Annotated in this window: 50 protein-coding genes (1 of these 50 running past the window's edge); 34 read left to right on the top strand and 16 right to left on the bottom strand. The window is 69.9% G+C overall.

Features of this window, described 5'->3' with window-relative positions; genetic code table 11:
• On the top strand, window positions 1-1,289 hold the 3' portion of the coding sequence (locus tag P7A99_RS06180; RefSeq protein ID WP_277793051.1) for an ABC transporter ATP-binding protein. Its footprint begins 493 nt before the window's first position; only the last 1,289 of its 1,782 coding nucleotides appear in the window; its start codon lies off the left edge, out of view; it ends in the stop codon at window positions 1,287-1,289.
• Between the two features lie 4 nt (window positions 1,290-1,293).
• Here P7A99_RS06180 and P7A99_RS06175 read toward each other — a convergent pair whose 3' ends face one another.
• Complete coding sequence (locus P7A99_RS06175; RefSeq protein ID WP_277793050.1) at window positions 1,294-3,069, bottom strand: DUF4153 domain-containing protein; 1,776 nt, start codon at window positions 3,067-3,069, stop codon at window positions 1,294-1,296.
• Between the two features lie 140 nt (window positions 3,070-3,209).
• Here P7A99_RS06175 and P7A99_RS06170 point away from each other — a divergent pair, with 140 nt between their 5' ends.
• Genes P7A99_RS06170 through P7A99_RS06160 form a run of 3 tightly spaced genes read left to right on the top strand, consistent with a single transcriptional unit; the run spans window position 3,210 to window position 7,249 of the window.
• On the top strand, window positions 3,210-4,745 hold the full coding sequence (locus P7A99_RS06170; RefSeq protein WP_277793049.1) for a UbiD family decarboxylase: 1,536 nt from the start codon (window positions 3,210-3,212) through the stop codon (window positions 4,743-4,745).
• A gap of 28 nt (window positions 4,746-4,773) precedes the next feature.
• Window positions 4,774-5,385, top strand: coding sequence for a hypothetical protein (locus P7A99_RS06165; RefSeq protein WP_277793048.1), 612 nt, complete (start codon window positions 4,774-4,776; stop codon window positions 5,383-5,385).
• Window positions 5,386-5,425: 40 nt separating this feature from the next.
• Complete coding sequence (locus P7A99_RS06160; RefSeq protein WP_277793047.1) at window positions 5,426-7,249, top strand: M14 family metallopeptidase; 1,824 nt, start codon at window positions 5,426-5,428, stop codon at window positions 7,247-7,249.
• A gap of 44 nt (window positions 7,250-7,293) precedes the next feature.
• Here the strand turns inward: P7A99_RS06160 and P7A99_RS06155 are convergent, their stop codons facing one another.
• Window positions 7,294-8,220, bottom strand: coding sequence for a LysR family transcriptional regulator (locus P7A99_RS06155; RefSeq protein ID WP_277793046.1), 927 nt, complete (start codon window positions 8,218-8,220; stop codon window positions 7,294-7,296).
• A 75-nt stretch (window positions 8,221-8,295) separates the two neighbouring features.
• Between P7A99_RS06155 and P7A99_RS06150 the strand changes: the two genes are divergently transcribed.
• From P7A99_RS06150 to P7A99_RS06130, 5 genes are all read left to right on the top strand, one after another.
• Entirely contained in the window at window positions 8,296-9,012 is a 717-nt protein-coding gene (locus P7A99_RS06150; protein ID WP_277793045.1) for an SDR family oxidoreductase, read from the top strand.
• 195 nt (window positions 9,013-9,207) lie between these two features.
• The gene (locus tag P7A99_RS06145; protein ID WP_101711010.1) at window positions 9,208-9,609 is read left to right on the top strand and encodes an MAPEG family protein; all 402 of its coding nucleotides are present in this window, start codon (window positions 9,208-9,210) and stop codon (window positions 9,607-9,609) included.
• 53 nt (window positions 9,610-9,662) lie between these two features.
• A complete protein-coding gene (locus tag P7A99_RS06140; protein WP_277793044.1) occupies window positions 9,663-10,994 on the top strand; it encodes a TldD/PmbA family protein in 1,332 nt (443 codons plus the stop codon).
• On the top strand, window positions 10,994-11,773 hold the full coding sequence (locus P7A99_RS06135) for a 3'(2'),5'-bisphosphate nucleotidase CysQ (protein WP_277793043.1): 780 nt from the start codon (window positions 10,994-10,996) through the stop codon (window positions 11,771-11,773). The genes P7A99_RS06140 and P7A99_RS06135 overlap by 1 nt, the downstream gene beginning before the upstream one ends.
• A 29-nt stretch (window positions 11,774-11,802) precedes the next feature.
• Window positions 11,803-12,027 (top strand): DUF4170 domain-containing protein, encoded by a 225-nt coding sequence (locus P7A99_RS06130; protein ID WP_101716954.1) that lies wholly within the window; start codon window positions 11,803-11,805, stop codon window positions 12,025-12,027.
• Between the two features lie 165 nt (window positions 12,028-12,192).
• Here P7A99_RS06130 and P7A99_RS06125 read toward each other — a convergent pair whose 3' ends face one another.
• Complete coding sequence (locus P7A99_RS06125) at window positions 12,193-12,858, bottom strand: tyrosine-protein phosphatase (protein WP_277793042.1); 666 nt, start codon at window positions 12,856-12,858, stop codon at window positions 12,193-12,195.
• Window positions 12,859-12,988: 130 nt separating this feature from the next.
• On the opposite strand from P7A99_RS06125, the gene P7A99_RS06120 reads away from it, so the two are divergent.
• From P7A99_RS06120 to lpxK, 5 genes are all read left to right on the top strand, one after another.
• Window positions 12,989-14,782 (top strand): ABC transporter ATP-binding protein, encoded by a 1,794-nt coding sequence (locus tag P7A99_RS06120; protein WP_277793041.1) that lies wholly within the window; start codon window positions 12,989-12,991, stop codon window positions 14,780-14,782.
• Complete coding sequence (locus tag P7A99_RS06115) at window positions 14,779-15,483, top strand: lysophospholipid acyltransferase family protein (RefSeq protein WP_277793040.1); 705 nt, start codon at window positions 14,779-14,781, stop codon at window positions 15,481-15,483. Before P7A99_RS06120 ends, P7A99_RS06115 begins: the two co-directional genes overlap by 4 nt.
• A 191-nt stretch (window positions 15,484-15,674) precedes the next feature.
• Complete coding sequence (locus P7A99_RS06110) at window positions 15,675-16,715, top strand: cation diffusion facilitator family transporter (protein ID WP_277793039.1); 1,041 nt, start codon at window positions 15,675-15,677, stop codon at window positions 16,713-16,715.
• Window positions 16,712-17,992, top strand: a complete 1,281-nt coding sequence (locus P7A99_RS06105; RefSeq protein ID WP_277793038.1) for a 3-deoxy-D-manno-octulosonic acid transferase — start codon at window positions 16,712-16,714, stop codon at window positions 17,990-17,992. The genes P7A99_RS06110 and P7A99_RS06105 overlap by 4 nt, the downstream gene beginning before the upstream one ends.
• A complete protein-coding gene (lpxK, locus tag P7A99_RS06100; RefSeq protein ID WP_277793037.1) occupies window positions 17,989-18,993 on the top strand; it encodes a tetraacyldisaccharide 4'-kinase in 1,005 nt (334 codons plus the stop codon). The genes P7A99_RS06105 and lpxK overlap by 4 nt, the downstream gene beginning before the upstream one ends.
• 144 nt (window positions 18,994-19,137) lie before the next feature.
• On the opposite strand, the gene P7A99_RS06095 is transcribed toward lpxK, so the two are convergent.
• The 3 genes from P7A99_RS06095 to purD form a co-directional block, all read right to left on the bottom strand.
• Window positions 19,138-20,436: a metal-dependent hydrolase family protein gene (locus tag P7A99_RS06095; RefSeq protein ID WP_347276683.1), complete on the bottom strand. Its 1,299-nt coding sequence runs from the start codon at window positions 20,434-20,436 to the stop codon at window positions 19,138-19,140.
• A 269-nt stretch (window positions 20,437-20,705) separates the two neighbouring features.
• A complete protein-coding gene (locus P7A99_RS06090; RefSeq protein WP_277793036.1) occupies window positions 20,706-21,779 on the bottom strand; it encodes a phosphotransferase family protein in 1,074 nt (357 codons plus the stop codon).
• 206 nt (window positions 21,780-21,985) lie between these two features.
• Complete coding sequence (gene purD, locus P7A99_RS06085) at window positions 21,986-23,269, bottom strand: phosphoribosylamine--glycine ligase (RefSeq protein ID WP_277793035.1); 1,284 nt, start codon at window positions 23,267-23,269, stop codon at window positions 21,986-21,988.
• A gap of 176 nt (window positions 23,270-23,445) precedes the next feature.
• Between purD and P7A99_RS06080 the strand changes: the two genes are divergently transcribed.
• The 3 genes from P7A99_RS06080 to P7A99_RS06070 all read left to right on the top strand — a co-directional run bounded on the left by P7A99_RS06080 (window position 23,446) and on the right by P7A99_RS06070 (window position 28,031).
• Window positions 23,446-25,065, top strand: a complete 1,620-nt coding sequence (locus P7A99_RS06080; protein ID WP_277793034.1) for a PAS domain-containing sensor histidine kinase — start codon at window positions 23,446-23,448, stop codon at window positions 25,063-25,065.
• Window positions 25,066-25,172: 107 nt separating this feature from the next.
• On the top strand, window positions 25,173-27,323 hold the full coding sequence (locus tag P7A99_RS06075; protein ID WP_277793033.1) for an alkaline phosphatase family protein: 2,151 nt from the start codon (window positions 25,173-25,175) through the stop codon (window positions 27,321-27,323).
• 84 nt (window positions 27,324-27,407) lie between these two features.
• Complete coding sequence (locus tag P7A99_RS06070; protein ID WP_277793032.1) at window positions 27,408-28,031, top strand: isochorismatase family cysteine hydrolase; 624 nt, start codon at window positions 27,408-27,410, stop codon at window positions 28,029-28,031.
• 158 nt (window positions 28,032-28,189) lie between these two features.
• On the opposite strand, the gene P7A99_RS06065 is transcribed toward P7A99_RS06070, so the two are convergent.
• Entirely contained in the window at window positions 28,190-28,858 is a 669-nt protein-coding gene (locus P7A99_RS06065) for a cation transporter (RefSeq protein ID WP_277793031.1), read from the bottom strand.
• Window positions 28,859-28,918: 60 nt separating this feature from the next.
• Here P7A99_RS06065 and P7A99_RS06060 point away from each other — a divergent pair, with 60 nt between their 5' ends.
• On the top strand, window positions 28,919-29,317 hold the full coding sequence (locus P7A99_RS06060; protein ID WP_277793030.1) for a MerR family transcriptional regulator: 399 nt from the start codon (window positions 28,919-28,921) through the stop codon (window positions 29,315-29,317).
• Window positions 29,318-29,624: 307 nt separating this feature from the next.
• Here P7A99_RS06060 and phoB read toward each other — a convergent pair whose 3' ends face one another.
• The 6 genes from phoB to P7A99_RS06030 all read right to left on the bottom strand — a co-directional run bounded on the left by phoB (window position 29,625) and on the right by P7A99_RS06030 (window position 36,253).
• Window positions 29,625-30,317: a phosphate regulon transcriptional regulator PhoB gene (phoB, locus tag P7A99_RS06055; protein WP_101710992.1), complete on the bottom strand. Its 693-nt coding sequence runs from the start codon at window positions 30,315-30,317 to the stop codon at window positions 29,625-29,627.
• A 21-nt stretch (window positions 30,318-30,338) separates the two neighbouring features.
• The gene (phoU, locus tag P7A99_RS06050) at window positions 30,339-31,031 is read right to left on the bottom strand and encodes a phosphate signaling complex protein PhoU (RefSeq protein ID WP_277793029.1); all 693 of its coding nucleotides are present in this window, start codon (window positions 31,029-31,031) and stop codon (window positions 30,339-30,341) included.
• 16 nt (window positions 31,032-31,047) lie between these two features.
• Window positions 31,048-31,890 (bottom strand): phosphate ABC transporter ATP-binding protein PstB, encoded by an 843-nt coding sequence (gene pstB / locus P7A99_RS06045; RefSeq protein WP_431307649.1) that lies wholly within the window; start codon window positions 31,888-31,890, stop codon window positions 31,048-31,050.
• Window positions 31,891-31,945: 55 nt separating this feature from the next.
• Window positions 31,946-33,259: a phosphate ABC transporter permease PstA gene (gene pstA / locus P7A99_RS06040; protein ID WP_277793027.1), complete on the bottom strand. Its 1,314-nt coding sequence runs from the start codon at window positions 33,257-33,259 to the stop codon at window positions 31,946-31,948.
• Entirely contained in the window at window positions 33,252-34,694 is a 1,443-nt protein-coding gene (gene pstC / locus P7A99_RS06035; RefSeq protein WP_277793026.1) for a phosphate ABC transporter permease subunit PstC, read from the bottom strand. Before pstC ends, pstA begins: the two co-directional genes overlap by 8 nt.
• Window positions 34,695-34,795: 101 nt before the next feature.
• The gene (locus tag P7A99_RS06030; protein WP_277793025.1) at window positions 34,796-36,253 is read right to left on the bottom strand and encodes a sensor histidine kinase; all 1,458 of its coding nucleotides are present in this window, start codon (window positions 36,251-36,253) and stop codon (window positions 34,796-34,798) included.
• A 241-nt stretch (window positions 36,254-36,494) separates the two neighbouring features.
• On the opposite strand from P7A99_RS06030, the gene P7A99_RS06025 reads away from it, so the two are divergent.
• The 12 genes from P7A99_RS06025 to P7A99_RS05970 all read left to right on the top strand — a co-directional run bounded on the left by P7A99_RS06025 (window position 36,495) and on the right by P7A99_RS05970 (window position 50,524).
• A complete protein-coding gene (locus P7A99_RS06025; RefSeq protein ID WP_277793024.1) occupies window positions 36,495-39,716 on the top strand; it encodes an autotransporter outer membrane beta-barrel domain-containing protein in 3,222 nt (1,073 codons plus the stop codon).
• 206 nt (window positions 39,717-39,922) lie between these two features.
• Entirely contained in the window at window positions 39,923-41,464 is a 1,542-nt protein-coding gene (locus P7A99_RS06020) for an OprO/OprP family phosphate-selective porin (protein WP_277793023.1), read from the top strand.
• A gap of 227 nt (window positions 41,465-41,691) precedes the next feature.
• Window positions 41,692-42,720, top strand: coding sequence for a sulfate ABC transporter substrate-binding protein (locus tag P7A99_RS06015; protein ID WP_277793022.1), 1,029 nt, complete (start codon window positions 41,692-41,694; stop codon window positions 42,718-42,720).
• 104 nt (window positions 42,721-42,824) lie between these two features.
• Window positions 42,825-43,871, top strand: coding sequence for a sulfate ABC transporter substrate-binding protein (locus tag P7A99_RS06010; RefSeq protein ID WP_277793021.1), 1,047 nt, complete (start codon window positions 42,825-42,827; stop codon window positions 43,869-43,871).
• A 332-nt stretch (window positions 43,872-44,203) separates the two neighbouring features.
• Window positions 44,204-45,313 (top strand): histidine kinase dimerization/phosphoacceptor domain -containing protein, encoded by a 1,110-nt coding sequence (locus P7A99_RS06005; protein WP_277793020.1) that lies wholly within the window; start codon window positions 44,204-44,206, stop codon window positions 45,311-45,313.
• Window positions 45,314-45,327: 14 nt separating this feature from the next.
• Entirely contained in the window at window positions 45,328-45,792 is a 465-nt protein-coding gene (locus P7A99_RS06000) for a response regulator (protein ID WP_277793019.1), read from the top strand.
• Window positions 45,792-46,088 carry a SemiSWEET family sugar transporter gene (locus P7A99_RS05995; protein ID WP_277793018.1) on the top strand — a complete coding sequence of 99 codons (297 nt, stop codon included), beginning with the start codon at window positions 45,792-45,794 and terminating at the stop codon, window positions 46,086-46,088. Before P7A99_RS06000 ends, P7A99_RS05995 begins: the two co-directional genes overlap by 1 nt.
• 60 nt (window positions 46,089-46,148) lie before the next feature.
• On the top strand, window positions 46,149-47,063 hold the full coding sequence (gene argB / locus P7A99_RS05990; protein ID WP_277793017.1) for an acetylglutamate kinase: 915 nt from the start codon (window positions 46,149-46,151) through the stop codon (window positions 47,061-47,063).
• Between the two features lie 184 nt (window positions 47,064-47,247).
• Complete coding sequence (locus P7A99_RS05985) at window positions 47,248-47,913, top strand: pyrimidine 5'-nucleotidase (protein WP_277793016.1); 666 nt, start codon at window positions 47,248-47,250, stop codon at window positions 47,911-47,913.
• Entirely contained in the window at window positions 47,910-48,755 is an 846-nt protein-coding gene (gene dapD / locus P7A99_RS05980) for a 2,3,4,5-tetrahydropyridine-2,6-dicarboxylate N-succinyltransferase (RefSeq protein WP_277793015.1), read from the top strand. The genes P7A99_RS05985 and dapD overlap by 4 nt, the downstream gene beginning before the upstream one ends.
• An 8-nt stretch (window positions 48,756-48,763) precedes the next feature.
• On the top strand, window positions 48,764-50,047 hold the full coding sequence (locus tag P7A99_RS05975; protein WP_277793014.1) for a leucine-rich repeat-containing protein kinase family protein: 1,284 nt from the start codon (window positions 48,764-48,766) through the stop codon (window positions 50,045-50,047).
• Window positions 50,048-50,074: 27 nt separating this feature from the next.
• Window positions 50,075-50,524, top strand: coding sequence for a DUF805 domain-containing protein (locus tag P7A99_RS05970; RefSeq protein ID WP_277793013.1), 450 nt, complete (start codon window positions 50,075-50,077; stop codon window positions 50,522-50,524).
• A 168-nt stretch (window positions 50,525-50,692) separates the two neighbouring features.
• Here the strand turns inward: P7A99_RS05970 and P7A99_RS05965 are convergent, their stop codons facing one another.
• Entirely contained in the window at window positions 50,693-51,049 is a 357-nt protein-coding gene (locus tag P7A99_RS05965) for a cell surface protein (RefSeq protein WP_277793012.1), read from the bottom strand.
• Between the two features lie 125 nt (window positions 51,050-51,174).
• Here P7A99_RS05965 and fmt point away from each other — a divergent pair, with 125 nt between their 5' ends.
• Window positions 51,175-52,101 carry a methionyl-tRNA formyltransferase gene (fmt, locus tag P7A99_RS05960; RefSeq protein WP_277793011.1) on the top strand — a complete coding sequence of 309 codons (927 nt, stop codon included), beginning with the start codon at window positions 51,175-51,177 and terminating at the stop codon, window positions 52,099-52,101.
• Window positions 52,101-52,844, top strand: a complete 744-nt coding sequence (truA, locus tag P7A99_RS05955) for a tRNA pseudouridine(38-40) synthase TruA (RefSeq protein ID WP_277793010.1) — start codon at window positions 52,101-52,103, stop codon at window positions 52,842-52,844. The genes fmt and truA overlap by 1 nt, the downstream gene beginning before the upstream one ends.
• A 644-nt stretch (window positions 52,845-53,488) precedes the next feature.
• Here the strand turns inward: truA and P7A99_RS05950 are convergent.
• Together P7A99_RS05950 and dapE are read right to left on the bottom strand one after the other, a co-directional pair.
• Entirely contained in the window at window positions 53,489-54,409 is a 921-nt protein-coding gene (locus tag P7A99_RS05950) for a glutaminase (RefSeq protein WP_277793009.1), read from the bottom strand.
• A 121-nt stretch (window positions 54,410-54,530) separates the two neighbouring features.
• Entirely contained in the window at window positions 54,531-55,694 is a 1,164-nt protein-coding gene (dapE, locus tag P7A99_RS05945) for a succinyl-diaminopimelate desuccinylase (RefSeq protein WP_277793008.1), read from the bottom strand.
• A 64-nt stretch (window positions 55,695-55,758) separates the two neighbouring features.
• On the opposite strand from dapE, the gene P7A99_RS05940 reads away from it, so the two are divergent.
• Together P7A99_RS05940 and P7A99_RS05935 are read left to right on the top strand one after the other, a co-directional pair.
• Entirely contained in the window at window positions 55,759-56,238 is a 480-nt protein-coding gene (locus P7A99_RS05940; RefSeq protein WP_277793007.1) for a cupin domain-containing protein, read from the top strand.
• A 295-nt stretch (window positions 56,239-56,533) separates the two neighbouring features.
• On the top strand, window positions 56,534-56,839 hold the full coding sequence (locus P7A99_RS05935) for a hypothetical protein (protein ID WP_277793006.1): 306 nt from the start codon (window positions 56,534-56,536) through the stop codon (window positions 56,837-56,839).
• Window positions 56,840-57,008: the final 169 nt, after the last annotated feature.

Raw genomic sequence — 57,008 nt, 5'->3', positions numbered from 1 at the left:
TGTCGGTGATGATGCTGGTGCGCCAGCCCCTGGCCGGCGCCATCTCGCTGGTCGTGGTCGTGCTGTACCTGGCCGTGAACCTGTGGATCACCGAGCGCTATGTCCGCCCGTCGAACCTGAAGTCCAACGCCCTCGATTCCGCCATCGGCGGGGCCCTGGCCGACGCCGTCACCTCCAACCCCACGGTCAAGGCCTTCGGCGCCGAGACCCGCGAGACCGAGCGCCTGGCCCAGGTCACCGCCGCCTGGCGCGACGCGGTGATGGTCACCTGGAACCGCTTCACCGACGTATGGCTGGGCCAGAACCTGCTGCTGGTCGTTCTACAGGCCGGCCTGTCGGGCGCGATGATCTGGAGCTGGCTGCAAGGCAAGGCCGGCCCCGGCGACGTCGCCTTCGCCATCACCGCCTTCCTGCTGATGAGCGGCTATCTGCGCAACATGGGCGAGAACATCCGCATGTTGCAGAAGGGCCTGGACGACAGCGAGGACGCCGCCGCCTGGGCCACCCTGCCGCCGCAGATCGCCGACGTTGCCGGCGCGCCCGACTTCGTGCCCGGCCCCGGCGAGATCGCCTTCCAGGGCGTGACCTTCGCCTACCGCAACGCCGGCGCGCCGCTGTACGACCGCTTCTCGCTCGACATCGCGCCGGGCGAGAAGGTGGCCCTGGTCGGCCCCACGGGCTCGGGCAAGTCGACCTTCGTCAAGCTGATCCAGCGCCTGCACGACCTGCAAGGCGGGCGAATCCTGATCGACGGCCAGGACGTGGCCCGGGTGACGCAAGGCAGCTTGCGCCGCGCCATCGCCGTGGTGCCGCAGGACCCGGCCCTGTTCCACCGCAGCTTGCTCGACAACATCGCCTATGGTCGCCCCGACGCCACCTTCGACCAGGTGGTGGAGGCCGCGAAAAAGGCCCGCGCCCACGACTTCATCCTCAAGCTGCCGCACGGCTACGACACCCTGGTCGGCGAGCGCGGCATCAAGCTGTCGGGCGGCGAGCGCCAGCGCGTGGCCATCGCCCGCGCCTTCCTGACCGACGCTCCGATCCTGGTTCTGGACGAGGCCACCTCGTCGCTCGACGTCGAGACCGAGGCCCTGGTGCAGGAGGCCGCCGAGGCCCTGATGCAGGGCCGCACGACGATCGTCATCGCCCACCGCCTGTCGACCGTGCGCGGCGCCGACCGCATCCTGGTCTTCCAGAACGGCCGCGTCGTCGAGGAAGGCCGCCACGCCGACCTCAAGGCCGCCGGCGGCGTCTATGCACGGCTGAACGCGGTCAGCGAAGGGGCCTGAACCTTCAGGGCTTTTGCGGCGGCTTGACCTGGGGCGGGCAACCCTGGTCCTGCCATTCGAACCGCATCGCGCCCCGCGGGCCGACGAGGTCGCTGACGGCCGGCGCGGCCGTGCTCAGCCGTCCCTCCCGGATGGCCTCCCGGGCATCGAAGCTGCCGCAGGATTGGGTGAATTGTCCCAGCCGTCGCCAGCCGCCGTCGGCGTCCTGGGCGTAGACCTCGATCGACCAGGCGCTGGACAGCAGCACCTCGGGCCGTCCGTCGCCAGTGACGTCGAGCAGGCGCGCGTCGCATTTCTGACCGTCGCCGCCGAAGCAGGTGTCATAGCGACGACGGGGCTCGACCCGCGTCAGGAAACCGTCCGGCGCCGGCGTTCCGGCCGGATGGAAGACGATGTCGGGCGGCGTGTCGACCGGCCGGTCGCCGCGGGGCAACGGCTCCGACCGCGTCGCGCTGGCCTTGGCCAACTCGGCGATCTTCGGATCGGCGCTGGTCTTCAGCCGGTCCAGCGCCTCGCGGCCGAAGCGCGCAGAGCCGAAGCGCAGGAAATCGAAGTCGAAGGTCTCGGCCTTGACCGCGCCGCGTTCCAGCCGGCTCACCTGGTCTGACACCGAGACGCGGCGCGGGTCGGCCAGCGAGGTGAACAGCGCCAGCAGCACACCGACCGTCGCAAAGGCCATGGCGATGTTGGTAGTCTCCAGCGGCTTCATCCAGGCGCCTGGGCGCACGGCCGCGATCGCGTAGCCCACGGCATAGCCGACGGCGACGACGATGCAGGCCAGACCGTAGACGCGCTCGGGCGTCAGGCCGTACTGGGCGACGCGCAGCCAGACGGCGTAGGCCGCCAGGGCCGTGATCGGCGCCAGCAGCAACCCCGCGATCCGCGCGGCCCAGGCCAGCACCGGCGACGGCCGCTCCGCCCCGTCCTGGTAGGCCGCGTTGGTCAGCACGATCAGGAAGGCCGCCGCCGTCAGCAACAGGGCCGCGGCCTTGCGCGTGGCCCACAGCGGCGCGAGGCCGGTGAACGGCAGGCTGAGCAGGAAGCCGCCGGCGATCAGCACCATCAGCGGCAGCAGCCAGGCCAGCAGGGTCAGCGACACCGTCCGCACCCCGCGCACCAGATTGGCCCGCACGTCAGTGAGCTGCACGGCGGCGGCGAACATCACCGTGGTGGCCGGGAACGAGAAGGCCTCCTCTCGGATCAGCCGCTCGATGGCGTCGATCCCGATCAGCTTGAAGAGCTGCCCAGCCAGGAACAGCAGCAGCCAGAAGGCGCCGGTGAACAGCAGCGACAGGGCCAGCTGCACCCCGTGCTTCCAAGTGACGTCGAAATATGTGGCGAAGCGGGCGATGGGCCGCCGCTCCATGTCGGCGGGTTGCACCAGATGGTGGCCGATGAACAGCAGGGCCGCGACGGCGCAGAACACCGACCCGTCCGGCAGGTTGCGCACCACGTCGCGCCCGCCCATGAAATGCGGCACGGTCCAGATATCGTAGGCGGTCAGGCCGGCGGCGAGCAGCACCGCCGCCGCCGTCCAGCCGATCAGGGTGCGCGGCCGCAAGCTTGACGCCCCGGCCAGCACCACGAAGGGCGCGTACATCGCCGCCAGCGCCAGGGCCGCGAACAGCATCGGCGTGTTCGATGGCCACACCTTGCGCTCCGAGGCCTCATACAGGGCGTAAAGCAAGACGCCCTGGACCAGCCCCGTCGCCAGCCGGATGAGGCCCGCGCGGCGCGCCGCCTTGGGGTTGGCGACGATCTCGGTCGCTGTGTCGGTCATCTGGCGCTCTACTCAACTCTGGAAGGCGTTCGCAACTGAGCACAGCCACCGGGGCGCGACTAGCGCGAAGCTTGCCGCTTCGCCTTGCCCCGACGCACGCCCGCTTCTAGGTTCCGCGCCGTTCCAGGAGTTTCCCGCCCATGGCCTACCGCTCGCTTCGCGAATTCATCGACGTGCTGGAGGCCCAGGGCGAGCTGGTGCGGGTCAAGGAGCCGGTCTCGTCCGTCCTGGAGATGACCGAGATCCAGACCCGGCTGCTGGCCACCGGCGGCCCGGCGGTGCTGTTCGAGCATGTGCTGCTGCCCGACGGGACGCGGTCTTCGATGCCGGCCCTGGCCAACCTGTTCGGCACGGTCAAGCGCGTGGCCATGGGCGTCACGCTCGGCGGCGAGCCGCGCACCACCGCCGGCGAGCTGCGTGAGGTGGGCGAGCTTCTCGCCTTCCTGCGCCAGCCCCAGCCGCCCAAGGGCCTGAAGGACGCCATCGACATGCTGCCGCTGGCCAAGACGGTGCTGTCGATGCGCCCCGGCACGGTCAAGAAGGCGCCGGTGCAGGAGGTCGTGCTGACCGGCGACCAGATCGACCTGGCCAAGCTGCCGGTGCAGACCTGCTGGCCGGGCGAGCCTGCGCCGCTGATCACCTGGGGCCTGGTGGTCACCAAGGGCCCCAGCGACGACCGCGAGGACGACTTCAACCTCGGCATCTACCGCATGCAGGTGCTGGGCAAGGACAAGGCGATCATGCGCTGGCTGGCCCACCGCGGCGGGGCCCAGCACTACGCCCGCCACAAGAAGGCCGGCAAGAAGGAGCCCCTGCCCTGCGCCGTCGTGCTGGGCGCTGATCCCGGCACGATCCTGGCCGCCGTGACGCCGGTGCCCGACACGCTTTCGGAATACCAGTTCGCCGGCCTGATGCGCGGCGCCAAGCTGGACCTCGTTCCCTGCAAGACCGTGCCGCTGATGGTCCCGGCCCAGGCCGAGATCGTGCTGGAGGGCCACGTCCTGCTCGACGAGTACGAGGACGAGGGCCCCTACGGCGACCACACCGGCTACTACAACAGCGTCGAGAAGTTCCCGGTCTTCCAGGTGACGGCGATCACCATGCGCAAGGACCCAATCTATCTGACCACCTTCACCGGCCGGCCGCCGGACGAGCCTAGCGTGCTCGGCGAGGCGCTGAACGAGGTGTTCATCCCGCTGATCCGCCAGCAGTTCCCCGAGATCGTCGACTTCTGGCTGCCGCCCGAGGGCTGCAGCTACCGCATCGCCGTGGTGTCGATGAAGAAGGCCTATCCGGGCCACGCCAAGCGGGTGATGCTGGGCGTGTGGAGCTATCTGCGCCAGTTCATGTACACCAAGTGGGTGATCGTCGTGGACCACGACATCAACGCCCGCGACTGGAAGGACGTGATGTGGGCGATCAGCACCAAGATGGATCCCGCGCGGGACATCACGGTGATCGAGCACACGCCCATCGACTATCTCGACTTCGCCAGCCCGGTCAGCGGCCTGGGCAGCAAGATCGGCCTCGACGCCACCGACAAGTGGGAGCCCGAGACCAATCGCGAGTGGGGCGAGGAGATCCGCATGGACCAGTCGGTGATCGACGCGGTCAGCGAGAAATGGTCGCGCCTGGGCCTGCCCGGCGAGGGCAAGCCGATCTGGAAGGGCAAGTAGTCCGCAGCGTCTGAAATCGGGGGATTTCGTGGACCCGTTCGAGTTCTTCTTCAGCTTCTACGGCCTGCTGCTCGGCTTCTCGGTGGCCGAGCTGGTGGGCGGGTTCGCGCGGCTGCTGCACGAGCGGCGCACGGTGCGGTTCGGCTATCTGACCCCGCTGCTGGCTCTGTTCGTGGCCATCGACATCGCCAGCTTCTGGAACCAGGCCTGGGTGATCTTCCGCCCCGCGCCCTACAACTACGCCCTGCTGATCGTCGGCCTGGTGGTGGCCAGCACCTTCTATGTCGCCGCCACCCAGGTGTTTCCGCGCGAACTGAAGCCGGGCGAGGATCTGGACGACCACTTCTGGGCCCGCAAGCGCCTGGTGCTGCTGAGCGTCATGGGCGCCAACCTGCTGATCCTGTTCCTGTTCATAGGTCTGCTCTTTCTGAACGGCGAGATCGCCAAGCTGCGGCTCTCGCTCGGTTTGTGGCTAGGCACCCCGATGTTCATGATCCTGACCCTGGTCGCGGCCCTGGCCCGCCGGCGCTGGATCGTCACCGCCGCGCTGGGCGTGCTGCTGACCTACCAGACCTGGCAGATCTTCATCTCGGCCAAGTCCCTGATCGCCAAGGGCGGCTGGCTGCTGATGGGAGGCTGACCCCTTGCCATCCCGCCAGCGAGGCGCGACGACAGGCGTCATGCGCTCGACCGCTCTCCTCACCCTCGCCCTGCTTGCATTGGGAACGCCCGCCATGGCCCAGACCCCCGCCGCCAAAGCCCCCTGGGACGAAGCCTTCCTGCCTCCGGCCCCGCAATGGCAGGGCGCTAGCCAGGCGCTGATCCGCGACGCCTCCGATCCGTGGGTCACCGCCTTCGAGGCCGATCCGGGCCACGACTTCTCGCCCAACTACGTCGACACCCGGGCCTGGTTCGACAAGCTGGACAAGGCCACCAAGCTGGTGCGCGTCGAGGACTTCGGCGTCTCGCCCGAGGGCCGGCCGATCTTCGCGGTGATCGCCAGCAAGGACGGCGACAAGCTCGACCCGAAAAAGCCCCTGCTGCTCGTGCAGTGCGGCATCCACCCCGGCGAGATCGACGGCAAGGACGCGGGCATGATGCTGCTGCGCGACATGGCCTTTCACGGCAAGGACGGCCTGCTCGACAAGGTCAATCTGGTGCTGATCCCGATCCTGTCGGTCGACGGCCACGAGCGCTCGGGCCCCTATTCGCGCCCCAACCAGCGCGGGCCGCGCATCCAGGGCTGGCGCAACACCGCCACCAACCAGAACCTCAACCGCGACTTCATGAAGCTCGACCAGCCCGAGATGCAGGCGCTGAAGCGGCTTCAGGCCAAGTACAAGGCCGACCTTTACGTCGACGTCCACGTCACCGACGGCATGGATTACCAGTACGACGTCACCTACGGCTACAACGGCGAGGACGGCGTCTGGTCGCGCTCGCCGGCCACCGCCAAGTGGCTGGACGACGCCTTCAAGCCGGCGATGAACCAGAGCCTGGAGGCCGAGGGCCACATCCCGGGCGAGCTGGTGTTCGGCATCGACGAGCGCAACCCCAAGGCCGGCCTGTCGGACGGGGGTCTTGGCGAGCGGTTCTCCAACGGCTGGGGCAGCGCCGCCCACGTGCCGACCATCCTGATCGAGAACCACAGCCTGAAACCCCACGCCCAGCGGGTGCTCGGGACCTATGTCTTCATCGAGACGGCGCTGAAGCTGCTGGCGCAGAAGGGCGAGTCCTTGCGCGCCGCGATCGCCGCCGACAGCGCCCTGCGCCCGGCGACCATCCCAGCCAATTTCGTCGCCGACGACAAGCCGAGCCTCACCCGCGCCTTCAAGGGCATCCGCTACGAGACCTATGACAGCGTCGCCTCGGGAGCGACCGAGATCCGCTGGCTGGGGCAGGCCGATCCGGAGCTGTGGCAGCTGCCGTTCTACAGCTCCCACCCCACGCTGCAGCTGGCCCGCCCCAAGGCCTACTGGGTGCCCAGCTATCGCGCCGACATCATCGAGCGCCTGAAGCTGCACGGGGTGAAGGTCGAGACGCTGGACGCGCCCAAGACCGTGCCCGTCGAGATGCTGCGCCTCGTCGAGCCCAAGCTCGCCCCGCGCGCCAACGAGGGCCACGTGCAGATGAGCGTCGAGCAGGTGACGACGCAACAGCGCGACTGGACCTTCCCCAAGGGCTCGGTGCGGGTCTCGACCGACCAGCCGCTGGGCGACCTCGTGGTGCTGCTGCTCGAGCCGCAGTCCAGCGAGAGCGTCTTCGCCTGGGGCATGGTCCCCGAGGTGCTGAGCCGGGTGGAGTATATCGAGCCCTACGCCATCGCCCCGCTGGCCGAGAAGATGATGGCCGCCGATCCGGCGCTGAAAGCCGAGTTCGAAGCCAAGCTCAAGGCCGAGCCCAAGTTCGCCGCCGATCCCGACGCGCGCCTGGCCTGGTTCTACAAGCGCACGCCCTTCTACGATCAGCGCCACCTGCTCTACCCGATCGCCCGGGAGAAGTAGGAAGAGAAACCCTCTCTCTTTGAGAGAGGGTTCCCCGGACAAAATCACCCCTCCCAGGGCCTCACCGCCCCATATCGCTCGACCAGCGCATCTACCGCCGCCCGCAGCTTGGCGCTCGGGTATGGCGTGCGGGGCCAGACGAGGTTGACCGGCAGGGGGCTGTCGAACACCCCGTCGAGCACCGTCTTCAGGCGCCCGGCCGCAAGGTCTGCGGCGACCAGCCAGCGGGGGACCATGGCGATCCCCGCGCCGGCCAGCGCCGCCTGGGCCAGCATCTGAGCATCGCCCAGCCGCACCCGGCCGTCGACCGACAGGCTGCGCGCCACGCCGTCCGCGTCGACATAAGGCCAGGGCGTGGGGCGGCCGTCGCGGGCCTCGACCAGGCAATCGTGGGCGGCGAGATCCTCGATGGTCTGTGGCCGTCCGCGCGCGTCGAGATAGGCCGGGGTCGCGCAGACCACCCGCCGCTGCACGCCCAGCGACCGGGCCACGAGGCCGGCGCGGTCGTCCAGCGCGCCGATCCGCACAGCCAGGTCGACGCCCTCGCCGGTCAGGTCGACCGGGCGGGCGTCGAAGCTCGCCTCCAGCCGCAAGGCCGGCCAGCGGGACAGCAGGTCCAGCAACACCGGCATGACGAAGGCCCGGCCCAGCAGCGGCGGCAGGGCCACGCGCAGCAGGCCCGACGGCTCGCCCCGGCCCTGCTTCAGCTCGGCCTCGGCCTGGGCGAGCGCCGCCAGGGCCGCCACGCAACGGGCGTGATAGAGGCGGCCGTCCTGCGTCAGGGCCACGCTGCGGGTGGTGCGGGCCAGAAGGCGCACACCCAGCCGGGCCTCCAGCCGCTGCACGGCCTTGCCCACGGCCGACGGCGACAGGCCCAGAACCGGCGCCGCGGCCGCGAAGCCGCCATGCTCGGCCACGGCCACGAAGGCGCGCAGGCCGCTATATCCGTCGAGGGAGGGGATCGAGGTCATTCCCGAACTGACGTCCGCAATGAACCGAATTCAAGTCGTTTCCGTCGCCGCGCATCGCCGCCTAAGCCTTGGGCCATGCGATACGATGACAAGACCCTGGTGGTGATCGGCGGCGGCTCGGGGATCGGGCTGGCCACGGCGAAGGCCTTCGTCGAAGGCGGCGGACAGGTGGTGATCGGCGGCCGCTCGCTCGCTCGGCTGGAGGCCGCCCGCGAGCGATTGGGCGCCAAGGCCCGGGCGGCGGCGGTCGATCTGTTCGACACCGGCTCGGTGGCGGCCTTTTTCGACCGCCTCGATCGCATCGACCACCTGTTCACCCCGGCCGCGACCTACACGATCGCCCCCTTCGACCATCCCGACGAGGCGGCGCTGGCCTCGCCGTTCGACGGCAAGTTCTGGGGTCAGGTCCGCTGCGTGCGGGCCGCGGCGCCGAAACTGGCGCCCGACGGCTCGGTGGTGCTGATGTCCGGCGCCGCCAGCGCCCGGCCGCCGAAGGGCGCGGCGCTATACGCCGCCGCCAACGGCGCGATCGAGGCCTTGGGGCGCGGCCTGGCGGTGGATCTCGCGCCCGTGCGGGTCAATGTCGTCGCGCCAGGCACGATCGACGGCGACCTCTGGGCCCGCCGCCCCGCCGAGGTCCGCGACGCCGCCTTCGCCGGCCAGGCCGCCGGCTCGCTGGCCGGCCGCCCCGGAACCGAGGCCGAGATCGCCCAGGCGGTGCTGTTCCTGCTGACCAACGGCTTCACCACGGGAACGACGCTGTTCGCGGACGGCGGCTACAGCCTGCGCTGAGGATTCGGCTAAGCCCTCCTGTCATTCCCGCCCTTGTGGCGGATTGGCGCGGTCCGGAATCCCTCTCTCTTAGAGAGAGGGATTTCATATCCGCCCCGCCGCCCTCAAGCTCAAGCTTCCGTCACGTCACCAGTTGCCATCGGCGGGTAAGCCAGGGCCTTATGCGGCCCCGCTTTCTGTACGAAGGGTCCGTCGATGGACGTTTCCGCTTCCGGTCATGCCGCCGCCCTGTGGGCCGGCCTGCATGTCTTCCTGCTGCTGGTGCTGTCGCTGCTGGTCGTGCGCGGCCGCCAGAAGCACAAGGTGGCCCTGGGCGACGGCGGCGTGCCCGAGCTGGCCCAGGCCGTGCGGGCTTTCGGCAACGCCAGCGAGTACGTGCCCACGGGCCTGGGCGTCCTTGCGGTGCTGGCCGTGGTCGGCGCGCCGGCCATCGCCATCCACGGCGTGGGCCTGGTTCTCTTCGCCGGCCGCCTGATCCACGCCGTGGGCCTGTCGCGCAGCGGCGGCGCCTCGGTGCCCCGCGCCATCGGCATGATCTGCACCTGGCTGGCCTACGTCTTCGGCGGTGTCATCCTGCTGTTCTACGCCATTCCCTGACAATCCGGAGGGCGGCGCCTTGCTCCGCCCTTCCCGCCTCGCCATAAGACGCCATGGACGAAAACCTGTTGCATGACGTCGTCGCCGCCGCGCGCAAGGCCGGGGCCGACGCCGCCGAGGCCGTGTTCGCCGAGCGCCAGTCCCTTTCGGTGGGCGTGCGCCTGGGCGAGCTGGAGGAAGTCGAGCGCGAGGAGGCCAAGGACCTGGGCCTGCGCGTCTTCGTCGGCCGCCGCAGCGCGACCGTCTCCGGTTCCGACGTCAGCCCCGAGGCCCGCGCCAAGCTGGTCGAGCGCGCCGTCGCCATGGCCCGCCTGGCCCCCGAGGATCCCTATGCCGGCTTCGCGCCGAAGGACCGCCTGGCCAAGGGCCCGTTCCCCGACCTTGATCTGATCGACGCCTACGAGCCCTCGGCCGAGACCCTGGAAGATCAGGCCCGCGCCGCCGAGGCCGCCGCCCGCGCCATCGAGGGCGTGACCAATTCCGACGGCGGCTCGTCGAGCTGGAGCTCGACCGTCTGGCGCCTGGTGACCAGCGACGGCTTCTACGGCCAGCACGCGGCCACGGGCTTTGGCATCTCCGCCTCGGCCATCGCCGGCGAGGGCGCGGGCATGGAACGCGGCGGCGAGGGCCGTTCGGTGCGCCACGCCGAAGACCTGCCCTCGCCCGAGGCCATCGGCGCCAAGGCCGGCCAGCAGGCCGTCTCGCGCCTGGGCGCGCGCAAGATCGGCTCGACCACCGCCCCGGTGATCTTCGAGAACCGCCTGGCCATGTCGCTGATCAGCCCGCTGGTCGGCGCGATCTCGGGTCCGGCCATCGCCCGCGGCACCTCGTTCCTGAAGGACAAGCTGAACCAGAAGATCTTCGCCGCCGGCGTGCAGCTGACCGACGACCCGCACCGCGTGCGGGGCCTGGGCTCGGCCCCCTTCGACGACGAGGGCGTGACCACCGTGCGCCGCGCCCTGATCGACGACGGCGTGCTGACCACCTGGCTGCTCAACAGCGCCAGCGCCCGCCAGCTGGGCCTGGAGACCACGGGCCATGCCTCGCGCGGCTCGGCCGGGGCGCCGGGCGTCTCGACCCACAACCTGACCCTGGAGCCGGGGCAGCTGGATCTGGCCGGCCTGATGGGCCAGGCCAAGGACGGCCTGCTGGTCACCTCGATGTTCGGCCCCTCGCTGAACGGCAACACCGGCGACTGGTCGGTGGGCTGCTCGGGCTTCTGGTTCGAGAACGGCCAGATCGCCTATCCGGTCACCGAGATCACCGTGGCCGGCAACCTGATCGACATCTATGGCCGGCTGGTCGTGGGTTCGGACCTGGAGCTGCGCGGCGCCAGCAACAGCCCGTCGCTGCTGGTCGACGCCCTGGCGATCGCAGGCAAATGATGAGCGACCTCGACCTGATTCTCGACGCGGCCCGCGAGGCCGGGGCCCTGGCCCTGGCGGCCCGGGCCAAGGGCGTGAAGATCTGGTCGAAGGACGGCGGCTCGCCGGTCACCGACGCCGACCTGGCGGTCGACGCCCTCTTGAAGGAACGCCTGGGCGCGGCCCGGCCCGACTACGGCTGGCTGTCGGAGGAGACGGTCGACGACCCGGCCCGCCTGGCCACCGGCCGCCAGTTCGTGGTCGACCCGATCGACGGCACCGTCGCCTTCATGAAGGACAAGCCCTGGTTCGCCGTCTCGGTGGCCGTTGTCGAGGACGGCCGGCCCATCGCCGGGGTCGTCCATGCGCCCGCCCTGGACGAGACCTATGCGGCCGTCGCGGGCGGCGGCGCCACCCTTAACGGCGCGCCCCTCGTCCCCAGCCTTTCGACCGTGCTCGACGGCGCGGCCATGCTGGGCGACGCCAAGATGTTCGCCCACCCGGCCTGGCCCACGCCCTGGCCGGCCATGCGGGTCGAGGCCCGCAATTCGATCGCCTACCGCATCTGCCTGGTGGCGGCCGGCGCCTTCGACGCGGCCATCGCCCTGACCCCCAAGAGCGAGTGGGACCTGGCCGCCGCCGACCTGATCTGCGGCGAGGCCGGAGCGTTGCTCACCGATCACCTCGGGCGAAAATTCGCCTATAATCGACCGAATCCGACGGTTCCGAGCCTGGTTTGCGCGAATAGGGCGCTTCACCCGTTGATCCTGTCACGCGTCGGGCATATCGACCTGCCATAATCAAAAACTCCGCAGGATCTTGCTCCCCCATGTCCGACAAGCAGCTTCTTCATATCGTGATCGGTGGCGAACTGAAGGATGTCGCCGGCACCGAATTCCGCGACCTCTCGAAGGTCGAGTTCGTCGGCGCCTACCCGACCTACAACGACGCCCACGCCGCCTGGAAGGCCAAGGCCCAGGCCACCGTCGACAACGCCCACGCCCGCTACTTCATCATCCACGCCCACAAGCTGCTGGATCCGAGCGCGGCTTAATTGAGCGGATCCTTCTCCCCTTGCGGGAGAAGGTGTCATCCGCAGGATGACGGATGAGGGGTCGAAAGGCCTGTCCGCAGGGCTCTTCTCCCGGAGTTCTGAGAGACCCCTCACCCGACCTCCCTCCGGGAGGCCACCCTCTCCCGCAAGGGGAGAGGGACGATATCACTCCCGCCGCAGCAGCTTGTCGGTCAGCACCTTGCCCAGCATGCCGGCGCGGAAGGTCTTCTTCATTTCCACCGGATCGTAGTCGTCGCTGTCGACCCACTGGGTGAAGGTCAGGCCCTTGGGCGCGCCTTTCTCCAGGTACTGGTCGAAGGTGTAGTCGAGCACCCCGGTGTTGCCCTCCTTGATGTGGAGATAGCGGCCCGACAGCTGCTTCTTGGCCTCCTCGATCGGCAGGCCCAGGCGATAGTGGGCGTAGAGCACGCTCATGATGCCCGCCCGGTCGGCCCCCGACTTGCAGTGGATCAGGGCCGGATACTCGATCGTCTCGAACAGTTCCTTGGCGCCGTGCACGCGCTGCCGGATCGGCACCTCGCGCGAGGTGATCACGAAATCGACCATCTTGATGCCCAGGCGCTCGCAGGCGTCCTTCTCCAGCGCGTAGAAGCTGCCGTCGAAGCCGCCGCGCAGGTTCACCACCGTCTTGACGCCCTGCTTCTTCCACCAGGCCAGCTGGAACGGCCAGGGCTGGTTGGTGCGCACCAGTTCCGGGCTGATCCAGTGGGCGTTGGTGAAGCCCACGCGCAGATAGGCGTGGTCGTTCCACAGGAAGTGGAGATAGGTCTTGAAGCGCCCCCAGCGCGTGGAAAGGTCGAAACCGGCCAAGTGGCGATCCTCTGAAAACGCGCCTAGATAGGGCCCACGGGGGATTATTGCAAAACCCCCGCGTCGTTTGGCCGTGCACTGATGCGCCCGCGTCCTTGACAGTCTCCCTGTGAAATCCGACCCCTCGCCCATGACCGACACCCCCGCGACCGAGCTTTCCAACCGCGCCCTGGCCGCGCGGGTCTGGCGCGACTACCTGCGGCCGCGCTGGAAGGGGTTCGTCGTCTCGGTCGTCTGCGCCGCCATCGTCGCCGGCCTGACGGCGCTTCTGCTGTGGCTGGTCGGCCCGGCGGTGGACAAGCTGATCACCCATCCGACGCGGCAGGCCATCTGGACCATCCCGCTGGCGATCGCCTGTATCGCCGTCTTCCGCGCGGTCTTCCAGGTACTGCAGGCCCGGATCATCAACGGCATCGGCAACGGCATCGTCGGCGACGTCCAGGTCGGGCTGTTCAGCCGGCTGGTCCGCGCCGACCTGGCGCGGCTGCGCGGCGCCCACTCGGGCTCCTACGTCGCCTCAGTGCTCTATGACGCCGGCCTGATCCGCGAGGCCTCGACCACCGGCGTGGTCAACTACGTGCGCGAGAGCCTGGTGGTCATCGGCGCCATCGGCACGATGTTCTGGTACGACCCGGTCCTGACCGGCGCGGTGCTGCTGATCGCCCCGGTGGTCAGCATGATCACCCGCCGTTTTTCCAAGAAGACCACCAAGGCCGCCAAGGGCGCCATGGGCGAGACCTCGAACCTGTCGACGGCGATCATGGAAAGCCTGGACGGCATCAAGATCGTCAAGATCGAGAACCGCGAGGCCGACGAGGAAGCCCGGGTCGGCGAGGTCATCGCCCGCCGCCAGAAGCACTTGGTTAAGGGCAGCAACGCCAAGTCGATGGCCGCCCCGGCCACCGAGGCCTTCACGACGATCATCGTCGCCCTGGTGCTGCTCTACACCGGCTGGCGCGCCATGACGGGCGGCATCACCGCCGGTGACTTCACCGCCTTCCTGGCCGCGCTGATGGCCGCGGGCCAATCCCTGCGCCAGGTGACCAACCTGCAGACGGTGATGGCCGAGGGCTTCACCGCCGCCCGCCGCCTGTTCGCCGCCCTCGACGTCGCGCCGACGATCGTCGAGCCCGCCGGCGCCGCGCCGCTGCCGCCCGGCGACGGCTCGGTCAGCCTCGACCATGTCGACTTCGCCTACGGGGAAGGCGCGCCGGCCCTGTCGGACGTGTCGCTGCGGGTGCGCCGGGGCGAGACCGTGGCCCTGGTCGGCCCGTCCGGCGGCGGCAAGAGCTCGATCCTCAACCTGATCCCGCGCTTCTACGACGTCACCGGCGGCTCGGTGAGCATCGACGGCCACGACGTGCGCTCGGTGACCCTCGCCTCCCTGCGCGACCGCATCGCCCTGGTGACCCAGGAGCCGTTCCTGTTCGACGACACCATCCGCGCCAACATCGCCTACGCCAAGCCGGACGCGACCGACGACGAGATCGAGGCCGCCGCCCGTCAGGCCGCCGCCCACGACTTCGTTTCCGCCCTGCCCGAAGGCTACGCCACCCGCGTCGGCGAGGCCGGGACGCGGCTTTCGGGCGGCCAGCGCCAGCGCATCGCCATCGCCCGCGCCTTCCTGAAGAACGCCCCGATCCTGCTGCTCGACGAGGCCACCAGCGCCCTCGACACCGAGAGCGAGGCCCTGGTCCAGGCGGCGCTGGAGCGGCTGATGGCCGGCCGCGCCACCATCCTGATCGCCCACCGCCTGTCGACCGTGAAGCACGCCGACCGCATCTACGTCATCGACAAGGGCCGCGTCGTCGAGACCGGGACCCATGCGGGCCTCTTGCGCGGCAAGGGCCTCTACGCCCGCCTGGCCAAGGCCCAGGACCTCGACCACGCCCCCACTCCGGATTCCGAGGAGACCGCCTCTTGAGGCCTCTGCGTTCCCCCCTGGTCATCAAGATCCTGTCCTCGATCTTCGCCGGCTACTCCAAGCTCGTCTTCTCGACGCTGCGCATGACCGTCGAGGGGCAGGACAAGGCCGAGGCCGTGTGGGCCCAGGGCCGCACCAAGGGCACGGGCGCGATCCTGTGCTTCTGGCACTCGCGTATCCCGATGTCGCCGCTGTCCTGGCCGCAGAGCCCGGCCCGCCAGGACATGCGCGCCCTGATCTCGCTGTCCAACGACGGCGAGTTCATCGCCCGCACGGTGGAAAAGCTCGGCTTCCCGTCGATCCGCGGCTCGTCGGCCAAGAAGACGGACCTGGCCAAGAACAAGCACGGCGAGCAGGCCTTCCGCGACATGGTCAAGTGGGTGAAGGACGGCGGCGGCATCGCCATCACCCCCGACGGCCCGCGCGGTCCGGCCGAGCACATGGAGAAAGGCACCCCGTCCCTGGCCCGCGTCACCGGCGCGCCGGTGATCTTCGTCGGCCTGGCCGCCAAGCCCTGCATCCGCCTGGGCTCGTGGGACCGCACACTGATCCCCCTGCCCTTCGCCAAGGCCGCCATGGTCTGGGACGGCCCCACGGCCGCCGGCCGCGGCGACGACCCCGACACCCTGGCCGAGGACTGGGCCGACCGCCTCTCGGCCGTGACCCGGCGGGCCGAGGAGATCGTGGGGTTGGAGGACTGAGTATCGGGACCCCTTCTCCCCTTGCGGGAGAAGGTGGCGGCCGAAGGCCGTCGGATGAGGGGTCGAAAGACCTTTCCGCCGACTTCTGAGAGACCCCTCACCCGACCTCCCTCCGGGAGGCCACCCTCTCCCGCAAGGGGAGAGGGACTTGGAATGTTGATCCCCGCCCGCCTTGGTGGGATGTAGACCCCATGCCGCACGACCATCCGGGCCACGATCACGACCACGATCATCATGACCACGACCATGGTCATGACCACGATCACGCCGATGGGCACGCCCACGGCCACTCGCATGGCCACGGTCACCACCATCACGGACATGGCCACGGACACCACGGCCACAGCCACGCCCCCGCCGACTTCGGCCGCGCCTTCGCCATCGGCACGGCGCTGAACCTGGCCTTCGTGGCGGCCGAGGCCGCCGCCGGCTTCTTCACAGGCTCGCTGGCCCTGCTGGCCGACGCCGGCCACAATCTGTCGGACGTGCTGGGCCTGCTGCTGGCCTGGGGGGCTGCGGTGCTGGCCAAGCGCGCGCCCACGGGCCGCCGCACCTACGGCCTGCGCAAGGGCACGATCCTGGCCTCGCTGACCAACGCCGCCCTGCTGCTGGTGGCCGTCGGCGCCATCGCCTGGGAGGCCGTGCGCCGCTTCGCCGATCCGCAGCCCGTGCAGACCGGCCCGGTGATGATCGTCGCGGCCATCGGCATCGCCATCAACACCGCCACGGCCCTGATGTTCATGAAGGGCAGCAAGGACGACCTCAACGTCCGGGGCGCCTTCCTGCACATGGCCGCCGACGCCGCCGTTTCGGCCGGGGTGGTGATCGCGGCCCTGGCCATGTGGGCCACCGGCTGGCTGTGGCTGGACCCCGTGGTCAGCCTGGCCATCGTCGTGGTCATCGTGCTGGGCACCTGGGGCCTGCTGCGCGACTCGCTGGACCTGGCCTTGGACGCCGCCCCGCGCGGCATCGATCCCAGGGCCGTCGCCGACTGGCTGGCCGCCCAGCCGGGCGTGGCCGAGGTGCACGACCTGCACATCTGGGCCATGAGCACCACCGAGACGGCGATGACCGCCCATCTGGTGCGCCCCGACGGGAGCGACCACGACCAGTTCCTGCACGATGTCTGCGGGCAGCTGTCCAAGCGCTTCAACATCGGCCACTCGACCATCCAGATCGAGCGCGGCGGCCACGCCCACCCCTGCGCCCTGGCCGCCGAAGGCAGCGTGTGAGCCTGCCCTTCTCCCTGGCCGTCTATCGCGCCGCGACCACGGCCCTGACGCCGATCGCGCCGGCCCTGCTGCGCAATCGGGCCGGCAAGGGCAAGGAGGATCCGGCCCGCCTGAACGAACGCCTCGGCCGCCCCGCCATCCCGCGCCCGCCCGGCGTGCTGGTCTGGCTGCACGGGGCCAGCGTCGGCGAGAGCCTGTCGATCCTGCCGCTGGTCGAGCGCCTGCGCGCCGAGCGGCCGGACGCGAGCGTGCTGGTCACCTCGGGCACCGTCACCTCCGCCGAGCTCCTGGCCAAGCGCCTGCCGCCGGGCGCGATCCACCAGTACCTGCCGGTCGACACGCCCGGCGGCGCGGCCCGCTTCCTCGACCACTGGCGGCCGGACCTGGCCGTCTTCGTCGAGAGCGAGCTGTGGCCCAACCTGCTGCTCGGGGCCAAGGCGCGGGGGACGAAACTGGCCCTGGTCTCGGCCAAGCTGTCGGACAAGAGCTATCGCAGCTGGCAGGCCCGGCCGCTGGCGGCCGCCTGGCTGTTCGCGGGCTTTGATCTGATCCTGGCCCAGGACGGCCGCGCCGCCGACCGCTTCGCCAGCCTCGGCGGGACCGTCGCGGGGGAAGCGGATCTCAAGTTCGGCTCGCCGTCCCTGCCGGTGGACGAGGCCGAGTATGCCCGCCTACGCTTCCAACTGACCGACCGGCCGCTGCTGCTGGCCGCCAGCACCCACCCGGGCGAGGACGAGCTGGTGCTCGACGCCGTGGCCGGTTTCCACCTGGCCCCGCGCCTGGTGATCGTTCCGCGCCACCCGGCGCGCGGCGAGGCGATCCTGGAGATGGCGCGCGAACGCGGTCTACAGGCCGTGCGCCGCAGCCAGGCCCCGAACACGGTGGCCGAGGTGATCGTCGCCGACACCCTGGGCGAGATGGGCCTGTGGTACCGCCTGGCCGACCTGGCTTTGGTCTGCGGCAGCCTGGTTCTCGGGATCGGCGGCCACAACCCGCTGGAGCCGGCCCGGCTGGACTGCCCGATCGTCTCGGGCCCCCATGTCGAGAACTGGCTGACGGCCTATGGCGACCTCGCCGCCGCCGAGGGCGTGACCTATGCCGACGGCGCGGTGCTGGGGCGCCGGCTGTCGGACCTCTTCGAGACTCCCGAGCGTCTGAAGGCCCAGGCCGCCCGGGCCAAGGCCTTCGTCGAGGCCCGCGACGCCGCTGCTCGCGCCGGCCTTTCCCGCATTCTCGACCTCGTGCCGCCCAACCTTGAGCAAGGGGTTTCCGCATGAAGCTCTCGACCCCCCGCTGGTGGTATCGCCGCGAAGGCGGCCCAGCCCCGCTGACCCGCGCCCTGCTGACCCCGCTGTCGTGGATCTGGGCGGCCGCCACCGCCCGCCGCATCGCCAGGGCGACCCCGGCCGATCCGGGCGCGCCGGTGATCTGCGTGGGCAACCTCACCGCCGGCGGCGTCGGCAAGACCCCGATCGTGCGCGAGCTGCTGCTGGTGCTGAACAACGGCGGCGTGGCGGCCCATGGCCTGTCGCGCGGCTATGGCGGTTCGCTGAAGGGCCCGCTGCGCGTCGATCCCTCCCGCCACAAGGCCGGCGAGGTCGGCGACGAGCCGCTGATGCTGGCCCAGGATTTCCCGATCTGGGTGTCGCGCGACCGCGTGGCCGGCGCAACCGCCGCCGCCGCGGCCGGCGCCCAGGTCATCGTCATGGACGACGGCCACCAGAACCCTGACCTGGCCAAGACCCTGTCTCTGGTGGTGGTCGACGGCGAGACCCGCGACGACGAATGGCCGTTCGGCGACGGGCGGGTGTTCCCCGCTGGACCCATGCGCGAGCCGCTGGCCGTGGGCCTGGCCCGCGCCGACGCGGTGATCGTGCTGCTGCCGGCCGACCTGCCGGAAGCCGATCCGCAGCTCCTGGCCCTGCTGGCCTCCAAGCCGCTGCTGATCGCCCGGCTGGAACCGGCCGCCCCGCCGCCGGGCGGGCCGCAGGTCGGCTTCGCCGGGGTCGGCAAGCCCTGGAAGGTCGAGCGCGCCCTGCAGGCCGCCGGCTGCGACCTCGTCGACTTCGCCCCCTTCCCCGACCACGGCGCCTATAGCGAGGACACCCTGCGGAGCCTCGCCGAACGCGCCCGCGACCTCGGCGCCAGCCTGATCACCACCGAAAAGGACTGGATCCGCCTGCCCCCAGCCTGGCGCGAGCGGGTGGCGGCCTGGCCCGTGCGGGCGCGGTTCGAGGATGAGGCAGCGCTGGCGCGGGTGCTGGCGGGGATTTCCTGATCCTTCTCCCCTTGCGGGAGAAGGTGTCAGAGAAGCTGACGGATGAGGGGTCGAAAGGCCCGTCCGCAACCTTCTGAGAGACCCCTCACCCGACCTCCCTCCGGGAGGCCACCCTCTCCCGCAAGGGGAGAGGGATCACTTAGCTTATTTGACGACCACCCCGCCCTTGATCACCGTCTCCACCTTCTGGAGCACGGAGACGTCGGCCAGCGGGTCGCCCGACACGGCCACCAGGTCTGCCGCCTTGCCCGGGGCCAGCGAGCCGATCTCGGCCGAGACGCCCAGGTGGTCGGCGGCGTTGACGGTGGCGGCGCGGATGGCGTCCAGCGGCGACAGGCCCGCGCGGTTCAGCAGCACGAACTCGTAGGCGTTGTCGCCGTGGGCGCTGACGCCGCTGTCGGTGCCGAAGGCGATCTTGACGCCGCCGGCGTTGGCCCGGCGGGCCATGTCCAGCATCTTGGGGCCGGCTTCCAGGGCCTTGGCGGTCTGGGCGGGCGTGAAGAAGTTGCCCGGGCTGGCGGCGATGCGGGCCACGTAGTCGCCGGCCATCAGGGTGGGCACCAGATAGGCGCCGTTCTTCTTGAAGAGGGCGATGCTCTCGTTGTCGAGATAGGTGCCGTGCTCGATGGAATCGCCGCCGGCCTTGAGGAAGGCGTTGATGCCGTCAACGCCGTGGGCATGCGCGGTGACCCGGCGGCCCATGCGGTGGGCGCTCTCGACGATGGCCGAAAGCTCGCCGTCGCTGAATTGCTGCGACAGGCCCGCGGCGGTGTTGGACAGCACACCGCCGGTGGCGGTGATCTTGATGATGTCGGCGCCGCGCCAGACCTGCTCGCGCACCGCGCGGCGGCAGTCGTCGGGGCCGGAGCACACCGATTCCGGCCGCAGCACGTGCATGACCTCCTCGCTGTAGCCGTTGACGTCGCCGTGACCGCCGTGGATCGACACGGCCGAGCCGGCGGCGATGATCCGCGGGCCCACCACGTCGCCGCGCTTGATCCCTGCGCGCAGGGCGAAGATGGCGGCGTTGTCGGCGCCCAGGTCGGCGACGGTGGTGAAGCCGGCCATCAGGGTCTTGCGGGCGTAGCCGGCCCCGACCATCGCCTGGTCGGCCGACGACTGGGTCACCTCGTCGAGGCGCGAGGTCGGGCCCTGCTGGCCGGTCAGGTGCACGTGGCTGTCGATGAAGCCGGGCAGCACGAAGCGGTCCTTGAGGTCGACCACCACCCCACCGGGTTCGGACACGTAGCCGTCGGCGATCCGCACCACCTTGCCGTCCTGCAGCACCACGGTCTTGGCGGTCTCGACCTTGCCGCTGGCCGGATCGGCCAGCAGCTTGCCGGCCTGGACGAAGGTCAGCGGGCCAGCGGCCTGAGCCGCGGCGAACGACAGGGCGGCGGCCGCGACGCCGAGCGCGGCGGCGGCCAGGAAACGGATACGCATGAAGAGAGCCCCTCTGAACGATCTCGCCCCTCCCCAGGGGCGTTTGCGGCAGGATGGCGGGGTCAGGGCGAGGCTGTCACGCCATTTTCTTTCGACAAAGGCAGGCGCGCGTGACGGAGTGCGCCCAAAATCACCGCCTCCCTCGCCCTTGTGGCGAGGGCCCATGCCGGCCTCAGCTCAGATCCAGGCCAAGCTTGAAAGGTCTGAGCAGGTTGAACCATGGATCCTGGGCACAAGGCCCAGGAAGGCGAGTGTTTAGGTCGCGAGAACTAAGCCCCCGCCTTCTGCGCGAAGGCCCACGCCCCCTTCGCCAGCACCGGCACCCGGGCCTCCATCAGCTGCGCATGGGCGCTGGCGGCGGTGCCGTCGCGCACCCGACCGACGATGCCCTGGCAGATGCCGGCCAGGCGGAAGAGATTGTAGCTGAAGTACCAGTCCAGCTGCGGCAGGCCCTGGCGCCCCGTCGCGGCGCAATAGCGGGCCACGGCCTCCTCGATGGTGGGGATTCCGTAGGCGGTCAGGTCGGTGATCTCGGCCAGGCCCCCGCGCTGGTCGGACGGCATCACCCAGTTCATCAGGAAGTAGGTGAAGTCGGCCAGCGGATTGCCCAGGGTCGACAGCTCCCAGTCCAGCACCGCGATCACGCGCGGCTCGGCAGGATGCAGGATCATGTTGTCGAGGCGGTAGTCGCCGTGGACGATCGAGGTCTGGTCGTCGGCGGGCGCGCTGGCCGGCAGCCAGTCGATCAGCCGGTCCATCTCGTCGATCTTGGTCGTCTCGCTGGCGCGGTACTGCTTGGTCCAGCGGTCGATCTGGCGGGTGAAGTAGTTGCCGGGCTTGCCGTAGTCGGCCAGGCCCACGGCGGCGTAGTCGACATTGTGCAGCGCCGCCAGGGTGTCGATCTGAGCCTCGTAGATCGCCCGCCGCTCGGCCGGCTGGTAGTCCGGCAGCGTGCCGTCCCACAGAATGCGGCCCTCGACGTTGTCCATCACGTAGAAGATCGTGCCGATCACGCCCTCGTCCATGCACAGGGCGTAGGGCCGGGCGACCGGGAAGCTGGCCTGATGCAGGCCCGAGATCACCTTGAACTCGCGGTCGACGGCGTGGGCGCTGGGCAGGAGCTTGCCGGGCGGCTTGCGGCGCAGGACGTAGCGCTTGGCCGGCGTCACCAGCTGGTAGGTGGGATTGCTCTGCCCGCCCTTGAACTGGCGCACCTCCAGCGGGCCGGCATAGCCCTCGACGTTCGCCTCCAGCCAGGCGGCCAGGGCGGCCTCGTCGATCGCATGGCGCGGATCGACCGGCTTGGTGCCCGAATTCAGCTCCTGAGCGGACGGCTCGGCCACGGCGCTTCACTCCCAACGTTTGTTTGAATGGGAGTTTAGAGGGTGGGGACGGACACGCAAGTCCTTCTCCCCTTGCGGGAGAAGGTGGCGGCCGAAGGCCGACGGATGAGGGGTCGAAAGGCCTGTCGGGAGAGGTTTGAGAGACCCCTCACCCGACCTCACTCCGTGAGGCCACCCTCTCCCGCAAGGGGAGAGGGGGTTCACAATCAATGCTGGCTGAGCGCCCGCCAGCCGATGTCGCTGCGATAGAAGCCGCCCTCCAGCGACACCGTGCCCAGGGCGGCATAGGCCACGTCGCGGGCCTCGTGCAGGGTCGCGCCCAGGGCGCAGACGTTGAGCACCCGGCCGCCGGACGCCACCAGACGGCCCTCGGCATCGCGGGTCGTGCCGGCGTGGAAGATCTCGGCCTCATGGCCGTAGTCGGCCTCGGCGCCCTGGATCAGCCCGCCGGTCTTGGGGGCGTCGGGGTAGCCCTCGGCGGCCAGCACCACGCAGATCGCCGCCTCGTCGCGCCACTTGGGCGGCTCGGCGCTGGCCAGCTCACCCTTGGCGGCCGCCAGCAGGGTCGGGACGATGTCGCTTTCCAGGCGCAGCATCAGCACCTGGCATTCAGGGTCGCCGAAGCGGGCGTTGTATTCCACGAGCTTGGGGCCCGTGGCGGTGAGCATCAGGCCGGCATAGAGCACGCCCACATACGGGTTGCCCTCGGCGGCCATGCCCTCGACGGTCGGCACGATCAGCTCGCGCCAGGCCTGCTCGATCAGGGCCTGCGTCAGCACGGGCGGCGGCGAGTAGGTGCCCATGCCGCCGGTGTTGGGGCCTTCGTCGCCGTCATAGGCGCGCTTGTGGTCCTGGGCCGCGCCGAACAGCACGGCGGTCTTGCCGTCGCACACCGCGAACAGCGAGGCCTCCTCGCCGTGCATGAACTCTTCGATGACCACCCGGGCCCCGGCCGAGCCGAACCGGCCGCCCAGCATGTCGACCACCGCGGCGTCGGCGGCGGCCCGGTCGGGAGCGATGACCACGCCCTTGCCGGCGGCCAGGCCGTCGGCCTTGATCACGAACGGCGCTTCCAGGGTGTCGAGGAACTCACCAGCGGAAGCCGCGTCCTCGAACACGCCGTAGGCGGCGGTCGGCAGGTCGTGGCGCTTGCAGAAGTCCTTGGTGAAGGCCTTGGAGGTCTCCAGCTGGGCGGCGCGCTGGCTGCCGCCGAAACAGGGAATGCCGATCTCGGCGAGCTTGTCGGCGAGACCCACTTCGAGCGCCGACTCCGGACCGACCACCACCAGGTCGGCGCCGATCTCCTGGGCCAGGGCGACCAGGCCGTCGGCGTCTGTGGCCTTCACGGGCTTCAGCTCGGCCACGGGCGCGATGCCGGGATTGCCCGGAGCGGCGACGAGGCGGCCGCACAGCGGCGATTGCGCGATCTTCCAGGCCAGGGCGTGCTCGCGCCCGCCGGACCCGACGAGGAGGATGGTCAGCTTTTCCATGAGCCGGGGATGTCGCGCGGGCTGGGGCGCGGGTCAAGCATCCGCTGCGTCTGATCGTCCATCACCCATCCTGCGACGCTTGGCCCGATTGCCAGCCGCCCCGCGCGCGGGCTTCTTCACGTGCAAATTCGCACATCCAGGGCAGGACGTGCTCCACGGGGCTATCTTAAAGACACATGGCCAAGGACGACCATCACCTTCCGCGCGCCCCGGCGGCCGCGACGGACGCCGCTTCCCATCCGGCCAAGGCCCTGCACTCCTGGGCCTTCCTCGACGCCGTGGTCGAGAGCGTACCGGCCATGCTGGTGGTCAAGAACGGCCGCGACGGCCGCTTCGTGCTGGTCAACCGCACCGGCGAGGAGCTGCTGGGCGTGCCGCGAGAGGACCTGATCGGTCGCTGCGACGCCGACTTCTTCCCACCCGAGCAGGCCGCCTTCTTCGCCGAGATGGACGCCAAGGTCCTGGCCAGCGACCGCCTGTGGGTGATCGACGAGGAGCCCCTGAAGACCCCTCACAACGGCGACCGCTGGCTGCAGACCAAGAAGATCGCCATTCCCGGCGACGGCGACGAGAAGCTGCTGCTGATCATCAGCGAGGACATCACCGAGCGGAAGAAATCGGCCATCGCACTGGAGGCCGCGCTGGAGCGTTCCCGCGCCGCCAGCATCGCCAAGTCCGAGTTCCTGGCCAATATGAGCCACGAGATCCGCACGCCCCTGAACGGCGTGCTGGGCATGGCCCAGGTGCTGGCCCAGACCGAGCTGACCCCGCGCCAGCGCGAGATGATGGACGCAATCCTGACCTCGGGCCGCACGCTGAACGCCCTGCTCAGCGATATTCTAGACCTGGCCAAGGTCGAGGCCGGCGAGGTCGAGCTGGAGGCCGCGCCCTTCGACCTGCGCGCCGCCCTGACCGCCTCGGCCGCCACCTTCGAAGGCCTGGCTCATCAGAAGGGCCTGACCTTCGGCCTCGATTTCGACGACGGCTTCCATGATCGCGTGACCGGCGACGCGCTGAAGTTCGGCCAGATCGTCAACAACCTGATCAGCAACGCGGTGAAGTTCACCAGCGAAGGCTCGGTCGCCGTCCACGCCCGTACCGAGGCGGACGGCCAGGACGTGCTGCTGACGGTGACCGTCGAGGACACCGGCGAGGGCTTCACCCCCGAGGTGCAGGCCAGCCTGTTCGAGCGCTTCGTGCAGGGCGACGGCTCGATCACCCGGCGGTTCGGCGGCTCGGGCCTGGGGCTGTCGATCGCCCTGCGCTTCGCCAAGCTGATGGGCGGCGACATCACCTGCGTCTCTACGCCCGGCGAGGGCGCCCGCTTCACCCTGACCACTCGCCTGGCGGCCGCCGCCCCCGAGGCGCCCGCCACGGCCCGTCGCGCGCCCAAGGCCGCCATGCCCGAGCGCCTGCGGGTGCTGCTGGCCGAAGACCACCCGACCAACCAGCGGGTGGTCGAGCTGATGCTCGACGGCGTCGCCGACGTGGTCGTCACCGGCGACGGCGAAGCGGCGCTGCGGGCCTACCAGGAGCAGGACTTCGACCTCGTGCTTATGGACACCCAGATGCCGGTGATGGACGGCCTGACGGCGATCCAGGAGATCCGCCAGCGCGAACGCGCCGCCGGCCGGCCGCGCATCCCGATCATCTCGCTGACCGCCAACGCCATGCCCCATCAGGTGGAGGCGTGCCTTTCGGCCGGCGCCGACCTGCACCTGGCCAAGCCGATCACCGTCTCGGCCCTGTTCGACGCCATAGCCGAAGCCTGCGAACTGGCCGCCGAGCCCGGCTGACGGGCGCCGCCGGACGGCAACCTTCAGCTGTGTAGATAGGCACATACGCGCCCGGCGCGGCCGCCGTAGCCGATCCCTCGTCACCGTGACCAGTGAGGGGGGCCGCCATGTCCATGGAGAATATCGAACACGTCGTCGTGCTGATGCTGGAGAACCGCTCGTTCGACAGCATGCTGGGCTGGCTCTACGAGCACGAGGACCCCGAGCATTTCGTGCCGGCGACGACCGACAGGCGCTATCGCGGGCTGCAGGACGTCGACCTGGGCAAGTTCGTCAACGCCGCCCAGCTGATCGGCCGCTTCCAGGCCAGGCCCAAGCGCGGGGCGAGCGGCTTCACGGTCCCCACCTTCGCCCCCGGCGAGGACTTCGACCACGTCCTGCGGCAGTTCTACGGGCCAGGCGCCAAGGTCGGCCAAGAGCCCGACATGAAGGGCGTGCTGGCGGATTTCGCCGACATCGTCGGCCCGCAGCTTATCTCGCTCATCGGCGTCCCGCCGGGCGAAATCCTCAAGCTGCGCGCGCGCATGCAGGCGCAGAGCGCCACGATCATGGAGAGCTATACGCCCGCGCAGGCCCCCGTGCTGAACCAGCTGGCCCGCCACTACGCCGTGAGCGACGCCTGGCACGCCTCCGTCCCGTCCCAGACCAATCCGAACCGCGCCTTCCTGATGTGCGGCACCTCCAACGGCATGACCGACAACGGCGACCTGGAAACCTCGCCCGAGGCCAAGGCCGTGGAGAAGATCCTGAAAATGGCCATCGGCGACGATCGCGTCGAAGCCCCCACCATCTTCAACGCGCTGCACGAGGCCGGCGTCGACTGGACGGTGTTCTACCAGACCGGCTATCTGCCGCCGAAGATCGCCCCGCTGCTCGCCAATCTGGACACGATCCTGAAGGTGCTGGGGGCGCTGCCCCTGCCTGGCCATCGTGCGGCCCGGATCGCCCTCAATCTGCTCAGGCCCCACATTCCCTACCTCACCAGCCTGTCTTCGGGGGATGTGGAATCCTGCTACACATGGCGGCTGTTCCCGCACATCAAGGACGGGATTCCCGGCGCCAAGGACAGGTTCCAGAAGCTGGCGAGCTTCCACCAGCAGGCCCGCGCCGGAACCCTGCCCAGGTTCAGCTACATCGAACCCGCCTGGTCGGTCGCCCACAGCACCACCGACTCCGGGCCGTTGAAGAACCTCTTCACCGCGCTCGGCGACGACTACCACCCGCCCGGCAGCGTGCTGGTCGGCGAGCAGTTCGTGAAGGAGGTCTACACCAGCCTGATCGCCAACGAAGAGGCCTGGAAGAAGACCCTTCTGCTGATCACCTTCGACGAGTTCGTCGGATCGTTCGATCACCAGACCGCCGACCTGCGGCCCGGCGTCGTCAAGCCGCCCTGGCCGCCCGGCCGACATCCGCCGCACCAGAACCGGCACGGCTTCCAGTTCGACCGGCTGGGCGCGCGCGTCCCCACCATCGTGGTCTCGCCCTGGGTCCAGCGCGGCACGGTGTTCCGCTCGCCCACCGAGACGCCGTTCGACCATACCTCGGTGATCCGCACGACCCTGGAGGCGATCGACCGTCCCGATCTGGTCGAACGGTTCGGAGAGCGGACCAAGGCCGCTCCCAGCTTCGCCGATGCATTGACGCTCGATCGCCCGCGCACCGACGCACGAGCCCTGGCCTTCCTGGACGTCGCCCGCAAGGTCGGCGAGCCGGTCGGCTATGGCCAGACCTTCGTCCTGCGCAACTCGAGCGGCCAGTACCTGGCCCCGCTGCAGCCGGCCATGAAGGTCGCCGGCGACGGCAAGCTCCTGCCTGGCGACCTGATGGACGCGGCCGTGGACCTGGGGATCGCCGCCCTGTTCCCGGTGCTGGGCCAGGAGAAGGCCCTGCTGTCCTTCGTCGCCCGGGAGGCCGACCCGCCGACCCGCATCGCCCACGGCGCGCGGGGCATGCTGGTGACACGAGAGTCCCGGGCCGGATCGCTCAACGCGCTGGGCGCCTGGAGCGACTGCTGGGACTGCTACTACGACAAGGAATACGCCTGGGGCGACGCGATCAGCCGGCAGACCTGGGTGATCCAAAAGCTGGACCACACGGACCAGCCGCTCCGCTATGGCGACCGGATCTATCTGAAGAACGCTCGCTATCCGGTCCGTGGCTGGCTGGCCCATGACCGGCGGCGCGACCGGGGCAAGTGGCTGACGACCAACGCCAAGGGCGACGTCTGGACGATCGAGCCGGCGCCGGCTCGGGTCTAGGCCGGCCATCGGGCGACCGGATCGTCCAAGCCTTCCGCGCCGATCGCGCGCCTCCTGGCGGCCGAACGCCGTCAGGAGGCCGCCATGCCCGAAGCCTATCCCCAAGGGCGCACCGCCCTGCTGTTCGTGGATCCCTACAACGACTTCCTGGCCGACGGCGGCAAGCTGTGGCCACGCGTGGCGGCGACGAAAGGGGCCGAGGGACTGCATGGGCGGCTGGCGGCCGTGACGGCCGCGGCGCGGGCGGCCGGGCTGCCGGTGTTCATCGTGCCCCACCACCGCTTCGCCCTGGGCGACCTGGACGGCTGGAAGCATCCCTCGCCCTATCTGCAAGGCAGCGCCCGGGCGATGGTGTTCGAGAAGGACGGCTGGGGCGGCCAGTGGCATCCCGACTTCGCGCCCCTGCCCGGCGACGTGATCGTCACCGAGCACTGGGGCTCCAGCGGCTTCGCCAACACCGACCTCGACTATCGCCTCAAGCAGCGCGAGATCACCCACGTGATCCTGATCGGCCTGGTGGCCAACACCTGCATTGAGGGCACCGGCCGCTTCGCCTCGGAGCTGGGCTACCACGTCACCCTGGTCACCGACGCCACGGCGGCCTTCACCGACGAGGCCCTGCACGCGGCCCACGCCATCAACGCCCCGACCTACGCCCACGCCATACTGACGGCCGAGGCGGTGACGGCGGCGCTGGCGGGTGGGTAGTTCGGCTTCAAGCCACCGCACCAAATCCGTCCTTCCCCGCGCAGGCGGGGATCCAAGCTGGATTTCAGGATGTGGCGGGGCCGTGAACGTGCTGCGAGCTCGGCTTGGATCCCCGCCTTCGCGGGGATGCTCGGAGATAATGGGAAGTCGAGCCGCCCCTACCGCTTCCGCGTCGCCACCGTGAACCGCGCGGGCGCCGGCGGAGCCTTGGCCCGGCGCAGCTCGCCGGTGGCCTGGCGGACGATCTGCCAGCCGCCGTGCAGGGCCAGGACGGCCATGATCGCGGCCACCAGCAGGTCGGGCCAGCGTGAGTTCGTGCCGAACACCCCCAGCGCCGCCAGCATGACCGCCAGGTTGCCGACGGCGTCGTTGCGCGAGCAGATCCATACCGAGCGCATGTTGGCGTCGCCGGTGCGGAAACCGAACAGCATGATCGCCACGGCGACATTGGCGACCAGGGCGGCCAGGCCCAGGGCGCCCATCACCGGGGCCTCGGGCGTGCGCCCCTCGAACACGCCCCACAGCGTCGTGGCCGACACCCAGGCCCCGAAGGCGAGCATGGTCACGCCCTTCAGCATCGCCGCCCGCGCCCGCCAGGCCAGGGCCATGCCGGCCACGCCCAGGCTGATGGCGTAGTTGGCCGCGTCGCCCAGGAAATCGAGGCTGTCGGCCTGCAGCGCCGCTGAGCCTGACAACAGGCCTGCGCTGCCCTCGACCAGGAACATCCCGCCGTTCACCACCAGGGCGATCCACAGCGCCAGGCGCCAGCGGCCTGCCGGCGGAGCGCTCTCAGGCTTGCAAAGATCGTCGCCGCAGCAGCCGGACATCTGGACCTCCTTCGAGAAGGCCCCATCTCTGCACCCTGTAGTCGCTACAGGGTCAAGAGCATGCCTGCGCTTTCCATCGGGGACCTCGCCCGCCGCACCGGCGTGCCGGTCGAGACCATCCGCTATTACGAACGCATGGGCCTGCTGCCCAAGCCGCCGCGCACGGAAGGCAACTACCGCGCTTACGAGGCGGCGCACGAGCGGCGGCTGGCCTTCGTCAAGCGCTCGCGCGATCTCGGGTTCGGGCTCGACGCCATCCGCGCCCTGCTGGATCTCGCCGACGGCGCCGACCGTCCCTGCGGCGAGGTCGACGCCCTGGCCCGCGACCAGCTTGCCGAGGTCGAGCGCAAGATCGCCGACCTGACGGCCATGCGCGCCGAACTGCAGGACATGCTGGGCCACTGCCGCGCCGACACGGTGGCGGACTGCGAAATCATCGGCCGGCTGCGGGGACGGTAATAAATCCCTCTCTCTTTGAGAGAGGGAGGGGCCCGCCGCGCGAGCGGTGGGAGGGTGAGAGGTTTCACCGCTAGCCGGGAAACCTCAGACCGTTCCTCTATCGTCATCCCGCCAGCAGCGAACCGTAGAGTCGGACCCACGGGGCGCCGCACTGCGTCGGCCCCTGGGTCCCGGTTAAGCCTGCGGGCTTTCCGGGACGACGGGTGGTTTAGGGGGCCGCGCCCCGTCCGGTGAGTTTGTTACCTCTCACCCTCCCATGGCTTCGCCATGGGCCCCTCCCTCTCTCAAAGAGAGAGGGGGCTCCGGTTTAAGCCGCCTCGACGTCCAGCGAGTAGCCGGCCGAGCGGACGGTGCGGATCGGGTCGGCTTCGGTGGAGCCGTTCAGCGCCTTGCGCAGACGGCCGATGTGGACGTCGACCGTGCGGGCCTCGACATAGACGTCCGAGCCCCAGACGGCGTCCAGCAGCTGTTCGCGGCTGAACACCCGGCCCGGGTGCTGCATCAGGTAGTCGAGCAGGCGGAACTCGGTCGGGCCAAGGTGCACTTCCTTGCCCTGGCGCTTCACGCGGTGGGCGACCCGGTCGATGACGATGTCGCCGACCGTGATGCGGTCGTCGGCCAGGGCCGGACGGATGCGGCGCATCACGGCGCGGACCCGGGCGGTCAGCTCGACCATCGAGAACGGCTTGACCACATAGTCGTCGGCGCCGGTGTCGAGGCCGCGGATGCGGTCGCTCTCCTCGCCGCGCGCCGTCAGCATGATGATCGGCACGTTGCGGGTGTCGGTGCGGCCGCGCAGGCGGCGGCAGACCTCGATGCCCGAGACCTTGGGCAGCATCCAGTCGAGGATGACGAGGTCGGGCGCGCGTTCGCTGGCCAGGGTCAGGGCTTCCTCGCCGTCGGAGGCGACCGCGACCTGATAGCCCTCCTTGTCGAGGTTGTAGTGAAGCAGGGTGGCCAGGGCGTCCTCGTCCTCGACCACCAGAACGTACGGAGTCACTTCTAAAGGCCTCCCGAAAGCTTACTGAGCGACGACGTCGAGCTTGGGACGCTGGGAGATGATCTCCTCGCCCGTCAGCTCGAAATGGATGATCTCGGCGATGTTGGTGGCGTGATCGCCGATCCGCTCGAGGTTCTTGGCGACGAACAGCAGATGCGTGCACGCGTTGATCGTGCGCGGATCGCCCATCATGTAGGTCAGCAGTTCGCGGAAGATCGAGTTGTAGTGCTCGTCGACTTCCTCGTCGCTGCTCCAGACGTTGATGGCGCGCTGCAGGTCCGAGGCGGTGTAGGCGTCGAGCACGTCCTTCAGGCGGCTCTGCACCAGGCGGCCCATGCGCTCGATCGAGCGGGTCAGGGCGCTCATCGGCTCGGCCTCGGTCAGGATCAGGGCGCGCTTGCCGATGTTCTTGGCCATGTCGCCGCAGCGCTCGAGGCTCATCGAGATCTTCAGGGCGGCGACGGCGTGGCGCAGGTCCTTGGCCATCGGCTGGCGCAGGGCGATCAGACGGAAGGCCTTGCGCTCGATCTCGGTCTGCAGCGTGTCGAGACGCTCGTCGCGGCCGACCACCAGCTGGGCCAGCGGCGCGTCGCGGCGGGCGATGCAGTCGACGGCGTCGGCGACCTGGGCCTCGGCGAGGCCGCCCATGCGGGTCACCTCGGCGGTCAGGTGGTTCAGCTCTTCGCCGTAGGATTTGACGGTATGCTCGGTCATGTCCTTGGTCCCCGGGTCAGCCGAAGCGGCCGGTGATGTAGTCCTGGGTGCGGCTGTCGCGAGGATTGGTGAACATCTCCTCGGTCGGGCCGCTCTCGACCAGCTTGCCCAGGTGGAAGAAGGCCGTCTTCTGCGACACGCGGGCGGCCTGGGCCATCGAGTGGGTGACGATGACGATGCAGAACTGGCTGCGCAGTTCGTCGATCAGTTCCTCGATCTTGGCCGTGGCGATCGGGTCCAGCGCCGAGCAGGGCTCGTCCATCAGGATCACTTCGGGCGACACGGCGATGGCGCGGGCGATGACCAGGCGCTGCTGCTGGCCGCCCGACAGGCCGGTGCCGGGCTGGTGCAGGCGGTCGGCGACCTCGTTCCAGAGACCGGCCTTCTTGAGGCTGCTCTCGACGATGCCTTCCAGCTCGTCCTTGCGGGTGGCCAGGCCGTGGATTTTCGGGCCGTAGGCGACGTTCTCGAAGATGGTCTTGGGGAACGGGTTCGGCTTCTGGAACACCATGCCGACGCGCGAGCGCAGCACGACGGGATCGACGCTCTTGGCGTTGACGTCGGCGCCGTCGATCTCGATCGAGCCCTGCACGCGGGCCGACGGGATGGTGTCGTTCATCCGGTTGATGCAGCGCAGGAAGGTCGACTTGCCGCAGCCCGACGGGCCGATGAAGGCGGTGACCGACTTGGCCGGGATGTCGAGGTTGACGTCGAACAGCGCCTGCTTCTCGCCGTAGAAGACGCTGACGTCGCGGGCGCGGATCTTGAAATCGCGGCTCTCGACCACGCCATGGCCTTGCGGCACGGCGGTGTGGATGACGGGCGCGGCGACGGAGGCGTCGCGGTTCTGGGTCGGCATGGCGTGTCCCTGGACGAGGGCCGGAGCGTTGGGGTTGGTGAAGGTCATCGGGATCCTACCACCGGCGTTCGAAGCGGCGGCGCAGGATGACGGCCGCGGCGTTCATGACGATCATGAAGATCAGGAGGACGAGAATGGCCGCGGCGGTGCGCTCGTGGAAGGCCCGCTCCGAGGCGTTCTCCCAGATGAACACCTGCACCGGCAGCACGGTCGAGGCGCCGGTGAAGCCTTCCGGCACGCCCGGCACGAACGAGACCATGCCGATCATCAGCAGCGGGGCGGTCTCGCCCAGCGCGTGGGCCAGCGACAGGATGGCGCCGGTCATCACGCCGGGCATGGCCAGCGGCAGCACGTGGTGGAACACGGTCTGAGCCTTGGAGGCGCCGACGCCGAGGGCGGCTTCGCGGATCGAGGGCGGCACGGCCTTGAGCGCCGAGCGGGTGGCGATGATCACGGTCGGCAGGGCCATCAGGGCCAGCACCAGGCCGCCGACCAGCGGCGAGCTGCGCGGCACGTGCAGCCAGTTGATGAACAGGGCCAGGCCCAGCAGGCCGTAGACGATCGAGGGCACGGCCGCGAGGTTGTTGATGTTGACCTCGATGACGTCGGTCCAGCGGTTCTTCGGCGCGAACTCTTCCAGGTAGACGGCGGCCAGCACGCCGACCGGCACTGCGATCAGGGCGGTGATGACCAGCATCAGGGCCGAACCGACCACCGCGCCCAGCACGCCGGCCTGTTCGGGCTCGGTGGAGTCGGACTTGGTGAAGAAGCCGAAGTTGAAGCCGCCCTTGACGGTGCCGTCCTTCTCCAGCTGGTCCAGCCAGGCGAGCTGCTGGTTGTCGAGCTTGCGGTCTTCCTCAGCCGTAGAGCGCTTGATCTCGCCCTTGAAGTAGAGATCGGCGTCGGCCTTGACCGGGCCTGTGACGGTGATCGTCTTGCCGATCACCGACGGGTCGGCCTTGATCTTGTCGAGCAGCTGGAAGCCGAGATCGCGCGAAACCAGGTCCATGACCTTGCTCGACGTCGTGCCCAGGTCGTCGTCCTGGATGTTCAGCTTCTTCATCACCGCCTCGGCGACGATGTAGTCGTAATTGACCCCGTCCAGCGCCGTGCGGTCGATGCGGTCCGGGTTCAGGTAGACCGGCACGCTGATCGAGTGGGTCTCGAAGGTGGTGTAGCCCTGGGCGACGATGCGGCCGACCAGCACGACCAGGAAGATCATCGCCACGACGATGGCGGCGATCCCTTGCGCCTTGAACCACATCTCCGAGCGGTAGCGCTTCTTCAGGCGCGCCTCGGCGGCCGAGAGCTGCGGGCGGGGACCCTGCTCGCGCGGGGCGGCGCCGGCGTTGATGGCGGCGTCAGTCATATTGTTCCCGATACTTCTGGACGATGCGCAGGGCGATGATGTTGAGCGCCAGGGTCACGACGAACAGCGTCAGGCCCAGGCCGAAGGCCGAGAGGGTCTTGGGGCTGTCGAACTCCTGGTCGCCGGTCAGCAGGGTGACGATCTGCACCGTGACGGTGGTGACGGTGTCCAGCGGGTTGGCGGTCAGCTTGGCCTGCAGGCCGGCGGCCATCGTGACGATCATGGTCTCGCCGACGGCGCGGGACACGGCCAGCAGCATGGCGGCCATGATGCCCGGCAGGGCGGCGGGAAGAATGACCTTCTTGACCGTCTCGGACTTGGTGGCGCCCATGGCGTAGCTGCCGTCGCGCAGGGACTGCGGCACGGCGTTGATGATGTCGTCCGACAGCGACGAGACGAACGGGATCAGCATGATCCCCATCACCACGCCGGCCACCAGGGCCATCTGGTTCTGCACCTGCATCAGGTACTGGGCGATCCCGTCCAGCGGGCCGCCGGCCATGCCTTCGCCGATCGCATTGAAGAAGGCGCGGAACAGCGGGCCCACGGTCAGGGCGGCGAAGAAGCCGTAGACGACGGTCGGCACGCCGGCCAGCACCTCGAGCAGCGGCTTGACGATCGAGCGCACGCGGCGGTCTGCGTATTCCGACAGATAGATCGCCGAGTAGAGGCCGACGGGCGCGGCCACCAGCATGGCGATCAGCATGATCAGGAAGGTGCCGGCGAACAGCGGCACGGCCCCGAAGGCGCCCGACGAGGCTACCTGGTCGGCGCGCATGGCGATCTGCGGGCTCCACTCGGTGCCGAACAGGAACGACAGCGGATTGACGCTCTGGAAGAAGCGCCAGCTTTCCCAGACCAGCGACAGCACGATGCCCAGGGTGGTCAGCACGGCGGCGACCGAGCAGGCGATCAGGAGGCCGTTGATCCAACCCTCGACGCGGTTGCGGGCGCGGAACTCCAGGCCCACGCGCGGCAGGGCCAGCAGCACGCCGATCAGGGCCACCAGGGCGGCAAGGCCGATCGTGGTGTAGCGCACCGTGGCGGTGATCTTGCGCGACTCGGCCACCTTGGCGTCGAGCGCGGTCTTCAGCTCGCCCTCGTAGACGACTTCCGACGGGGCTTCCTTGGCCGCGATGGCCCGGGCGTCGCTGAAGAACACGTCCTGGCGGTCGGGGGTCAGAGAGGCGATGGCGGCCGGACGCTCGGCCTGCAGCACCGCTTCCTCGATGCGGCCGCCGAACACGGCGCCGAGCAGGAGCAGCAGGGCGGCGGGCGCGCCGGCCCACAAAGCGGCATAGGCGCCGTAATAGTTGGGCAGCGAGTGCAGGCGCACCGAAGCGCCGCCGGCGGCCTTGAGCGCCCGGCCGCGGCCGAGCAGGAACGCCGCCAGCGCGAACAGCGCCAGGAACAGGAGCGAGAGCCAGGTCAGCATGCGTGAAGCGGTCTTGCGCTGGATGCGAAGACGGCGCCCGTTGCACCGCCCCGCCCGTCAACCGATCTATGCCGGCCGGGCCACGACCTTATGCGACGTTTCTACGACAGTTTTACGACACCGGCCGGCGCAGGCTCTTCCGCCCCCGCCGAACCCTTGTCCGCCAAGGCCTTGGCCATCGGCAGATAGACCCCGAAGGTGGCCCCCTCGCCCTTGACGGACTCCACGTGCAGCCCGCCCCGGTGGCGGTTGATGATGTGCTTGACGATCGCCAGGCCCAGGCCCGTGCCCTGGCGCTCGCCGCTCTTCTGCCCCTCGACGCGATAGAAGCGCTCGGTCAGGCGCGGCAGGTGTTCGCGGGCGATGCCCGGCCCGCGGTCGGAGACCCGCAGGCCGGCGTAGAACTCCTCGACGTCGGAATGGTCGGGGGTCAGCAGCGACAGCCGCGCGGCGGCCGGATCGCGCGGCGCGACGGCCGTGGCCGGGCTCAGGCCGGGGAAGATCTCGACCCGCACCGTCCCGTCCTTGGGGGTGTACTTGATGGCGTTGTCGACGAGGTTCTGGATCACCTGGACGATCTGGTCGCGGTCGCCCTCGACCACGGCCGCGCCACGCGGCGGCAGCACGGCGTCGAAGCCGACCTGCTTGCCCCGGGCCTGGGGCGCGAGGGCGTCGATGACGTCCTGGGCGGCCATGGCCAGGTCGACGCGGCCGGCCGGCGCGATGTGCTCGTTCAGCTCGATGCGCGACAGGCTCATCAGGTCGTCGATCAGGCGCGACATCCGCTCGGCCTGGGCCTGCATGATCCCTAAGAACTTGTCGCGGGCGCCCGGATCCTCCTTGGCGTGGCCGCGCAGGGTCTCGATGAAGCCCGACAGCGAGGCCAGGGGCGTGCGCAGCTCGTGGCTGGCGTTGGCCAGGAAGTCGGCGCGGGTGCGCTCGGTTCGGCGTACGTCGGTCTCGTCGCGCAGCACCAGCAGGGCCAGGTGCGAGCCGGCCTCGTCACGGCCCAGCGGAACGGCCTGGGCGGCCCAGTCGCGCCCCTGCGACCCGACCCCGGTCCATTCGACGGTGCGCTCGACGCCGCCGAACAGGGCCTCGTCCACGGCCTCCAGCACCCGCGGGCTGCGCACGGCGGTGACCAGCAGGGCCCCCTCCTTGATGCGGAAGCGCTCACGGGCGGCGGCGTTGGCGAACACGAAGCGCCGGCCCGTCAGGTCGTCGGCCTCCTCGGCGGCGATGACCATCAGCGGGTCGGGCAGATTCTCGAGAATGACGGCGAAGGGCGGGGCGCGATCGGCCGAGGCCGCGGCGGGCGCCAGGCTAAAGGCGGAGTCGTCGAGCCGGCGACGCAGCCGGCGCAGCAGGATCGCCCCGCCTCCGCCGAGCAGAATCGCCGCCGGCAGGGCCACGCCCGGCTCGGCCGCGCCCAGGGCGGTCATGGCCAGCAGCGCGGTCGGCCCCGCGGCCACCGCAGTCCACGCCCCGGCCCAGGCGCCGGCCAGGCCGCCGCCCCAGCGCTCCGGCGCGACCGGCGAGAGGGGGGTGACGGTAGGCATGGCGAGCAGCGTGCTCCCTGGAAGGACGAGGCCCGGGCGAAGCCCTGGACGGGGGCCAAGGCTCGTAGGCCAGTTTTGTGACGATGCGATGATTCGACGAACCAGATATGGCGCCGCCCGATGGCTTGGGATAGACGGGGAACCCCTGGATGCGTGTCGGTCGCGGAAGTCACCGCAATTTCGCCGCAACCTGACGCAATCTCAGGGGTCGAGGGTATTCTCCTTAGGGTGGTCTGTTCGTATGCAGCGCAAGGTCCTGGTCGCGACGGTCGCGGCCGCTCCTCTGATGGCCATGGCCTTGGCCGCGCAGGCCGAGACGGTGGTGAACACCGCACGGACCACGCCGATCGCCACCGGCAGCGCCGGGACGAACGGCGCGGCCGATGATGTCAAGATCGACACGGCCGGCTCGATCAAGCTGACCGCCGGCGGCGCGCTGGTGACGCTGAACAGCAACAATAAGGTCAACAACGCCGGTGCGCTGAGCACCCAGGGCGTCAACGACTCGACGGGCATCCTGATCAACGGCGGCACGACCGGCACGGTCACCAGCACCGGCTCGATCACGCTCGACGAGGACTACACCCCGACCGACGCCGACTCGGACGGCGACGTCGACGGCGCCTTCGCGCTGGGCCAGAACCGCTACGGCATCCGCCTGACCGGTCCGGGCGCCTTCACCGGCGACATCCTGGCCACCGGCGGCGCGATCACCGTCGAGGGCAACAACTCGGCCGGCATCAAGCTGGACAGCGCGCTGAACGGCAACCTGACCAACGGCAGCGCGATCGCCGTCACCGGCAACAACAGCTACGGCATCCACGTCAACGCGCCGGTGACCGGCAAGGTCACCGTCAACGGCAGCGTCTCGGTGCTGGGCGGAAACTCCACCGCCGTGGCGATCGACAACAACATCAACGGCGCGTTCGTGGTCCAGGGCGCGATCTCCGCGACCGGCTATCGCTACACCACCCGCCCGGCCGACAAGACGGTCCGCGACAAGCTCGACGCCGACGACCTGCTGCAGGGCGGCCCGGCCGTCCGCGTGGCCGGCAGCGTCACCGGCGGCGTACTGCTCGACATCCGCCCGGCCGACAGCGACAGCACCAAGACCGACGAGGACGGCGACGGCGTCGAGGACGCCAACGAGGGCAACTCAGCCCTGGCCGTCTACGGCTCGGCCCCGGCCCTGCTGATCGGCTCGGACACCGGCGCGATCAACATCGGCGTCATCGGCACGGGCGACAACGCCTACGGCCTGCGCGCCCGCGGCGTGATCACGGCCAACGGCGTCTATGACGGGATCACCTCGACCGCCATCCAGCTGGGCGGCGCCACCGGCCAGGCGACGAACATCGCCAATGGCGCCCGCCTCGAGACCACGCTGACCTCGCAGGCCTACGAGGCCAACGCCAACGGCGTGCGGGTCACCGCCGGCGCCAACGTGCCGGTGATCGACAACCGCGGCACCATCACCACCTACAGCGTCTCCGAAGGCGTGTTCGACTCGCGCGGCATCGTCATCGAGGCCGGCGCCAACGCGCCCGTCCTGCGCAACGGCGGCGTGATCAACGCCAGCGTCGTCGGCGAGAAGGGCTCCGCCTACGGCGTGGTCGACTACTCCGGCGGCCTGACCTCGATCGAGAACACCGGCTCGATCATCGCGGCCATCTCGCCCACCGACGACGCCAGCGATACCGACGACGCCGACCTCGATCCCTCGAACGAGACGATCACCGGCAAGGCCGTGGCGATCGACGTCAGCCGCAACACCACCGGCGTCACCCTGACCCAGAACGGCGTCGTCAGCAGCGACAAGACCCTGCCCGACGCCGACGGCGACGGCGTGCCCGACAGCGCCGAGCCGGCGATCATCGGCCAGGTCCGCTTCGGCTCGGGCGCCGACACCTTCAACGTGCTGAACGGCGCCGTGATCGGCGACATCTCGTTCGGCGCCGGCGCCGACAAGTTCCGCATCGACGGCGGCGCGGCCGTGGTCGGTTCGCTCGACAGCGGCGACGGCCAGCTCGACATCACCATCGGCAAGGGCTCGCTGGGCCTGAGCAACGCCCAGGCGATCAACATCTCGAGCCTGACCCTGGGCGCCGACAGCAAGGTGGTGTTCACCGCCGACCCGACCGCCAAGACCAACACCAGCCTGGTGGTCTCGGGCTCGGCCAACATCGCCAGCGGCGCGCAGCTTGGCCTGCGCCTGACCAGCCTGCTGACCGACGAGACCTCGTACAAGGTGATCAGCGCCGGCTCGCTGACCGCCGGAACCTTCGGCCAGGGCCTGCTGGACAACGCGCCGTACATGTACGTCGCCAGCGCCCGCGCCGCCGGCAACGACGTCTATCTGGACGTGCGCCGCCGCACCGCCGCCGAGATCGGCCTGGCCCGCTCGGGCGCGGCCGCCTACGACACCCTGTTCGGCTCGCTGGCCGGCGACAAGCAAGTGGCCGACCAGTTCCTGGGCATCAACGACAAGGCCACGTTCCTTCACAACTACAACCAGCTGCTGCCGGACCAGGGCGAAGGCATGTTCGCCACCCTGCAGAACATCAACCAGCAGATCTCGCACGCCACCTCGATCCGGCCCGATCCGGGCGATCGCTACGGCCCCGACAGCATCTGGGTGCAGGAGATCAACGGCCTGGTCCGCCGCGAGGACGGCGAGACCCTGGGCACCGACACCCAGGCCTTCGGTTTCGTCGCCGGCTATGAGGCCATGGGCGACGCGGGCGGCGCCCTGGGCGTGACCCTGGCCTATACCGCGCTGGAAGAACACGACAGCGTCGCCCAGGTGGGCGAGCAGAGCACCGCCTCGGTGGTGCAGGGCGGCGTCTACTGGCGCCGGTCGGTCGGCCCCTGGCGGTTCAACGCCGGCGGCGGCGCCGGCTACGCCTGGTTCGACAGCACCCGCGTGCTGTTCATCCGCAACCCGACCACCGGCGCCCTCGACGCCACCCGCACGGCCAACTCCGACTGGGGCGCGGTGACCGCCAACGCCTTCGCCGGCGCCGCCTACGAGGCCAAGCTGGGCCGCTTCTTCACCCGCCCCGAGGCGCGTGTGGACTACACCTACCTGAACGAGGACGGCCACGAGGAAACCGGCGGCGGCGACGTGCTGGACGGCATCATCGCCGCCCGCAAGTGGAGCAACCTGTCGAGCGACCTGGGCCTTGTCCTGGGCGCCGACTTCGGCCGCGACGTGTGGCTGCGCCCCGAAGTGCGCGTCGGCTACCGCAAGACCATCGCCGGCAGCCTGGCCGACACCGTCGTGACCAAGAAGAACGGCAAGATCGTTCTGGAGGCCTTCGACAACCGCCAGGGCGCCCTGACCCTGGGCTTCGCCCTGCGGGCCGGCACGGCGATGTCCTACGTCGCCCTGGAAGGCGGCGCGGAAAGCACCAAGCGCCAGAAGCGCTACAATGTGAAGCTCACCGGCCGGACGATGTTCTGATCGTCCCGCCATCCAGGTGGAGTGAAAGGCCTCGCACAACGTGCGGGGCCTTTTTCTTTGGATCATCCGCCCTCGGAGCGACGTTTCGCCGCAGCACCTAGGAAAACCAAGGACTTGGATCGTCAAAGCTCCATTTAGAGCCTGCCCGTTAGTCATCTTCTCCTGAGCAATAGGACGGTGGCGCAAGCCGCCGCGAGGGGAAGACCGTGACCATCAACCGCCTTGCCTCGCGCATGGCCCTGATCGCCTGCGTCTCGACGCTGGCGATGGCGGGCGGCGCCCAGGCCCAGACGCCCGCGCCGCCGCAACCCGGCGACCAGCAGGCCCGCATCGAGGCGCTGGAAGCGCAGCTGAAGTTCCTGCAGCAGCAGATCAACGACCTTAAGGCGACCACCGTCGCCGGCGCGCCGGTCGCCACGGCCCCTGCCGCCGCGCGCCCCGCGCCGCCGGTCCAGGTCGCCACCGCCGCGCCCGCCCTCGCCCCTGCTCCGAAGGCCGCTTCGCCTCTGCCGGCCGCCACCGTCAGCATCGCCGCCGGCCGCCCGACCATCGCCTCGACCGACGGCGCCTTCACCGCCAGCCTGCACGGGGTGATGCAGCTCGACACCGCCCACTACTTCCAGGACAAGGGCCTGCCGGCGGTGATCGGCAACGGCCGCGACCTCAACAGCGGCAGCAACTTCCGCCGCGCGCGCCTGGGCCTGGACGGCCGGTTCTTCCGGAACTTCGACTACTCGATCCTGCTCGACTTCGGCGGCAACGGGACCGACGGCCCCGGCATGCTGCAAGAGCTGTTCGTCCAGTACAACTACGCGCCCTTCAGGGTGCGCGCCGGCGCCTTCGCGCCCAATGTCGGCCTCAGCGACGCGGCCTCGCAGAACAGCGCACTGTTCCCCGAGCGCGCGGCGATCGCCGAGATGGTGCGGGGCCTGGCCTCTGCCGACCGCCGCTATGGGCTGCAGGTGCAGGCCTCGGGCGAGAACTGGCTGCTGTCTGCCGCCGCCACCGGCGGCAAGAGCGGCGACGCCCAGACCTTCGACGAGCAGCAGGCCTATGTCGGCCGCGCCGCCTTCGCTCCCGTCAAGAACAAGGACTGGCTGCTGCACCTGGGCGTCAACGGCGGCTACATCGCCACCCCGGCCCAGACGGCGGTGGGCGGGGCCTACGCCCTGACCCTGGCCGAGCGGCCCGAACTGCGCGTCGACGGGACCACCCTGGTCTCGACCGGCGCTCTCGACGCCAAGAACCTGCGCCACCTGGGCGCGGAACTGGCCGTTCAGCACAAGAGCCTGTTGATCCAGAGCGAGGTGTTCGACATCGCGCTGGAGCGGCGCAACGCCGCCGCCGGGGTCAGCGATCCGAAGTTCGGCGGCTGGTACGTCGAGGGCGGCCTGGTGCTGACCGGCGAGAGCCGCCGCTACAACGCCGCCACCTTCGCCTTCGACGCCCCGTCCATCGCCCACCCCTTCGACCCGAAGGCCGGCCAATGGGGCGCCTGGGAGCTGGCGGCGCGCTATTCGGTGCTGGACCTCAACCACCACGAGCTGGCCGCCCTGGCGGCCGACCGGGTGCGCGGCGGCGAGCAGACGATCTGGAGCGCGGGCGTGAACTGGTTCCCCAACTCGGTGACCAAGGTCTCGCTCGACTACCTGGACGTCGACATCGACCGGCTGGATCCGGCCGGCGGCGTCGTTCCGCTGAGCCAGGGCTATCAGGCGGTCAACCTGCGCAGCCAGTTCGCGTTCTAGGGCTCTCCCCCCTTCCCCCTTGATGGGGGAAGGGTCGGGGATGGGGGTGACTGCGGCGTCAGAAGCCGCCCGGTCGCCAACTCAGCAGATCACCCCCACCCCTGCCCCTCCCCCATCGAGGGGAGGGAAGCGACAGCTCCCTTTCTGATCCCGTCCTCAGAAACACTCGCGCGCGTTGCAGCCGCGCATCGGCCAAGGTTTCGGCGTCACCTGCACAAGGACGCCCGATGAGCCTGCTTCGCCTTCCCACCCGCCGGGACGTCGCCCTTGGCGCGGGCGCCCTGGCGGCGGCGCCCGCGAGCGCGCTGGCCCAGAAGGCGCCCAAGGTCGTCACCCTGCTGAACGTCAGCTACGACCCCACGCGAGAGCTCTACCAGGACATCAACCCGGCCTTCGCCGCCTACTGGAAGCGCCGGGTGGGCCAGACGCTGGAGATCCGCCAGAGCCACGGCGGCTCGGGCAAGCAGGCGCGCTCGGTGATCGACGGGTTGCAGGCCGACGTGGTCACCCTGGCGCTGGCGGACGACATCGACCAGATCGCCGCCCGCGGCCTGACGGCGGCCAACTGGCAGTCGCGCCTGCCGCAGAACTCGGCCCCCTACACCTCGACGATCGTGTTCCTGGTGCGCAAGGGCAATCCCAAACGGATCAAGGACTGGGGCGACATCACAAGGCCCGGCGTCCAGATCATCACCCCCAATCCCAAGACCGGCGGCGCGCCGCGCTGGGCCTATCTGGCCGCCTGGGCCTGGGCGCTGAAGCAGCCGGGCGGCAACGACGCCTCGGCCCAGGCCTTCGTGCGCCAGCTCTATCGCCAGGTGCCGGTGCTCGACAGCGGGGCGCGCGGCTCGATGACCACCTTCGCCCAGCGGGGCGTCGGCGACGTGCTGCTGACCTGGGAGAACGAGGCGCACCTGGCCCGCCAGGAGTTCGCCGCCGACGGGCTGGAGATCGTCTACCCGTCGCGCTCGATCCTGGCCGAGCCGTCGGTGGCGGTGATCGACAGCGTGGTGAAACGGCGCGGCACGAAGCTGGTCGCCGAGGGCTACCTGAACTTCCTCTACAGCCCGCTGGCCCAGGACCTGATCGGCAAGCATCACTACCGGCCGCGCAACGCCCAGGCGGCGGCCAAGTACGCCGCCAAGTTCCCGAAGATCCCGCTGGCCACCATCGACGACCAGTTCGGCGGCTGGAAGAAGGCCCAAGCCCGGCACTTCGCGGACGGCGGCGTCTTCGATCAAATCTACCGGCCGTAAGAGTCTTCTTGGGCGTGAAGCCTACCTGGACAATAGGGTATGACGCCTCCATCCGGTTCGTGCGTTAATCGCCCGGACCCATCGGAGCCAAGAGCGACATCGCCATGACCAACGCCTTCAAGTCTCCCACCCGGCGCGGCCTGCTCGGCGCGGCCGGCGCCGGCGCGGCCGCTCTGGGGGCCCCCGCCCTGCTGGCGGGCCAGGCCCAGGCGGCAGGATCCCTGACCCTGCTGAACGTCAGCTACGACCCCACGCGCGAGCTCTACAAGGACATCAACACCGCCTACGCCAAGTACTGGAAGGACAAGGTCGGCCAGACCCTGACCATCAACCAGAGCCACGGCGGTTCGGGCAAGCAGGCCCGCTCGGTGATCGACGGCCTGCAGGCCGATGTGGTCACCCTCGCGCTCGCCTATGACATCGACGAGATCGCCGAGCGCGCCAAGCTGCTGCCGGCCAACTGGCAGTCGCGCCTGCCGCAGAACTCGACGCCCTACACCTCGACGATCGTGTTCCTGGTCCGCAAGGGCAACCCCAAGCGCATCAAGGACTGGCCGGACCTGGTCAAGCCGGGCGTCGGCGTCATCACCCCCAACCCCAAGACCTCGGGCGGGGCGCGCTGGAACTACCTGGCCGCCTGGGCCTGGGCGCTGAAGCAGCCGGGCGGCAATCCGGCCAAGGCCGAGGCCTATGTGAAGGACCTGTTCGTCCACGTGCCGGTGCTCGACACCGGGGCGCGCGGCGCCACCACCACCTTCACCCAGCGCGGCATCGGCGACGTGCTGCTGGCCTGGGAGAACGAGGCCTTCCTGGCGCTGGAGGAACTGCCGGGCCAGTTCGAGATCGTGGTGCCCTCGCGCTCGATCCTGGCCGAGCCGCCGGTGGCCCTGGTCGACCGCAATGTCGACCGCCACAAGACCCGTCTGGCGGCGACGGGTTACCTCAACTTCCTCTACAGCCCGCTGGCCCAGGAGCTGATCGCCAAGCACCACTACCGCCCGCGCAACGCGGCCGTGGCCAAGAAGTACGCCGGCAAGTTCAAGGCGATCCCGCTGTCGACCATCGACGACACCTTCGGCGGCTGGAAGAAGGCCCAGGCGACCCACTTCGCGGACGGCGGCGTGTTCGACCGCATCTACCGTCCGAGGTAGGGGCGTCGGGGGAACTCACAGGCCCGGCCATCTTCGCCGAGTTTCCCCGCGAAGGCGGGGACCCAAGCTGGATGTCAGGACAGGCACGGTGGTCGCGAGCCGCCGGCTCGGCTTGGATCCCCGCCTTCGCGGGGAAACACGGATGGAGGGGCGTCGGGTCTCCAGTGTAGCCCATCCCCTCTCCAAACTTGACCATTGCCGGCGCGGCGGTCCCCATGGGGCCGCCGCGTTTTGCGTTTCCATGCCCAAGCTTGGTCGGGAACCCGACTCAAGGCCAGGCGTTGAGCCGTTGACGGGGCGTCCATGGAACAAGGCCGGGGTCGGGCTCAGGAATGACGGATTATCTGAAGTCTCAGCGGGCGGGCGATCAGCTCGCGGCCGAGCACGGCATCGACGACCCCTTCGCCGCGGCCATCCGCGCCACCCGCATGGCGATGATCGTCACCGACGCCACCCAGGCCGACAATCCGATCATCTTCGCCAACGACGCCTTCCTGCGGCTGACCGGCTATTCGCGCTCGGAGGTGATCGGCCGCAACTGCCGCTTCCTGCAAGGGCCCGACACCAGCCCGGCCGCCATCGGCGAGCTGCGCCTGGCCATCGGCGCGGGCGAGGACATCGCCATCGACATCCTCAACTACCGCAAGGACGGCTCGACGTTCTGGAACGCGCTGTACCTCAGCCCCGTGCGCAACAAGCTGGGGCAGATCATCTACTTCTTCGGCTCGCAGCTGGACGTCAGCGAGAAGAAGCAGACCGAACAGCACCTGCGCGAGACCCGCAGCGACCTGGAAGACGCCGTCGAGGCCCGCACCCGCGAGCTTTCCCAGGCCCTGGAGCAGAAGACCGCCCTGCTGCACGAGGTCGACCACCGGGTGAAGAACAACCTGCAGCTCATCTCGTCGCTTCTGCTGCTGCAGAACCGGCGCGAGAAGGAGCCGGCGGTCAAGCACAGCCTGCGCGGCATGCTGGAGCGGGTGAACGCCATCGCCACCGTGCATCGCCGGCTGTTCCAGAGCGAGGACGTCGAGCGCTTCGACGTCTCGGCCTTCGTGCGCGACCTGGTGTCGGACATGGCCGGCTCGGCCAATCGCGACGAGATCCGCGTCAGCCTGGACCTGGAACGGGTGGACGTGCCGGCCTCGAAAGCCGCGCCCCTGGCCCTGGTGATCAGCGAGCTGTTCTCCAACGCCCTGCGCCACGGCTTTCCGGAGGGGCGTTCGGGCCACATTTCGGTATCGATCACTCGCACGAACGGCGAGTTCCGGATCGAAATCGCCGATGACGGCGTTGGAATGGCTGAAGGGGCCCGGACGTCGGGTTTTGGACTGACCATCGTCCAGCTGCTCTGCCAGCAGCTGAAGGCCCGGTCCGAGACCACGGCAGCCGAGCCCGGAACCCGCGTCGTCGTCAACCTGCCCGTCAACGGCGCGCATCATTAGGAACCAGTAGACCCATGCCAGGGCGCGCGTTGGATGTGTTGATCGTCGAGGACGAGGTCCTTCTGGCCACCGAGCTGGAGTTCCTGGTGCAGGAAGCCGGCTACCACCCCGTCGGCTGCGCCATGAGCTCGGACGAGGCGGTGGACCTGGCCAAGTCGCTGCATCCGGATCTGGCCCTCGTCGACGTCCACCTGCGCGACGGCCCCACGGGCGTGGAGGTGGTGCGCAAGATCCACGACGACTGCGGCTGCGTGGCCCTGTTCATGACCGCCAACGTCAAGCGTCTGCCGGAGGACTTCGCCGGGGCCTGCGGGGTGATCGGCAAGCCCTATTCCGAGCACGGGGTGAAGACCGCCCTGGCCTATCTGGCCGTTTGCCTGGAAGAGGGCCATGCGCCGGGCCTGCCGCCTGTGGGCCTGGAGCTGGCGCCGGCCTATGCGCAGCTGTGGGGCCTGACCGAAATGCCGCGCACGGCCTGATGGCCGCCGCCCACCCGGTCGCCGTCTTCGTCGGCACCGCCGCCGCATTGTTGTCGATCACCAGCTTCGCCCCGCAGATCGTCAAGATCTGGAAGGAGAAGGACGCCTCGTCGGTGTCGCTGCGGACCTATGTGGTGACCGTGACGGGCTTTGGCTGCTGGCTGACCTACGGCCTTATGATCAAGGCCTGGCCGGTGGCGGCCTCGAACCTGGCCTGCCTTGTGATGTCGGCCGCCGTGCTCGCGCTCAAATGGCGCTACGGACGCGGACGATCCGGGAACGACGTCAAAGGGTGACAGGGGGGACGGGGTCCGCTATCGAGGCGCGCCTAATTTCGCGCACCAGGACCACCGCCCTTGACCAACGTCGCCGAGGAAGCTGGCTGGGCCACCGCCAAGACCCTGGCCGAGGCCCTGCCCTACATCCAGATCTACGACCGTGAGACGGTCGTGATCAAATACGGCGGCCACGCCATGGGTCAGGAAGAGGTCGCCAAGCTGTTCGCGGCCGACGCCGTGCTGCTGAAGCTCCTGGGCGTGCACCCTGTGGTGGTCCATGGCGGCGGTCCGCAGATCAGCCGCATGCTCGACAAGGCCGGCGTCAAGTCGACCTTCATCGACGGCCTGCGCGTCACCGACGAAGCCACCATGGAAGTGGCCGAGATGGTCCTGTCGGGGGCCATCAACAAGGAAATCGCCAACTGGATCACGCTCGCCGGCGCCGAGGCCGACGTGCGCGGCGTGGGCCTGTCGGGCAAGGACGCCCGCCTGATCACCGCCGAGAAGGTGACCCGCACCCGCAAGGATCCGGACAGCAATATCGAGCAGGTCGTCGACCTGGGCTTCGTGGGCGAGCCGACCAAGGTCGACCCGCACCTGATCCAGGCCCTGCTGACCTCGGAAACCGACTACATCCCGGTCGTCGCGCCGATCGGCGTCTCGGCCCAGGGCGAGACCTTCAACATCAACGCCGACACGGTCGCCGGCGCCCTGGCGGGCGCCCTGAAGGCCAAGCGGATGCTGATGCTGACCGACATCAAGGGCGTGCTCGACGCCAATGGCGAGCTGATCCGCGAGATGACGATCGAGCAGGCCCGCCAGCTGATCGCCGACGGCGTGGCCACCGGCGGCATGATCCCCAAGCTCGAGAACGCCATCCACGCCGTGGAGAGCGGCGTCGAGGCCGTGGTCATCCTCGACGGCCGCCGCCCGCACGCCATGCTGGTCGAACTGTTCAGCGAGCACGGCGCGGGCACGCTGATCTCGAAATGATGGTCGAGGTGAAGGGACCCTCTCCCAGAGGGAGAGGGAGGGGTCCGCGCGCAGCGTGGGAGGGTGAGGGGTTACGCCCTGACCGCCCATTCCCCACGCCCTGCCGACACGCCGTCGAACGCCTTACCCCCTCACCCTCCCATGGCTTCGCCATGGGCCCCTCCCTCTCCCCATGGGAGAGGGTGTGATGGTGGACCTCACCCACGTCGACACCTGGCTGTTCGACCTCGACAACACCCTCTATCCGGCCGAGACGCAGTTCATGGGCCTGATCGAGGGTCGGATGACCGACTTCGTCGAGCGCTTCACGGGCCTGCCCCGCGAAGAGGCCCGGGCGCTGCAGAAGAAGTACTACCTCGAGCACGGCACCACCCTGGCCGGGCTGATGACCTATCACGGCATGGACCCCGCCCAGTTCCTGGAGGAGGTGCACGACGTGTCGATGGAAAACCTGGTCCCCGACCAGGCGCTGCATGAGGCCATCAACGCCCTGCCCGGCCGCCGGCTGGTGTTCACCAACGGCTCGCTGGGCCACGCCGAGCGGGTGCTGGGTCACCTGGGACTGCGGGAGCTGTTCGAGGACGTCTTCGCCATCGAGACGGCCGACTACATCCCCAAGCCCTCGCTGGCGACCTTCGACAAGATCACCAAGCTGCACGCCATCGATCCGGCGACCACGGCCTTCTTCGAGGACAGCGAGAAGAACCTCGTGCCCGCCGCGCGGCTGGGCATGACCACCGTCCTGGTCGGCGCCCACGCGGCCGCCTGCCCCTCCGAACACGTCCATCACCGCACCAACGACCTCGCCGGGTTCCTGAGCTCGGCGCGCCTGAAGGGAACCCCCGCATGACCGCCCTCACCCTCGCCGACCTCCAGACCGAGATCGAAGCCGCCTGGGAAGCCCGCGACGGCGTCTCGACCGCCACCACCGGCCCGGTGCGCACCGCCGTGGAAGAAGCCCTGCTGCTGCTCGACAGCGGCAAGGCCCGCGTCTCGGAAAAGATCGACGGCGAGTGGACCACCCACCAGTGGCTGAAGAAGGCCGTGCTGCTGTCGTTCCGCCTGAACCCCAACACCGTCATGCGCTCGGGCGCCCTGGGCGGCGGCGTGGGTCCGTGGTGGGACAAGGTGCCCAACAAGTTCGACGGCTGGGAAGCCCCGCAGTTCGAGGCCGGCGGCTTCCGCGCCGTGCCGGGCGCCATCGTCCGCCGCGGCTCGCACATCTCCAAGAACGTCATCCTGATGCCGTCGTTCGTGAACATCGGCGCCTTCGTCGACGAGGGCACCATGGTCGACACCTGGGTGACGGTCGGTTCGTGCGCCCAGATCGGCAAGCACGTCCACCTGTCGGGCGGCGTCGGCATCGGCGGCGTGCTGGAGCCGCTGCAGGCCAACCCGACCATCATCGAGGACAACTGCTTCATCGGCGCCCGCTCGGAAGTCGTCGAAGGCGTGGTCGTGGGCGAAGGCTCGGTCCTGTCGATGGGCGTCTACCTGTCGGCCTCGACCAAGATCGTCGACCGCAAGACCGGCGAGATCCACATCGGCAAGGTGCCGCCCTACAGCGTCGTGGTGCCGGGCAGCCTGCCCGACAAGAACGGCGGCCCGAGCCTGTACTGCGCCGTGATCGTCAAGACGGTCGACGCCCAGACCCGCTCGAAGACCTCGATCAACGACCTGCTGCGAGACTGATCGCGACCATGGGGGCGGCCGCGAACGACACCCTGGCCGCCCTGCGCGCCGGCGACCTGGCCGGCGCGACCAGGCTGGACCTCTGCGACGCGGACCTCGCCGAGCTCCCCGCAGAGGTCTTCGGCCTGGCCGATACGCTCGAGGTGCTGGACATCAGCCGCACCCGCATCGACCGCCTGCCACACGATCTTTCCCGCCTGAAGCGGCTGAGGGCGGTGTTCGCCTCCGGCGCACCGTTCCGGCGCCTGCCCGAGGCGCTGGGCGACTGCCCGGCCCTGAGCCAGGTGGGCTTCCGCGGCTGCGGGCTGGTTGAGGTTCCCGCCGAGGCCCTGCCGCCGGCCCTGCGCTGGCTGACCCTGACCGACAACCGCATCGCGCTGCTGCCCGACGCCCTGGGCGAGCGCCCGGACCTGCGCAAGCTGCTGCTGTCGGGCAACCGCCTGGCCGCCCTGCCTGAAAGCCTGGCCCAGGCAGGCGACCTCGAACTGCTGCGCATCGCCGCCAACCGCTTCGACGCCCCGCCGGCCTGGCTGGCGGAGCTGCCGGCCCTGGCCTGGCTGGCCTGGTCGGGCAATCCGTTCGACGCCCAGTCCCCGGCCCGCGCTGCGCCCCCCGCCGCCTGGGGCCAGCTGACCATCGGCAGGCCGCTGGGACGCGGCGCCTCCGGCGACGTCTTCGAAGCCGCCTGGAGCGGCCGGCCTGCGGCCCTGAAGCTGTTTCGCGGCGCTATGACCAGCGACGGCCTGCCCGAGCGCGAGATGGCCGCCTGCATGGCCGCCGGCGAGCATCCCAACCTGACCGGCGCCCTGGGCCGGATCGAGGACCATCCCGACGGCGCCGAAGGCCTGCTGATGCCGCTGCTGCCGGAAAGCTGGCGGGTGCTGGCCGGGCCGCCCAGCCTGGAAAGCTGCAGCCGCGACGTCTACGCCTCCGACCTCGCCCTGCCGCCGCAGGTCGCTCGCCGGATCGCCCGCGACGTGGCGGCCGGCGCCGCCCACCTGCACGCCCGGGGTCTGCAGCACGGCGACCTCTACGCCCACAACGTGCTGTGGGACGGGACCGACGGCGCAGCCGTGCTCAGCGATTTCGGCGCTGCGGCCTTCCTGCCCGCCGACGCCGGGCAGCGGTGGACGCCGCTGGACGTGCGGGCCTTCGGCCTGCTGCTGGGCGAACTGCTGGACCGGATCGACGGCGAGACGCCGGCCGACCTGCGCGCCCTGGAGGCGGACTGCGTCCAGCCGGACGGCGCTGCGCGGCCGTCGATGGCCCAGGCCCTGGCGGCCCTTTCCTGATCGCCCGACACAGGCTCTAGTGGCGCCATGCCCGGCCTCGTCGAAAAGCTGAAACCGATCTTCGCCGTCTCGGGCCGCGCCTCGCGGCTGGACTACTGGCGCACGCAGGTCCGGCTGGCCCTGGCTACGGCCGTGCTGCTGACCCTCACCGTGCTGGCGACCATGGCCGGCGGCTGGCTTGGGGCGGTTCCGTGCCTGCTGTTCCTGCCGGTCGTGGCGGCCGGGGTCGCCGTCGCGGTTCGCCGGCTGCACGACCGGGGCAAGCCGGGCTGGTGGGTGCTGGTCTTCGGCGTCGGCCCCTATGCGCTGAGCGGCGTGGCGAGCGGGCTTTACGCCAGCGGATCGGCGCTGATCCTGGCCGCGCCGCTGCTGGCCCTGGCGGCCGTCATCCTGTCGATCTGGGCCTGGGTCGAGCTGGGCTTCCTGCGCGGGGCGCGGGGCGACAACCGCTACGGCGCCGAGCCCGCGCGGCGGTAGGGGAAAGCGCCCGGCATTCGGGCCATCTGTTACCGAGGTTCCCCGCGAAGGCGGGGATCCAAGCTGTGGGTCAGGACAAGGCGCGGCCGTGCGCCGCCCGCAGACTCCGCTTGGGTCCCCGCCTGCGCGGGGAAGGACGGGTTTGAGATGGCGGCCGGACGAGTGTCCCTAGCGGGTCGCCTCGTGGACTTCCTTCTTGGCCGCCTGGCCGGCTTCCTTGCTCTCGCGGGTGATGTCCTTGCCGGCTTCCTGGGCGGCGTCGCCGGCCTTGGAGCCGGCTTCCTTGGCCGCGTCGACGGCGTCGCCGGCGGCGGCCTTCAGCCCGGCGGCGGTCTCCTTGCTGCTTTCCTTCAGCGCCGTGCCGGCTTCCTTGACGTCCGGGTCGTTCTTGATCTCGTTGGCGGCGTCCTTGATGTCCTGGCCGGCGGCGCTGGCGCCTTCCTTGATCTGCTGGGCGTGCTGGTCCGAGCAGGCGGCGGCCGACAGGGCGAGGGCGGAAGCGGCGATCAGGGCGAGGGTGCGCATCTAGTGTTCCTCCGACGTCTTGGTTGATACCCGTCGGGCAGAGAACGGCGGTCGAACGGTCGAGGTTCCGACTCTGGGAACCTGCACGGCTTTCCCCCGGGCCTTCCGACCGCTAAACCCCCGCCATGCGCATCGCCTTTCTCGGAACCCCCGATTTCGCCGTCGCCTGCCTGGCCGAACTGGTCGCCAGCGGCCATGAGATCGTCTGCGTCTACAGCCAGCCGCCCGCCCCGCGCGGCCGCGGCCAGGAATTGAAGCCCTCGCCGGTCCACGCCTTCGCCGAAGGGCTGGGGCTGCCGGTGCGCACGCCGGTCTCGATGAAGACCCCCGAGGAGATCGAGGCCTTCCAGGCGCTCGACCTCGACGCCGCCGTGGTCGTCGCCTTCGGCCAGATCCTGGTGAAGGACGTGCTGGAGGCGCCGCGCCTGGGCTGCTTCAACCTCCACGCCAGCCTGCTGCCGCGCTGGCGGGGCGCGGCCCCGATCCAGCGGGCGATCATGGCCGGGGATCCCGTGACGGGCGTCCAGGTGATGCGGATGAGCGAGGGTCTCGACGAAGGCCCCGTCCTGCTGTCGGAGACCGTGCGCATCGACGCGCTGGACACCGTGGCCAGCCTGCACGACCGTCTGGCCGCCGTCGGCGCGCGCATCCTGCCGGTGGCCCTGGCCGCCATCGAGCGCGGCGGCGCGATCGAGACTCCGCAGAGCGAGGACGGCGTCACCTACGCCAAGAAGATCAAGCCGGCCGAGGCCCGCATCGACTGGACGCGTCCGGCCGCCGAGGTCGACCGCCACATTCGCGGCCTGTCGCCCTTCCCCGGCGCCTGGTTCGAGGCCCCGTCGGACAAGGGCCCCGTCCGGGTGAAGGCCCTGCTGTCGAAGGTCGAGGACGCGGAAGGCGCGCCCGGAACGGTGCTGGACGACGCCCTGCTGGTCGCCTGCGGCGAGGGCGCGGTGCGCCTGCTGAAGGCCCAGCGCGAGGGCAAGGGCGTGCAGGAGGCCGAGGTGTTCGTGCGCGGCTTCCCGCTGGCGACCGGGACGGTCCTGGCCTGATGCCCCGCTACCGCCTCCTCGTCGAGTACGACGGCCGTCCCTATTCGGGCTTCCAGGCCCAGGCGACCCTGCCCAGCGTGCAGGGGGCGATCGAGGCGGCGGTGAAGGCCTTTTCCGGCCAGGAGTTGCGCATCGCCGCGGCCGGCCGCACCGACACCGGCGTGCATGCGACGGGCCAGGTGGTGCATGTGGATCTCGAGCGCGACTGGCCGGCCCAGACGGTGATGAACGCGCTCAACGCCCACCTCACCCGCGAGGCGGTGTCGATCCTCGACGCGCAGGTCGCGCCCGAGGGCTGGCACGCGCGGTTCTCGGCCAACGAGCGGCGCTACCTCTACCGGATCCTCAACCGCCGCGCCCCGCCGGCCCTCGACAAGGGCAAGGTCTGGCACATGAAGAAGGACCTCGACCACGAGGCCATGCATGCGGCGGCCCAGGCCCTCGTCGGCCTGCACGACTTCACCACCTTCCGCGACATGCACTGCCAGGCCCAGAGCCCGATGAAGACCCTGGACGTCGCCCGCGTGCGGCGGGTGGGCGAGGAGATCCATCTCGACTTCGAGGCGCGCTCGTTCCTGCACCGCCAGGTACGGTCGATGACCGGCACGCTGGTCGAGGTGGGCGCCGGCCGCTGGGCCGTCGGCGACGTCAAGAAGGCGCTCGAGGCGAAGGACAGGCGCGCCTGCGGGCCGGTGGCTCCGGCCGACGGGCTCTATCTGGTGGGCGTGGGCTACGAGGACTGAAGGCCAAGGGCCCGCGACCTCCACCGGCTCGACATCCGGCGAAGGCCGCGAGGAACCGGAGACCGACCGACATCGGCCCCCGGGTGAAAGCCCCGTAGGTGGAGGGAACCGGGGCTTTCGAAAGGCGTCAGTCGTCCGACAGGCGCTCGGCGATCCAGACCGATCCCAGCGCCAGCATGAACACGCCGAAGGCGGCGAGAACGAAACCGAGATAGGCGAGCTGGGCGATCGGCATGGCGGGCTCCATCGGGGAACGGATGGAGGTTGCGCCGGCGCGGAGTGGGTCGCCTTGATCTGGGTCAACCAGAGATCCCCTCTCTCTTTGAGAGAGGGAGGGGCCCGCCGCGAAGCGGTGGGAGGGTGAGAGGTTTCACCGTCGGCCTGGAGATCTCCACCCTTCCGTCCCTATGCCGTCATCCCGGGCGAAGCGAAGCGCAGACCCGGGACCCAGGGGCCGCCGCAGTGCTTGGGGCGCGCCACCGGGTGTTTGAACCAAGCTTCGAGCCCGGTCCCCTGGGTCCCGGATAAGCCTGCGGGCTTTCCGGGATGACGATCTTTAGGTGTCCTTTCTGGAGAGAGCGTACCCTCTCTCCCTCCCACGCCTGCGGCGCGGGCCCCTCCCTCTCTCCATGAGAGAGGGGTTTTCACAGCACCGAGCAATTCGTCAGCTGGCTGAAGGCCTCCAGCGCGCTGGCGCCGACCACCGAGGTGCCGAAGCGGTCGAGTTCGGGGGACCAGACGGCGATTGTCGCCTTGCCGGGAACCACCGCGACGACGCCCCCGCCGACGCCGCTCTTGGCCGGCAGGCCGACGCGGTAGGCGAAGCTGCCGACGCTGTCATAGATGCCGCAGGTCAGCAGCAGGGCGTTGAGGCGCCGGGTCAGGCGCTCGGGGAAGATCGTCTCCTCGACCACCGGCGAGAAGCCGCCCGCCGCCAGCGGCAGGAAGGCCCGCGCCAGCTGGCGGCAGCTCATGGTCAGGGCGCACTGGCGGCTATAGGCGGCGACCACGGCTTCCGGATCGTGGCGCACCGTGCCCTTGCCGCGCATCAGGTTGGCGATCGCCCGGTTCTGCCAGGCGTTGTCGAGCTCGGAGGCGGCCACCGCCTCGTCGATCGCCACCGGGCCGTCGCTCAGAAAGGCGGCGAAGCCGCGCACCAGGGCGGCGGGGTCTCTGACCTTGCCCAGCAGGATGTCGGTCACCGCCAGGGCGCCGGCGTTGATGAACGGATTGCGCGGAAAGCCGCCCTCGGCCTCCAGCAGGGAGAGGTGGTTGAACGGCGTGCCCGAGGGCTCCTTGCCCACCCGGGTCCAGACCTCGTCGCCGATGCGGTTGAGCGCCAGGCCCAGAGACAGCACCTTGGTGATGCTCTGGACGGAGAAGCCCTCGTCGGCGTCGCCGATCACGTGCTCACCGCCGTCGACCGTGCGCACGGCCATGCCGAACTTCGTCCCCGGCACGGTGGCCAGTTGCGGGATGTAGTCGGGCACCCGCCCCTTGCCGAAGTGCGGCTTCACCAGCACGGCGACCTCGGCCAGGACTTCGTCGATGGAGAGCTCGTTCATGGCTCGGTTCCGTCAGCGGGTCCGCCCTCGTCCTTCGACAGGCTCAGGATGAGGGCTATTGCATGGGCCGTGCAGTCAAAACCCTCATCCTGAGCTTGTCGAAGGACGAGGGTTTTGTCCCTCAGCCCGAAAACGCCTCGAAATAGCGCCGGATCAGGGCGGTGTAGGCGCCGGCCAGTTGGCGGACTTCTTCCACCGGCACGCGCTCGTCGACCTGGTGCATGGTCGAGCCCACGAGGCCGAACTCCACCACCGGGCAGAGGGCGCGGATGAAGCGGGCGTCGCTGGTGCCGCCGGTGGTCGACAGTTCGGGCACGCGGCCGGTGGCGTCGCCCACGGCGCCGACGATGACGTCGGTGAAAGCGCCCGGCTCGGTCAGGAAGGCCTCGCCGCTGATCTTGCACAGGGCCTCGACGCGGCCCGAGAAACCCTCGGCGGCCTCGCGGCACTCCTGCTCGATCCAGGCGGCCAGGTCCTTGCCCTTGTGGGCCGGGTTGAAGCGGATGTTGATGCGGGCCTTGGCGCTGGCCGGAATGACGTTGGTGGCCGGGTTGCCGACGTCGACCGTGGTGACCTCCAGGTTCGACGGCTGGAAGCCGGTATAGCCGTCGTCCAGCACGCGGGCCTGCAGGCGCGAGAGGATGTCGACCATCACCGGGATCGGGTTGGCGGCGCGATGCGGATAAGCCACGTGGCCCTGGCGGCCGTCGACGGCGATCCAGGCGTTGATGCTGCCGCGGCGGCCGATCTTGACCATGTCGCCCAGCAGGCTGGCGCTGGTCGGTTCGCCGACGATGCAGTGGTCGATGATCTCGCCCTCGGCGGCCAGGGCCTCGACGACCTTGACCGTGCCGTCCTCGGCCACGCCCTCCTCGTCGCCGGTGATCAGGAAGCTGATCGAGCCGGGGACCTCCTCGGTGTGGGCCACCGCCGAGACGAAGGCGGCGATGGCCGACTTCATGTCGACCGCGCCGCGGCCGTACAGCACCCCGTCCTTGATCTCGGCTTCGAACGGCCCGGCCGTCCAGGCCGCGTCGTCGCCCACCGGCACCACGTCGGTGTGACCGGCGAAGCAGAGGTTGGGTCGGGCCGTCCCGCGCTTGGCGTAGAGGTTCTCGATCTCGCCGAACTTCATGCGGCGGCAGGTAAAGCCCAGCCCTTCCAGCTGTCGTTGCAGCACGTCCATCGCGCCCTCGTCGGCGGGGGTGACGGACGGGCGGCGGATCAGGGCCTGGGCGAGCTCGACGGGGTCGATGCTGACGGAAACGGGCGCGGGGCTGGTCATGTTGCAGGCTTTAGGCTTCCCATCGGCGGGACGCAAACCGCGCACGATCATACCAAGGCCGACCATGCCCAAGATCGACATCGACCAGGCGCCCACCCGTCACGGCACGGCCTATCCCGCGCCCTTCGATCTGCCGTGCCGGGCGCGCAAGCGCTGGAAGCTGGGCGACGCCGTGGGCCTGACCCAGTTCGGGGTCAACCTGATGCGGCTTGAGCCGGGAACCTGGTCCAGCCAGCGCCACTGGCATACGGCGGAGGACGAGTTCGTCTGGGTGGTCGAGGGCGAGGTGGTGCTGGTCGAGGAAGGGGGCGAAACGATCCTTCGGGCCGGCGACTGCGCGGGCTTCAAGGCCGGCGTGCCCAACGGCCACCAGATCCAGAACCGCTCGGACGCGCCGGCCATGCTGCTGGAGATGGGCTCACGCCGGCCGGACGAGGACGGCTGCGACTATCCGGACCTGGATCTGGTCATCCACCCGGGCGAGGAGACCTATCGGCATCGGGACGGGACGCCGTACGAGACGGAGAGCGGGCGCAAGCGGTAGGGGGTGAAAGTTATCCACAGGGACGCCCCTGTCTCACCTTCTCCCAGAGGGAGAAGGAGGGGCCCGCGCCGCAGGCGTGGGAGGATGAGGGGTTAGGGACGGTCGACGGCGTGCCGGCGCGCCGGCTGGCGGTGTAACCCCTCACCCTCCCAGGCTTCGCCTGGGCCCCTCCCTCTCCCTATGGGAGAGGGTCTATCCCCGCGGATCCCCGCTTCGCCACCAACGAATTCAACGCCCTACACGAAAACGCAGGTTTCCTATCCGACGCCCTGAAAGCGGCCTCATGCTTGTCGGCATGACCAGCGAAACCTCCCGCGCCTGGTGCGCGAAGATCCAGCAGCGGCTGATGGCGGCGATGGATGAGCTTTGGGCCGCCATGGAGGCGGGCCTCGACCGGGAGGCCTTCCGCAAGGCCTCCGAGAAGGTGCGGCTGCTGGGCCAGATGGCCGGCACGGTGCGCAAGATCGTCCAGGCCCTGCCGCCCGAGCGCGCGGCGCGGCCGGCCAGCGGTCTCCCGGCCGGGCTGGAGCTTCCACCCTCGCCGCCCCGGCCCGAACGCAAGATCGACGCCCTGAAAGGCGGGGCGCGGGGACGGCTGTGAGCATGGTGCTCCTCCCCCGCTCGCGGGGGAGGGGGACCGGCGAAGCCGGTGGAGGGGGCGGCGGCGCGCACGGCGCTCCGTCCCGGGGCCCCCCCCCGCCCCCGGCGAAACCCCCCCCCCCCCCCCCCCCCCAGACACCGGGGGGGGGCCCGAACCCCGGGCGGGCGTA

This window comes from Caulobacter endophyticus, from assembly GCF_029543245.1.
In the GTDB taxonomy this organism is placed as follows: Bacteria; Pseudomonadota; Alphaproteobacteria; order Caulobacterales; family Caulobacteraceae; genus Caulobacter; species Caulobacter endophyticus_A.
The sequence above is the reverse complement of the archived record's forward strand: the minus strand, read 5'-3'. Positions and strand labels throughout refer to the sequence as shown.

Coding starts and splice junctions, on each gene's coding strand:
- dapE (WP_277793008.1), bottom strand. CDS start 55,694: ATGACCAGCCCCGCGCCCGTTTCCGTCAGCATCGACCCCGTCGAGCTC.
- pstB (WP_431307649.1), bottom strand. CDS start 31,890: ATGCCGACCCAGAACCGCGACGCCTCCGTCGCCGCGCCCGTCATCCAC.
- P7A99_RS06060 (WP_277793030.1), top strand. CDS start 28,919: ATGCCTGCGCTTTCCATCGGGGACCTCGCCCGCCGCACCGGCGTGCCG.
- P7A99_RS06140 (WP_277793044.1), top strand. CDS start 9,663: ATGGACGAAAACCTGTTGCATGACGTCGTCGCCGCCGCGCGCAAGGCC.
- P7A99_RS06150 (WP_277793045.1), top strand. CDS start 8,296: ATGCGATACGATGACAAGACCCTGGTGGTGATCGGCGGCGGCTCGGGG.
- P7A99_RS06015 (WP_277793022.1), top strand. CDS start 41,692: ATGAGCCTGCTTCGCCTTCCCACCCGCCGGGACGTCGCCCTTGGCGCG.
- P7A99_RS05940 (WP_277793007.1), top strand. CDS start 55,759: ATGCCCAAGATCGACATCGACCAGGCGCCCACCCGTCACGGCACGGCC.
- P7A99_RS06130 (WP_101716954.1), top strand. CDS start 11,803: ATGTCCGACAAGCAGCTTCTTCATATCGTGATCGGTGGCGAACTGAAG.
- P7A99_RS06000 (WP_277793019.1), top strand. CDS start 45,328: ATGCCAGGGCGCGCGTTGGATGTGTTGATCGTCGAGGACGAGGTCCTT.
- P7A99_RS05965 (WP_277793012.1), bottom strand. CDS start 51,049: ATGCGCACCCTCGCCCTGATCGCCGCTTCCGCCCTCGCCCTGTCGGCC.
- P7A99_RS06025 (WP_277793024.1), top strand. CDS start 36,495: ATGCAGCGCAAGGTCCTGGTCGCGACGGTCGCGGCCGCTCCTCTGATG.
- P7A99_RS06065 (WP_277793031.1), bottom strand. CDS start 28,858: ATGTCCGGCTGCTGCGGCGACGATCTTTGCAAGCCTGAGAGCGCTCCG.
- P7A99_RS06170 (WP_277793049.1), top strand. CDS start 3,210: ATGGCCTACCGCTCGCTTCGCGAATTCATCGACGTGCTGGAGGCCCAG.
- P7A99_RS06095 (WP_347276683.1), bottom strand. CDS start 20,436: ATGCGTATCCGTTTCCTGGCCGCCGCCGCGCTCGGCGTCGCGGCCGCC.
- pstC (WP_277793026.1), bottom strand. CDS start 34,694: ATGCTGACCTGGCTCTCGCTCCTGTTCCTGGCGCTGTTCGCGCTGGCG.
- P7A99_RS06120 (WP_277793041.1), top strand. CDS start 12,989: ATGACCGACACCCCCGCGACCGAGCTTTCCAACCGCGCCCTGGCCGCG.
- P7A99_RS05975 (WP_277793014.1), top strand. CDS start 48,764: ATGGGGGCGGCCGCGAACGACACCCTGGCCGCCCTGCGCGCCGGCGAC.
- fmt (WP_277793011.1), top strand. CDS start 51,175: ATGCGCATCGCCTTTCTCGGAACCCCCGATTTCGCCGTCGCCTGCCTG.
- phoU (WP_277793029.1), bottom strand. CDS start 31,031: ATGACCGAGCATACCGTCAAATCCTACGGCGAAGAGCTGAACCACCTG.
- P7A99_RS06175 (WP_277793050.1), bottom strand. CDS start 3,069: ATGACCGACACAGCGACCGAGATCGTCGCCAACCCCAAGGCGGCGCGC.
- P7A99_RS06155 (WP_277793046.1), bottom strand. CDS start 8,220: ATGACCTCGATCCCCTCCCTCGACGGATATAGCGGCCTGCGCGCCTTC.
- P7A99_RS06070 (WP_277793032.1), top strand. CDS start 27,408: ATGCCCGAAGCCTATCCCCAAGGGCGCACCGCCCTGCTGTTCGTGGAT.
- P7A99_RS06010 (WP_277793021.1), top strand. CDS start 42,825: ATGACCAACGCCTTCAAGTCTCCCACCCGGCGCGGCCTGCTCGGCGCG.
- P7A99_RS06160 (WP_277793047.1), top strand. CDS start 5,426: ATGCGCTCGACCGCTCTCCTCACCCTCGCCCTGCTTGCATTGGGAACG.
- P7A99_RS05995 (WP_277793018.1), top strand. CDS start 45,792: ATGGCCGCCGCCCACCCGGTCGCCGTCTTCGTCGGCACCGCCGCCGCA.
- lpxK (WP_277793037.1), top strand. CDS start 17,989: ATGAAGCTCTCGACCCCCCGCTGGTGGTATCGCCGCGAAGGCGGCCCA.
- P7A99_RS05970 (WP_277793013.1), top strand. CDS start 50,075: ATGCCCGGCCTCGTCGAAAAGCTGAAACCGATCTTCGCCGTCTCGGGC.
- truA (WP_277793010.1), top strand. CDS start 52,101: ATGCCCCGCTACCGCCTCCTCGTCGAGTACGACGGCCGTCCCTATTCG.
- P7A99_RS05950 (WP_277793009.1), bottom strand. CDS start 54,409: ATGAACGAGCTCTCCATCGACGAAGTCCTGGCCGAGGTCGCCGTGCTG.
- P7A99_RS06080 (WP_277793034.1), top strand. CDS start 23,446: ATGGCCAAGGACGACCATCACCTTCCGCGCGCCCCGGCGGCCGCGACG.
- P7A99_RS06145 (WP_101711010.1), top strand. CDS start 9,208: ATGGACGTTTCCGCTTCCGGTCATGCCGCCGCCCTGTGGGCCGGCCTG.
- P7A99_RS06135 (WP_277793043.1), top strand. CDS start 10,994: ATGAGCGACCTCGACCTGATTCTCGACGCGGCCCGCGAGGCCGGGGCC.
- P7A99_RS05935 (WP_277793006.1), top strand. CDS start 56,534: ATGACCAGCGAAACCTCCCGCGCCTGGTGCGCGAAGATCCAGCAGCGG.
- pstA (WP_277793027.1), bottom strand. CDS start 33,259: ATGACTGACGCCGCCATCAACGCCGGCGCCGCCCCGCGCGAGCAGGGT.
- P7A99_RS06075 (WP_277793033.1), top strand. CDS start 25,173: ATGTCCATGGAGAATATCGAACACGTCGTCGTGCTGATGCTGGAGAAC.
- P7A99_RS06005 (WP_277793020.1), top strand. CDS start 44,204: ATGACGGATTATCTGAAGTCTCAGCGGGCGGGCGATCAGCTCGCGGCC.
- dapD (WP_277793015.1), top strand. CDS start 47,910: ATGACCGCCCTCACCCTCGCCGACCTCCAGACCGAGATCGAAGCCGCC.
- P7A99_RS06030 (WP_277793025.1), bottom strand. CDS start 36,253: ATGCCTACCGTCACCCCCCTCTCGCCGGTCGCGCCGGAGCGCTGGGGC.
- P7A99_RS06110 (WP_277793039.1), top strand. CDS start 15,675: ATGCCGCACGACCATCCGGGCCACGATCACGACCACGATCATCATGAC.
- purD (WP_277793035.1), bottom strand. CDS start 23,269: ATGGAAAAGCTGACCATCCTCCTCGTCGGGTCCGGCGGGCGCGAGCAC.